Raw genomic sequence first — 57,671 nt, 5'->3', positions numbered from 1 at the left:
GTTTCTGAACATGATCACAGGCGCCGCCATGAGCGACCTGCAAAGCCTCGGCGAGACGCTCTCCCACGACGACCGCTATGCGCGGCTCGGCGAATTCGTGCATGTCGTCCGGCAGCTTCTGACCAGCGCACGGCCCCTGACGTTCAAAGGGCGGTTCTACGGCGTCGAACATCTGCAGCTGCGTCCGTCTCTGCCGCCCGCACTGATGCCGGAGTTCCTGATCGCGGGACAGTCCGATGCCGCGCACCGGGTGGCGCAGGACACCGGCTGCCTGATGATGCAGATGCTGCCGCCCGACCTCGATCACGGCATCACCTCCCCCGGCGTGAATCTCGGAATCTTCACGCGGCCAACGCGTGATCAGGCGCGGCACGAGGCGACGCTGCTGTTCCGGGACAATGCCGACAAGCGCGCTTTGCTCGACTACAGCATGGCGCAGACCGACTCGGTCTGGAAACGGCGCCTCAGGGATTCGGGCGAGACCGGCGACATCCATGACAACGGCTATTGGCTGCTGCCTTATCTCACCTTCGAGGCCGACTGCCCCTATCTCGTCGGCAGCTATGACGAGATCGGCGCGCGGCTGCGCCAATTCACCGAGCAGAATGTGACGACCATGATCCTCGACGTGGTCGCAAGCGACCACGAGCTTGCACACATCCGTAAAGCGCTTGCGTCTTGTGGGGTAATCTGATGGATTGAGCGCAAGACGAACTCGTCTTCGTCCGCCCATTTCATGTAGCAAGCGTACCCCACAGATTTCGAGCGTCCGGGCTGACCGGACGCTTCCATCGGGCCCTTCATTGTTCGCCCGGACGCGCGCCATGAGCCTCTCCCAATCCTCACGACGGTCTCGGCCCGCGCCATCCTTCACCAAGCGCACGATCAGACGGCGCGCAGGCGAAAGCCTGCATCACTCGGGACAGACATGTCGAACGTTCCAGCCACATCATCGGCCGCCACGACGTCCGGCGTGCAGCCGCAGTTCTGTTCACTGGCCGATGCCCTCGCCCATTACGGACGGGTCCAACCGGATCGCCTCGCCATTCTGGCGCCCGATCGAATCGCACTGACCTATGGCGGCCTGTGGCAGCGGACGACGGAGATCATCGCCGAGCTGCGCGGGTTCGGTCTCGGCGCCAGGGATCGCGTGGCCGTGGTGTTGCCGAACGGCGCCGATGCCGCCGTGGCGACGGTCGCCGTCGCCTGCGGGGCCGTCTGCGTACCGCTCCATGCCGGCTTTTCGTCGGACGAAGTGCGGCGCGCGCTGAGCGACCTCGAGATCACCGCGCTGCTGACCTGTCCGGGGATCGAATCGGTCAGCCGCAGCGTGGCCTATGCCATGGCGATCCCGGTCATCGATCTGTCATTCCGCGCCGACGCGGCGATCGGATCCTTCGATCTCACCTGCCCGGCGCCGCGGCCGGCCGTAACCTGCGACATGCCGCAACCGTCGGACGACGCCTTCGTGCTCCTGACATCCGGCAGCACGGCGCAGCCGAAGCTGGTGCCTCTGACACAGGCCGGCATTTGCCACTCGGCCTATAGCGCGGGCGTTGCTCTGGCGCTCGCGCCGCACGACCGGCTGATCAACGTCCAGCCGCTGGTGCATGCGCACGGCCTGATCTCCGGCCTGCTGACGGCGCTTGCATCGGGATCGAGCGTGGTCTGTCCGCCGGAATTCGACGCCGCGGCGTTCCTGGATTGGCTGGCGGCGTTCGAGGCCAGTTGGTACACGGCCGTGCCGCCGATCCACCGCGCGTTGATCGCAGCGGCGCACCGGCGCAAGGACGCCGTCAAGACCCGCCTGCGGCTGATCCGATCCGCATCCTCTTCGCTGCCCACCAGCGTCCTCGACGAGCTGGAAAGCCTGTTCGGCGTTCCCGTCATCGAGACCTATGGCATGACCGAAGCCGCAAGCCAGATCGCTGCCAATCCCCTCGAACGGCGCAAGCCCGGCTCGGTCGGCAAGCCCGCCGGCGCCGCCATCGCGATCATGGATGACCAGGGCCGCGTGCTCGCGGCCGGGCAACGCGGCGAGGTCGTGCTCCAGGGGCCCGCGATCACCCGCGGCTACTACAAGAACGAGACCGCGACACGCGCAGCGTTCCGCGACGGCTGGTTCAGGACCGGCGATCTCGGTTACCTCGACTCCGATGGCTATCTCTTCCTGCTCGGCCGCATCAACAAGGCCGACATCATCAATCGCGGTGGACAGAAGGTCTCGCCGAGGGAGGTGGAGAATGCCTTGATGCGCCACCCCGACGTGGCCGAAGCGGTGGTGTTTCCGATTCCGCATACGCGGCTCGGTGAGGACGTCGCCGCCGCGGTTATTGCGAGGCCGCAGCACAAGATCGACATCAAGAAGCTCCGGCGCTTCGCCAGCGAGCGGCTGGCGCGGTTCAAGGTCCCCGGCCTGATCCGCGTCGTCACGGCTTTCCCGAAAGACGCCGACGGCAGGGTTGTTCGCGGTGAGCTGGCCGGCCAGCTGTCGATCGCGGCGCCACGCTCGCACATCCATCGCGGCGGACAGCTGGTGCCGGCGCGCTCCGAAACCGAGTGGCAGCTCGCCAGCATGTGGGCCGACCTGCTCGGGCTCAATGAAATCGGTGTGAATGAGGACGTCTTTGCGCTCGGCGCGGATTCGCTCACGATCACCCAGCTGATCGCCCGCCTCCGGGCGCGCTATGACGCCGAGATCTCGTTCAAGGACATTTTCGACGCGCCGACGGTGGCCGCGCTCGCTGAACGTGTCGAGATGCTGCGAGACCATGCGGGTGCGCAGCGCCTGCAGACGGCCAGCGCTCCGGAGCAGAGCGGCCCCCTGTCGCTCCAGCAGCAGCGCATCCATCTGCTCGCCGCGATCGATCCCGATCCATCCCGATACCACGTGATCTCGGGACTCATGCTGACCGGCCCGCTCGACATCGGTGCGCTCGACGCCAGCATCGCGTCGGTCTGCGACCGCCACGAGACGCTGCGTTCGATCTTTCCCGACCAGCAGGGAGAGGTACGGCAGACGGTAACCCCCCGGCACCCTTCGATCGAGCGGTGCGATCTTCGCGCCGTCCCTCAATCCGGGCAGATGGCGGCCGTCCGGACTCACATGCTCGACCTGCTGCGGTCCCCGTTCGAGATCGAGACCACCCCGCCGGTGCACATCCAGCTTCTGCAGCTCGGTGATCAACAGCATGTCCTCCTGGTCAAGCTGCATCATCTGATCACCGATGGTTGGTCGCACCGGCTGTTCTTCGACGAGCTCGAACGACTCTACAATGGCTATTGCCACGGGAAGCCGTGCCGCCTCGACGAGCTGCCGCAGCAATATCGGCACTTCGTGCAGTGGCAGCGCGCGTGGCTCGCCACGCCGGCGGCCGAGGCGCAATTGAGCCATTGGCGCCGCCGGCTGGAGGGCCTGACGGAACTGCCGCTGCGAACCGACCGGCCGCGGCCCGAGCAGTGGACCGGCCGCGGCGCCCGCATCCCGGTTCGTTTGCCGGCAAAGCTGTCGGAGCGGCTGCGCAGCTTCAGCCGCGCCAACCATGCCAGCCTGTTCATGACACTGCTGGGCACGTTTCAATGCCTGCTCTGCCGCTACACCGACCATCATGACATCGCCGTGGGCTCGCTGATCGCCAATCGCAGTCAGCTGGAGATCGAACGGCTGATCGGCATGTTCGCCAACGCGATCGTGCTGCGGACCGATCTGACCGGCGATCCGACCTTCCGCGAAGTGCTGAAGCGGGTCCGCGACGTGACGCTGGAGGCCTATCGCCACCAGGAGCTGCCGATCGAGGAGCTCCTGCGCACGCTGCGTCTGCCGCGCAGGCTGGACCGCAACCCGCTGTTCCGGGTGATGTTCATCCTGCAGAAGGCGGCGAAGCCGCTCGCGCTCGAGAACCTGTCGGCGCGCGCCATCGATCCCGACCCGGGCATCGCGCGATCCGACCTGGTGTTGGAGCTGATCGACGATGGCGGAGCGCTGGGCGGCTGGCTCGAATATAGCAGCGAGTTGTTCGAAGCGACGACGATCGAGCGGATGGTCGGCCATTTCCGCACACTGTTGGAGCAGGTCATCGCGGCTCCCGATCTGCCATTCTCGGAGCTGCCCTTGCTGTCACCGGCGGAGCAACGGCAACTCGTCGAGGGCTGGACCCCCACCTCGGCGACGCCGGCAAACTCAGACGATGTCCTCACGCGCTTCGCGCGCCAGGTCGAGCGCGCACCTGCAGCTCCGGCCGTCTCCTGCGGCGAGACGAAGCTCAGCTATGCCGGCCTGGCGCAGCGCGCCGAGGCCATTGCAGGCGGGCTGCAACGCACGCCAATCAGCGACGGCGACATCGTCGTGCTGTTCGCCGAGCGCAGCGTCGACTATGTCGCGGCGCTGATCGCCGTGCAGCAGACCGGGGCGGCGTTCCTGCCGCTCGATCCCAGCTTGCCGGCACTCCGGCTGACGAAAATTCTCCGGCACAGCGCCGCGCGGATCGTCCTCGCCACGCAGCGGAGCGCCGCGGCTCTACGAGCCGCACTCGCCGACCTGCCGCGCACGGCGCAGCCCGACGTGCTGCTGCTGGATGACGTCGCGACCAACGACATCACGCCCCCAGAGACGACGCGCGCGGTCCCGGCTTCACCGCGATCGCCCGCCTCGCTCGCCTGCGTCATCTACACGTCAGGCTCCACCGGCGAACCAAAGGGGGCGATGATCGCGCAGCGGGGCATGGTCAATCATCTCCTGTCCAAGATCGCCGATCTTGGCCTGTCATCCGGCGACGTGGTCGCGCAGACCTCGCCGCAGAGCTTCGTCATCGCAATCTGGCAATGTCTCGCGCCGCTGATGGTCGGCGCCCAGGTCCATATCATCGGTGATCACGATGTTCAGGACCAGGCGCGGCTGGTGCACGAGATGGCGCGCGAGGGCACGACGGTGCTGGAGATCGTCCCGAGCCAATTGCGCGCTTTCCTGCAGCCGGCTCCGGATGCCGCCACGACGCGCGCACTCGGCCAGCTGCGCGCACTGATCGCGACCGGCGAGAGCCTGGCGCCGGATCTGTGCGAGGACTGGTTCAGGCACTTCCCGCAGGTGCCGCTCATCAATGCCTATGGCGCCACCGAATGCTCCGACGACGTGGCGACCCATCGCATGATCGCGCCACCGTCTGCATCAAGCACGGTGCCGATCGGCCGTCCCATCGCCAATGTACGGCTGCACGTCCTCGATCGGCACCTGCAGCCTGTGCCGATCGGGATTGCCGGAGAGCTCTATGTCGGCGGCGTCGCCGTCGGGCTCGGCTATCTCAACGATTCCGGCCAGACACGCAGCCGCTTCCTGCCTGACCCGTACTCGCCGGACAGCAGCGCGCGCCTGTATCGCACCGGCGACCTGGCACGTTGGCGCGCAGACGGCACGCTGGAATGCTTCGGCCGGGTCGATCAGCAGGTGAAGGTCCGTGGCTGCCGGGTTGAGCTCGAAGAGATCGAGCACGCTTTGGCGCAGCATCCGGCCGTGCGAGCCGCGGCCATCCTGGCGCGCGACACGCGCTATGGCGACACGCAGCTGACCGCCTATATCGTCGCCGCCGACGGCCAGCCGCCAGCGGTCGATGACCTCAACGGCTTCGCCCGGAGCAGGCTTCCGGCACATATGATTCCAGCCGGCTATGTCATGCTGGATCAGCTGCCGGTGACCGCGCATGGCAAGCTCGACCGCAACGCCCTGGCGGCGCTGGGATCGCTCCCGGCAACGACAGGCGGTGACCACGTTGCGCCGCGGACCCCGACCGAGCAACTGCTCGCCGGCATCTGGGTCGACGTGCTCGGATGCGGGGAATGCGGGGTGACCAGCAACTTCTTCGATCTTGGGGGACATTCGCTGCTCGCAGGCCGCGTCCTGGCGCGCGTGGCGAGCACACTCGGCGTCTCCCTGCCGATCCGAACCTTGTTCGAGGCCAGCACGATCGAAGCGCTGGCGCTACGCGTCGACCAGGCCCGCGCCACGGCCGCACCCCAAACGCTGCAGGTGCAATGGCGATCCGATCAGCGTACCGTCATCTCGATCCAGCAGGATCAGATCGTCCGTACCGAGCGTGACCTGCCGGGCCTGCCGCAATTCAACCTGCCTTATGCCTACCGGCTGCGCGGCCCGCTCGACGCCCGGGCGCTCGCAGCCAGCCTCGTGGACGTCATCCGCAGGCACCCGTCCCTGCGCACCAGTTTCCACTCGGTTGACGCCGCCCCGGAGCCGCAAGTGCTGGACAGCGCGGCGATCACGTCGGTGCTCGAGACCGAGACCATCGCGATCCCCGCGCCTCCGGGAGACAAGCGAGCCCGGACGCTCATGCTGAAAAAGGCGGAGCTGCGCATCGCGCAAGAGGCCTGGCGTCCGTTCGACCTTGCGCGCGCCCCGCTGCTGCGGGCGCGGCTGCTGCGGTTCGGTCCGGACGACCATGTCCTGGTCCTGATCATGCATCATGTGATCGTGGACGGTTGGTCCATGGGTGTCCTGTTCGAGGAGATCGCCGCGCTCTATGCAGCTCACATCGGCGGTCGCGAGGCATCGCTGCCGACCCCGGTTGTCGCATTCTCCGAATTTGCTGCCTGGCAGGCGAAATGGTGCATCAGCGCGGCCGCTGCCCGGCAGCTTGCTGATTGGACGCATCGCCTGCGCGGCGCCTCGCCCCTCTTCAACGCGCCCGCCGGCCAGGCCGGAGAGCAGCCGAGCCCGCGTGTCGCCACTGCAGCGTTTCATCTGCCGCGGCGGTTGATCGACCGGCTGACCAGGCTGAGCCATGGCGACGGCGCAACCATCTTCATGGCGCTGATGGCGGGCTTCAAGGCGATGCTGATGGCCCGCACGGGCCGCGGCGACATCTGCGTCGGCACCACCATGGCCAACCGCTTCGAGCGCTGGACGGAGAGCATCGTGGGCCCCGTCGAGAACACGACGATCGTGCGGACCCAGCTCGAACCCGAGCTGTCGTTCCGCGAGATGCTTCGGCGCGTCCGCGACAGCCTGCTGGACGCGCATGCCCGGCAGGAGTTGCCGTTCGAAACCCTGGTCGCGGAGTTCTCCGGCGCGGCCGAGCTCGACCTGGCGGCGCTCACGCAAGTGTATTTCATCTTCCAGAACGCGATTCCGAAGCCGTTCGCGCTGTCCGGACTCGACGTGCAGCGTTTCGACAGCGCAACGGCCGAGGGCCGGCCCGTGCTGCCCGTCGACAGCGCTTACCTGACCATCATGGTCGAGGAGTTGCCAACCGGGCTCACCGGCGCCTGCATCTACAAGCCGGACCAGCTCAGCGAAAAAACCGTGACGTCCTGGCTCGATGACTATTTGGCGATCCTGGCAGACGGCGCCGATCGGCCGGACACTCCGCTTCACCTCCTGCCAGCCTCGCGCTTGGTTGGCCAAGCCGACCATCACATCAGGCAAAGCCAGGCCGAATAGCCCAGGACCATGCATCGGCTGCATCGCGACAACGTTGAGAACCGTGCCGCGCGGGCCATGCTCCCCGCGCGGCAGCCGTGTGGATCCCATCAGAACCGCGTCGCGAGCTCAACGAGCCTGCGGTGCGCCTGCTCGCGTGCCGTATGGATGCGCTCGGTCGGTCCGCTGGTCGGGCCGATCGCGACAAACGTCACGTCGCGAATGCCCATGAAACGAAGGCTCTCGCGGAGATAGGGCGTTGCGTGATCGGTCCGGCCGCGGCTCATGCCGGTCGAGAAATCGCCGCCGCTCGCCAGGACCACCAGCGTCGGACGATCCTTCAGCAGCGGCAGATAGCCGCGGGCCGGATCGAACCGGAAGGTGAGGCCCGGCTGATTGACGATATCGAGCCAGTGCTTGAGCTTATACGGGATGCCGAAATTCCACATCGGTGTCGAGATCACGACGCGCTCGGCGAGGTCGAGCCGCACCGCCATGCGCTCGGCCATCGCGAACGCCGCGCGCTGGCTGTCGGTGAAAGCGCGCCCGCCCATCCGGGCGTATTTGGCTTGCAGGATCTCGCCGTCAAACTCCGGCAACTGCTCGCGCCACAGGTTGACCTCATCGACGTCCCAGCCGGGCCGCGCCTGTCTGAAGCGATCGAGAAAGGCACGCGCGCCGGCGCTGGACTCGGAGTCCCCGCGCGGCGAGGCGATCAGATGAAACAGCTTGGGCATGTCTCACCCCAGCGCCTTGATCACCGCATCGGCCCGGGTCACCACGGCGACGTTCTGGAGCGCGAAGTTGATCGACGCGCGGTGCCAGTCGGCGTTCATGGTCGAGCAGCAGTCTTCCGGCACCACCATGAAGTAGCCCTTGTCGGCACCGGTGCGCGCTGTGTGCTCGACCGACATGTTGGTCCAGGCCCCGGTGTTGATGAGGATGTCGCGGCCGGTGGCCTTCAGGATAGTCTCGAGCCGGGTGCCCTCCCAGGCGCTCATCCGCATCTTCTCGACCACGAAGTCCCCGCTTCGCGGCTCGAGGCCCGGCACCGGCGCTGCGCCCCAGCTGCCGCGCACCAGCGCCTTGCCATCGACCAGCCCCTCGAACAGCGGCGCGTTTAAGGTGACGCCGGGCGCGCCGGGCTCGACCACGAACCAGACGTGGATGATGACCACGCCGCAAGCGCGGGCGACCTCGGCAAGGCGCCGCACATTGTCGACGACGCGCTGCTGCTTGGCATGACCGGGGGCACCGGAATCGGCGAAGGCGCCGCCATCCATGATCACGTCATTCTGCAGGTCCTGGATGATCATGGCGCAGCGGCGCGGATCGAGCTGCATATCGCCGGAGGCCAGCTGCGGCGCCGCTGGCGCGCTTGCGGAGCTGGCGCTCGATGCAGCCGAACCCGCCGTCGCCGCCCCGCGAGACCGTGCGCCCATGTAAGGCTCGTGGCGCGGACCGACCTTGGTCGCGATCGCATAGACCGAATGCGTGGCGGTGAGATAGAGCGTGCGAAAATCCGCACCGCCCCAGGCCAGATTGGCGACCAGCTCCGGCACGCGCACCTTGCCGAGCAGTTCGCCGGTGGGAGCATAGACCCAGACGCCGCCGGGCGCGGTCACCCAGACATTGCCGCGCTGGTCGCATTTCATGCCATCGGGAACGCCCGGCTCCAGTTCGGAGCGAATGCCGCTGGCGAAGACGCGGCCATTCGACAGCCCGCCATCGCTGCCGAGGTCGAAGACGCGGATCAATGCCTGCACGGTGTCGTTGACATAGAGCAGCCGTTCGTCGGGCGAGAAGCACAACCCGTTCGGCTGATCGAACAGATAACGGTCGACCAGCAGCCGCGGCGCGCCGCCGCCGGGCGGCACGCGATAGACGCCCTGGAAACCGAGCTGGCGCGGCCGCTCAACGCCATAGACCGGCATGCGGCCATACCAGGGGTCGGAGAAGTAGATCGCACCGCTGGAATGGACGCAGACATCGTTCGGACTGTTGAGCTCCTGGTTCTCGACATGCGACGCCACAATCTCCCGCCGGCCGTCGGGACGCTCGCGCACCAGGGACGATGTCGCGTGCTCGCAGACGATCAAATTGAGGTCGGCATCATAGGTCATGCCGTTGCATTTGTTCGACGGCCGCCGCATCTCGACCACGCCGCGCGTCGCATCCCAGCGGCGGCGGACGTCGGCCGGCATGTCGGAAAACAGCAGGTACTGCTCGATCGGATGCCAGATCGGTCCTTCGGTGAAATCGAAGCCAGTCGCGACCTGCGCCACAGGTGCGTAGGGATCGATCAGGCTCTCGAACTCACTGCGCAAGGTCACGTGGGTCATGGCTACGCCTCACGCCTTTACGCCGGAAACCAGTGACGCTGCGGCAGCGACTGCACGACCGGGCCCGGCACCTGGTCGTGCAGCCGCCCCGTCACCATTCCGCCCTCGATCTTGGCTGGCCGATCATGCACCGGCAGCAAATAGCGCGAGCTCGACAGCAGCTTCTTGATCGCGGCTTTCTCGGCGCGCTTGCTGGTGCCGTGATTGCCTGTCGTGCGCGGCTCGCCGTCCTGGATCTCGTTGAACGGCGTCACGATCTGGTCGTTGAAATCGTAAATGACGTCGCCGCAGATCGTGGCGATGCCGTCAGCGGTGTGGACGTGGATGTTCATCGAGCCCTCGGTGTGGGCATTGGCCGCCTCGCAATACACGCCGGGCATCAACTCGATCGCGCCGGTGAGCTCCAGGTCGAGGAAGCGCAGCGCGCTCTTGGTATGCAGCCGGTCGATCAGATGCTTGATGTCGGGCGCCGGATATTGCGGATGCATCAGCCCGGAGACGGAATATTCCAGCTCGCGGCGGTTCAGCACCACCGTAGTGTTCATCGGGAACAGATCGTCCTTGCCGGCATGATCGATGTGCAGATGGGTGTGGCAGACATAGCGGACATCGCCCATGCGGACGCCGTGCCGCGCCAGCTGGTTCTCGATCATGTTCTCGTGGTACTGCAGCCCGCGCATGCCCAAGGTCTCCATGATCTGGTTGGAGCGGTAGCCGGTATCGACCACGACCGGATAGGGCCCGCCCAGGATCAGGAAGCCGAGCGTCAGCACGCGGCGGGTGCGGCCGCAGTCGCGGCCGAGCACCAGGAAGCTCGATTCCAGCTCGATATCACCATAGTCGAGGATCTTGATTTCCAGCGCCATGAGCGTTCCCTGTTGCGTTTGGTGTCGTTGCGCGGGGCGTCATCCAAGCCGATAGATCCGCCGCGCGGTCTCTCCCATCACCTGCGCCCGCGCATGCGCATCAAGATCCTGGATTGCAGCCTCATAGGCAGCCACCAGCGCGCGATAGTCTGTCCAGAGCTTTTCGATCGGGAAGTTCGAGCCGAACAGGCAGCGCTCGGCGCCGAACAGGCCGATCGTCTCGCCTACGATGCCTGCAACATGGCCGGGGTCGTTGCGGCGGATGAAGGTGCCGAGGCCGGAGAGCTTGCTGACGACGTTGCGGCGGGCGGCGAGCCGCTGCATGCCGGCGCGCCAGGCCTCGCGCCCCGCGGGCGACAGGTCCTCCAGCATGCCGGCGTGCTGCAGGATGAAGGTGACGGACGGACAGGTCTCCGCCAGCGCGGCGGCGTCGGCCATCTGCCCGGCGAACACCTGCAGATCGAACGACCAACCATAGTCGGCCAGTCGCGCAACATTGGCACGGATATGGGGATCGTTGCACAGATCGGGCGACGCAGCGAAGCGATACAGCGGATTGTCGTGCCAATGCAGCTGCATGCGCACACCGCGGACCAACGGATAGCGGGCGAGCCGATCGAATTGCGGCCGCGCGTCATCAACGGCGAGATCGGCATAGGCGACGATCGCGTGCGGAAAGCCGTGCTCCTCGGCCGTGCTCTGCACCCAGGCGGCCTCGTCCTCGAAACCGTCCTTGGCCCAGTTGGTCTGGACATAGACCGATTGCGTCACGCCGCTGCCGGCGACGTCGCCGAGATATTCCGCGATCGTGTAGTCGCGCCGAATGGACTCATAGGGTCCGAAGATGCGCGGCTGCATCGGCCCGACCAGCCAAGGCAGATCGGCCTGGCGCCAGATGTGATGATGCGCGTCGACATATCCGGTCATGCCGCCCTCCTCGGCGCCAGCGACAGCAGATGGGCAACGATGGCCTCGTCGGAGCCGCCTGGCACGATGTCATCGACGAACGGCGCGATCGCCTGCAACGCTGCGGTCTGCGGCTTGAAGCCGGGTCCCGTCGCCAGCGGCGTCAGCCAGCTCAGGCGCCAGGCGCGCAGCGACAGCTTCCACACGGCATCGCGGAGCGCCTGGTGGTCGCCGCGCTCCAGCCCATCCGAGATCACCAGCACCGAGGCGCCGCGCGCGTAGGTCGAGAAGCGCGGCACCGCGAGGAACGCCTGCAGCGCCTCACCGATCCGCGTGCCGCCGTCCCAATCGCTGACGAGATGTGAGGCCGCGAGCAGCGCCTGCTCGCGCCGCTTCAGCCGCAGCGGAGGCGTCACGCGCGTCAGCCGCGTGCCCAAAGTGAACACCTCGGCTTGCGGAATGGCCTGCACCAGCACATGGGCGAGCCGCATGTTGTCCTCGGTGCGCGCCTTCATCGAGCCGGACACGTCGATCAGCAGCAGCAGCCGGCGCAGCCGCGGCCGCCGCCTCAGCCGGCGCAAGGACAGCACCTTGCCATCATGCCGCACACTCTCGCGCAGGGTTCGGCGCAGGTCGACGAAGCCGCCTTGTCGCGCGCGCATCCGCCGGTGACCGCGCCGCTTCGGCAGCGTTGCCCGGGCCTGTCGTGCGAGGCGCTGCAAGGCATTGCCGCCGGTCGAGCCGGCAAGGCGCCGCGCGACCAGCGCCTCGGCGCGCGTCGCCGCCAACCCCGACTCGTTCTGCTCCTCGGCGAGATCGCGGTCGACGGCGCCGTCGCCCTCCTCCTGCAGCCGCACGATGTCGTCACGCTGGTCGGACTCGCTGAGGGCCGCAGCTTCAGTGACACCGAAATGGATGTCGAACAGCAGATTGTAGGTCGCGCGCCGCTCCGGCGGCGGGGCCAGGGTCGCCGCCCCGGCACGGCGGATGTCGTCGAGGGAGGTCGGTCCCAGCAGCGCGATGGCTTCGAGGAACGAAGTGGTCTGCTCCGGTGCGATCGCGAAGCCGTTCCGCCGCAGCAACGCGGCGAAGGAGATGAAGATCACGACAGCATTGGGCAGGCGAGGCTCGCTCATGTCATCACCTCCGCCAGCAGCGCATCGAGCCGGGGGGCGATGAAGGACAGATCCTCCTCGTCCTTGAGCGCAACGCCAATCGAGCGCTTGAACGCATCAGGCCAGCGCGCGCCGGTCTGGTTCAGCAGCGTCGCGGCCTCGGCCCAGTCGACCGCTTCGGCGATCCCCGGCGCCTTGCTCAACGGCTCGCGCCTGAGCTTCGCCACCGCCGACACCACTGCGCGCGCAGTCGCCTCGGCCACGCTGGAAGCCCGCATCATGACGATGCGCGCCTCGCGCGCCGCGTCGGGATAGTCGATCCAATGGTAGACGCAGCGGCGGCGCAGCGCTTCATGCAGGTCACGGGTGCGGTTCGAGGTCAGGACGACGATCGGCCGCTCGGCGGCGCGCACCGTGCCGCGTTCGGGGATCGAAATCTGGAAGTCGGACAGGAATTCGAGCAGGAACGCTTCGAACTCCTGGTCGGCGCGGTCGATTTCGTCGATCAGCAGCACCGTCGAGTCGGGCGCACGCAGGCAGGCCAGCATTGGCCGTTCGATCAGAAAACTCTCGCCATAGATGTCGATGCTCTCCTCGCCAGCCTGGCGGATCGCCAGCATCTGACGCGGATAGTTCCACTCGTAGAGCGCCGCCGCGGCGTCGATCCCCTCATAGCATTGCAGCCGGATCAGCTTGCGGCCGAGCACTGCGGCGATGGCCTTGGCCGCCTCGGTCTTGCCGACGCCGGGCGCGCCTTCCAGCAGCAGCGGCTTGCCGAGCGCGAGCGCGAGATAGGCCGCGGTCGACAGCCCGTCATCGGCGAGGTAATAGGCCGCGCGCAGCGCCTTCTCCAGCGCCTGCGGCGAGTCGATGCCGACAATATTGCTGCGGACCACCATCTCGCTTTACCGCCGCGTCTGCGGCCGCGCGCCGCCCTGGGCCCTGATCGCGCGCAGCACTTTTTCCGGCGTGATCGGCAACTCGTCGATGCGGACGCCCACCGCATTGAAGATCGCATTCGCGAGTGCCGGCAGCACCGGATTGGCGCACATCTCGCCCGGCCCCTTGCCGCCGAACGGACCGTCCGGCGCCGGCCGCTCCAGCACGGCGATGTCGTGCGGGCAGATGTCGCCGGGGCCGGGCATCAGATATTCGACGAAGTCGCGCGGACCCTGCCTGGGATCCGGATAATACGGCTCGGTTGTCTCATACAGGGCGTGGCTCATCCCCATCCAGGCGCCGCCGACCAGTTGCTGCTCGACCAGGCGCGGATTGAGCGCGCGACCCAGCTCATAGGCGCTGTCCATCCTGATCACGCCGACCTCGCCGGTCTCGTCATCGACCTCGACCTCCGCGACGAGGCAGGCGTGGGCGTAGCAGGTGGCGGGAGACATCTCGCCGGTCTCGGGATCGACGTCCGACAGCGGCACGAGGAAGATGCCGCGGCCGGAGATGGTCTTGCCCTGGCGGAACTGCGCGGCGATGGCAACGTCCTTCACCGAGATCGCGCGATGCGGCGCACCCTTGACGTGGATGTTGCCGCGGCCATCGGTCTCGAGATCGGCAGCGTTCACCTCGAGCTCTTCGGCCGCCGCCTCCATCATCACGCCGCGCGCCTCCTTGGCCGCCGCCATCACGGCATTGCCGACGCGATGCGTGCCGCGCGAGGCGAATGAGCCCATGCAGTGCGGCCCGGTGTCGGAATCGGCCGTGTCGACATAGACGTCCTCGACGGGCACGCCGAGCGTCTCGGCACAGATCTGCCGGGTCACCGACTTCATGCCCTGTCCCAGATCGATCGAGGACAGCGCCACCGTGAACTTGCCGCTCGGATTGGAATGCACCAGCGCCTGGCTGGGATCACCGCCGAGATTCATGCCGATGGGATAGTTGATGGCCGCCATGCCGCGACCGCGGTGCCTGGTCATGTCAGCGCCTCCTCGTGCCGAACACCGATGAGAACCGCGTTGCGCCGTGCGACGATGACGGCGCCGGGCTCTGCGGCGGCGGTGGCGGCGGCTCGAGCGGTGGCGACGAGAGCCCGCGGTCATAGCTGGTCCGCTGCTGCGCCGGTGCCGGCCGCGTCGCCGCGGTCTCACGCGGCGTGGACGGGACGGCGGCCCGCGCGCCGCCGCCATCCTTGCGCGACGACATCCTGCGGAACTCCTCGCGCATCGGCCATTTCGCCTTCTCGGCCGCGACCTGGACGCATTCGATCAGCGCGGTGTTCTTGGCCTCGCGCCGATGCGCCTTCATGTCGCCGTCGCGATAGGCATTGAGGATGCGGAACTCCATCGGGTCCATGCCGATGAGATGCGCGAGCTTGTCCATCTGGCATTCGAGCGCGAAGTCAATGCCGGTGATGCCGAAGCCGCGCATCGCAGTGGCCGGCGTGCGGTTGGTGAAGACGCAGTAGATGTCACCGTGGACGTTCGGGATCGTATAGGGACCAGGCAGATGCGCGGCGCATTTGACGACGGCATAGCTCGACAGCCGCGTATAGGCGCCGGAATCGAAATAGCCGCGGATCTGGCGCGCGACGATGCGGCCATCGCGCATCACGCCGTCCTTGATGTAGATGCGCTCGGCGCCGCGCGGCGGCCCGAACTGCATCTCTTCCTCGCGTCCGAGCACATAGCGCACCGGCCGCCCGGTCAGCATCGCGGCCAGGATGGCGAGCGGCTCGGTCAGGGTATCGACCTTGCCGCCAAAGCCGCCGCCGACAGTGCCGCCGATGAAGTGGAAGGTGTTCGACGGCAGATCGAGGATCTTGGCGCAGGTATCGAGCGAGAAGAACAGCGCCTGGGTCGAGGTGTAGACGACGTAGCGCCCATTCGTATCCGGCGCGGCAATGGAACCGTTGGTTTCGACCGGCGCGTGCTCGATCGGCGACATCTGGTAACGCTGCTCCAGCACATGATCGGCCTGGGCAAGACCGCGCTCGACATCGCCGAAGCGCAGCTTCTGGTGGTCGTAGCGCTCGTGATAAATGAACGTGTTCTTCGGATAGGTCTCGTTGACCGTGGGCGCGCCCGGCTTCAGCGCCTCCTCGACGTCGAACACGGCCGGCAAGTCTTCGTAATCGATGCGCACCTTGGCCGCCGCTTCGGCCGCCGCACGCGGCGTCTCGGCGACGACAGCGACGATGGGTTCGCCGCGATAGCGCACCTTGTCGACGGCGAGCGTCGGCTCGTCATCCTTGCCGAAATTGATCAGGCTGAGCAGCGTGTTCAGGTTGCGCGGCACGTCGCTGCCGCGGATGATCCGCCGCACGCCCTCGCTCCGCTCGGCCTCGCTGGTGTCGATGCGGCGCAGCCGCGCATGCGGCTGCGCCGACCTGACGACCCTCAGATGCAACATGCCCTGCAGCTTGTGATCGTTGAAATATGTCGAGGTGCCCGTGACGTGGCCGAGCATGTCCTGACGCTGGGTGCCCTTGCCGACCTCGTTGAGATTGTCGTCGCGCTCGTCGGCGAAGATGTCCTTGCGCAATTCCAACATGGCAATCTCCTCTACGCGCTCGCGCGCCGCGATGCGGCGGCCGCCAGCACCGCGTTGATGATCGGCTCGTAGCCGGTGCAGCGGCAGATATTGCCGGAGATCGCTTCCACCACCTGCTCACGGCTCGGCTGCGGGATCCTGTCGAGCAGCGCCTTGGCGGCCATCAGCATGCCCGGCGTGCAATAGCCGCATTGTGCCGCGAACCCTTCGGCGAACGCCTGCTGCAGCGGGTGCAGATTGGGCCCGGTCTTGATGCCGTCGAGCGTCTCGACCGCGCGCCCCTCAACGGTCTCGGCGAGCGTCAGGCAGGAGAGATGCGCTTCGCCGTCGATCAGCACGGTGCAGGCGCCGCAGCCGCCCTGCCCGCAGCCGAATTTGGGCGTGACGTCGCCGAGCATCTCGCGCAGGACGACAAGAAGATTTGTCCCGCCGTCGACGAACAGCGCGACCTCTCGGCCGTTGTGACGGAATTGCAAAGGAGTCTTGGTCACGCTCTAGCTCTCCTGTCCCGACAGAAGCCGCCGCAGATGCACGCCGACGACTTCGCGCCGGTACCACGCGCTGGCCAGCGCATTGTCAGTCGGAGCGGTCCCTTCGCTTGCCGCGGCGGCGGCGGCGTTGATCGTGCTGGCGTCGAGCGGACGGCCTTCGAGCGCGCGCTCGACGCCCTTGGCGCGGATCGCGGTCGGCGCCATCGAGCCCAGCGCAATGCGGGCGCCGGTGACGCGGCCGCCGCTTTGCGGAACATGCGCCGCAAGCGTGATGACGGATCCACCCTTCGGCTTGATGCGAGAAATCTTGCGATAACGGAACGCATCGGCCGACGCGGGCCGGATGCAGGATACGGCAACGACCAGCGCGCCGGCCTGGCGGTCGCGCGATTGCAGGAACTCCTCGAGCGGCATGTCGCGCAGACCGAAGCCGCCCTGCACGGCGACCAAGCCGTCGAGTGCGAGCAGCGCGACGGTAAAGTCGCCGAATGGCGCGGGCGCAAACAGATTGCCGCCGACGGTACCCATGTTGCGGACCGCAGGCCCGCCGATCGAGCGCGCGGCCGGATGCAGGAAGCCGAGATCGCGCTCGGCCAGCACGCGCGCAAAAGTCACTCCGGCGCCGATGCGGACGCGCGCGCCAGACCCGTCGATGGTCTGCAAGCTCCGATCGGTGGCGCGGACCACGGTCGTCATCGACACATCGCCCTCGTTGAGATCGCGCATCACCAGCGTGCCGCCGCCGAGATAACGGGCAGCACGGTCCGACGACAACGCCGACGCCACCTCGCTCAGAGCCTGGAAGGTCTTCACCGTCACCGGCATCGGTTCACCTCGTTGTTCATGCCGCCTGCTTGAGATGCGATCGGATCGATTCGAAGCCGGCCTGGTAAATGTCTTCCGCGACCATGCGCGCCAGCGTCTCGGCCTGCTCGGGGCGGGTCGTGAAGCGGCTCTCCCAGTGCCAGAACGTGCGATCGCCGTCGGTCACCGGCAGCAGCCGGACATGGGCGACATAGTTGAACATCGGGAGCGGCGTATCGAGCAGGCAATAGCTGAAGGTCTGTTCGAGATCCGACAGCGCGAGCAGCTGCTCGCGCAGCTCCGAGCCGTCCTTCAGCCGGAAACGCCTGACACAGCCGATCTTGTCGGACGTTTGCGAGCGCTCGATCGCCGACGTGGCGACGGCCGGATGCCAGCGATCATGGCCGTTGAAGTCGCGCAGCACCTCCCACACGACCTCGGTCGGCGCATCGATGATCGTGCTCTTGACGACGTGCGGCACCGTTCTAGCCTCCGAATGCCCGCTTGAGCGCGTCGAAGCCGCCCTGGAACACGCCACCGCCGATCGAGCCAACCAGATCAGCTTCGCGCTCCGGCGCGCAGTCGAACTCGGCGGTCCATTCCAGGAAGGTCTTGTCGCCATCCGTTACCGGCGTCAGCCGCAGCGTCGCCACATAGTTCGAAACCCCCATCGGCGATTCCAGAATCGAATAGGTGCAGAACATGTCGTAGTCGGACAGGCCGAGCAGCTTCTCGCGGATACGGTCGCCGTTGCGCAGGCGGAAATCCCTGACGCAGCCGATCTTGTCGGCTGGCTCGCCGCCTTCGATGCGGCTTTCCGCGATTGCGGGATGCCAGTTCGGCAGGCCGTTGAAGTCGCGGACGCGCGCCCACACCCGGTCGTTGCGGGCGTTGACGACAGTGGAGACATAGACCCTCGCCATCTCGCATCAACCCTTCTTGCGCGGACCGCGATCGGACGGCGGCTCGGACGGGCCGCCGCCCTCACCCCCGCCACCCCCGGCATCCTTGCGCGCCGACGCCTCCTTGCGGATGCCCTGCATGTCCCTGGCCTCGCGGATCAGGCCAGGCATCTTGGCGAGGCTGCCGCCCTCCACGCCGATGTCGGACAGGATGGAGTCGATCAGCGGGGCCTGGACGCGGTAGCGTAGCGCCGAGTCGATCACCTCGTCGGTGGCGCTGCGGCCGCCATTGCCATTGCCGCCATGGCCGTTGAGGCCATCGACCTGGAGAATCCGGATGCCCTCGATCTTCTCCATCGGCTTGACGCTCTCGCGCACGATGCCCTCGATGCGGTCGAGCAGCTTGCGGCGGAACAGCGAATAGCGCGCCTGGTCGGTCAGCACGTTCTCCGCCTCGTTGAGCAGCCGCTGCGCCTCGGCCTCGACCGCGGCCCGCACGCGCTCGGCCTCCGCGGCGATCCGGGTTTCCTCAGCCTGCTTCTCGGCGATCAGCACCTCGACGGTCTTGCGCCGGCGGGCGATCTCGCTCTCGCGCGCGGTGATGACTTTCTCCGTCGCCTCGGTGGCGCGGGTGCGTGCCTCCTCGGCCGCGACCTTGGCCGCGGATTCCTCGAGCGACTTCTGGTACAGCGCGATCGCCTTCTCCATCAGCGCGGTCTCGACGTCCTTCTCACGGTTGACCTCGAGCTTGCGCAGTTCGCGCTCCCTGCCGATGCGTGCCTCGTCAAGGCCGCGATCGGAGGCGATACGCGCGCGTTCGACCTCCTCGCGCGCCGCGATCTCCGCCTCCTGCAGCGACTGGACGCGAGCGACCTCGAGTTGCTCGATGGCGCGGCGGCGCTCCAGCCGGACAGCCTCCAGCGCCTGCTCACGGGACACGTCGGCGGTCTCGACCTGCTTGCGCGCGATGATCTCGGCCTCCTTGACCTGCCGGTCGGCATCGATGCGCTCGGCGCGCTTGGCCGCGAGCTCGATCACCCTGACCTCATCGGCGAGCTCGATCGCCTTCTTCTGATCGATGTTCAGCACCTCGCGCGTCCGCGACGAGGCGATGCGCTCGGCCTCCAGCGCCAGCTCGACCTCGATGCGGCGCCGCTCGACCGCCTCGCGCCGCTTCAGATCGGCGGCCTCGACGGCCTCGGTGCGCTCGATCTCCAGGCTGCGCGTCGTCTTCTCCGACTCGATCCGCCTGGCGGCCACCGCAAGCTCCTGGGCAATCCGGGCCGCTTCGATCGCTTCGCGCGAGGCGATGTCGGCCTCCTCGATGGTCCTGATCCGCGCGATCTCCAGCGCACGCACCCGCTCCTCCTGCGCGATGCGGCTGGCTTCGGTGGCCTCGCGCGCAGCGATGCCGGCGATCTCGATGCCCTGATTGCGCTCGATCTCCAGCTTGCGCGTCGCATGCTCGGCGGCGATCCGTTCCGCTGACAACGCCTGCTCGCGGGCGATCCGGGCGGCCTCGACAGCCTGCTGCGCCTCGATCTCCGCTTCCTGAATCGCGCGCACCTGCGCGATCTCGGTCGCGCGGGTTCGTTCATCGGAGCTGATGCGTTCGAGATTGACGATCATCGTCTGCGCGATCCGCGCCTTCTCGGTTGCCTCGCGGGCCGCGATCTCCGCCTGTTCGATCGCGCGGGTGCGCTCGATCTCGCGGCGCCGCGTCTCCTCGTCATTGGCGATGCGGGCATCGGAGACGACGCGATCCTGCTGGATCCTGGCTTTCTCCACCGCTTCGCGCGCGGCGATCTCCGCTTCCTCGATGGTGCGGGTCCGCTCGATGTCGCGCTGGCGCACCTCGCGCTCCGACTCGATGCGCGCGGCGTCGATCGCGCGCTGATTGGCGATCCGGGCCTTCTCGACGTCCTCGCGCGCCAAGAGCTCGCGCTCCTCGACCGCGCGCGTGCGTTCGATCTCGCGCTGCCTTGTGTCGCGCTCAGCGGCGATGCGGGCTTCCGCAATCGTCAGTTCATTGGCGATGCGCGCCTTCTCGATCGTCTCGCGCGCCATGATCTGCGCCTGCTCGGCCTCGGTCTCGCGCAGCGCGCGCTCGCGCGCCACCTCGGTCCGCTGCAGGGCGCGACGCATCTCGATGTCACGCTCCTGGTCCAGCCGCGCCGTCTCGCTCTCGCGCTCGATGTCCAGCGCCTCGCGCTCGGCTTCGAGATTGCGGGTGCGGATCTTGATCATCGAGTCCTGCTCGATGTCGTTGCGTAGCTTCCGCTTGCTCTCGATGTCCTCCATCAGCCGGGTCAGGCCTTCGGCGTCGAACCGGTTCGACGGGTTGAAGAACTCCAGGTCGGTCTGATCCAGATCGGTGATCGCGACGGATTCCAGCTCCAGGCCGTTCTGAGCCAGCGCCTCGGAGGCGGCGGCCTTCACGCGGGACACGTAGTCGCCGCGCTGCTCATGCATCTGCTCCATCGTCATCTCGGCGGCGACCGAGCGCAGCGCCGAGATGAACTTGCCGGAGAGCAGCGCGTGCAGTTTTTCTGGTTCCAGGGTGCGGCGGCCGAGCGTCGCGGCCGCAATCGACACGGCCTCGCGGGTCGGCTGAACACGAACGTAGAAGTCGGCCTCGACGTCGACGCGCATGCGGTCGCGCGTGATGACGGCGTCCTGCTTCGCGCGCGTGATGCCCATCGGCAGCACGTTCATGTTCACGGGGGTGTAGTCGTGAATGAACGGCATCACAAAGGCGCCGCCATTGATCACGACGCGCTCGCCCATGAAGCCGGTGCGGACGAAGGAGACCTCCTTCGAGGAGCGGTGGTACAGCCAGTTGACGATGTAGACGGCGACCACGATGACGATGATCGCAACGATCAGCCACAGGATCAGCTCACCGATCAGAACCCCGGACATCCGTTTTCCTCCCTCAGTCCTCCGTCCGACGCGCGGGACGCGAGGCGCCGCCGCCGTCGGATCACGTGGTGTCGCATCAGACGCGGCGCGGCCGCGAGCTGATCGCCTTGAAATGTCGTACCTGCTCCGTCAGCGCCCGCTCCACCGGCAGCCGTTCCATCGAGGACGCGCCGTAGAAGCCGTGGCAGTTCTTCGTATGTTTCATGATGAAGTCGGCATCGGCGGGCTCGGCGATCGGGCCGCCATGCGCCAGGATCAGGATTTCGGGATTGACGCTGAGCGCGGCAGAGGCCCAGCTGTCGATCAGGCCGGGGCAGTCTTCCAGCTTCGGCGCGGTCTGCGCACCGATCGAGCCACCCGTGGTCAGCCCGAGATGACAGACGATGATGTCGGCACCTGCGATTGCCATGCCCGTCGCCTGCGCCTCGTTGAACACGTAGGGCGTCGTCAGCAGATCCTTGTCATGGGCGCGCCCGATCATGTCGATCTCAAGTGCGTAGGAGATGCCCGTCTCCTCGAGATTGGCCCGGAACGTGCCGTCGATCAGGCCGACGGTCGGAAAGTTCTGTACGCCGGAGAAGCCGAGTGTCTTCAGCTCGTCGAGAAACACGTCCATGTCGCGGAACGGGTCGGTGCCGTTGACGCCGGCGAGCACCGGCGTGCTCTTCACGACCGGCAACACCTCGGCCGCCATCTCGACCACGATCGCATTGGCATCGCCATAGGCCATCAGCCCGGCGAGCGAGCCGCGGCCGGCCATGCGGTAGCGGCCGGAATTGTAGATCACGATCAGATCGATCCCGCCGGCTTCCTCGCATTTGGCCGACAGGCCGGTGCCGGCGCCGCCGCCGATGATCGGCACACCCCGGCGGACCATGTCGCGAAACTTCTTCAGCAGCGGTGCGCGCTCATATCTCGGCATCACCATCACCTCACCTGTCTGCGCCGCGCCGGCAGCCGCCCGAGCATCGGCCTGATGGCGCCGACGATCGTGGCGACGAACTCATGATCGTTGATATGATGCGGCACGCGGATCAGGCGCCGGTTCGAGGTCTGCCGCACGGTCTGCTCCAGGCTGCGGAACAGCGCCTCATCCGCATCGCGGTCGAAGAACGGCTGCCCCTGGGCATCGAGTGCCGAGACGCCTTTCTCAGGCAGGAAGAACCTGACGGGTCCATCCATGCGATTGAGCCGCTCGCCGATCCAGCGCCCCATCTGCGTGTTCTCCGCAGGCGTCGTGCGCATCAAGGTGACCTGTGGATTGTGGACGTGGAACTTGCGGCCGCGGTAGCGCTCGGGGATCGTGTCCGGCGCGCCGAAATTGACCATGTCGAGTGCACCGACCGAGCCGACATAGGGCACGCGGGTGCGAATGATGGCGCCGAGGCGGTCTTCGGTGGCCGGGAACACGCCACCCATCAGGAGGTCGCAGACCTCGGTCGTGGTGAGGTCGATGACGCCGGCGAGCATGCCGGAGCCGACCAGCTTCTCCATCGCGCGGCCGCCGACGCCGGTGGCGTGGAACACGAGGCACTCATATTCGTCGTCCAGCTCGGCCGTGATTCTCTGCACCGCGGGCGTGGTGACGCCGAACATCGTGATACCGATCGCGGGCATCTGAGGCTTGGCGCGGTCGACCGTCGCGGCTTGTTGCTGGCGCGCCATAACCATGCCGGCCAGCGCATGGGCGCCGTTGCTGAGCACGGCACGCGAGATCGAATTCAGCCCCTGCACGTCGGTCACCGAGTACATCATCGCGATATCGGCTGGGCCGACATAGGCGCCGACGTCCCCCGACGCCACCGACGAGATGATCAGCTTGGGCACGCCAACGGCGAGCTCGCGCATCCCTGGTGCGACCAGCGACGTACCGCCAGAGCCGCCGGCCGAGATGATCCCCGCGACGTTATCCTGCCGGCGCAGCCAGCGCGCGAACGCCTCGGCCATCGCGGTGACGGACACGCCGCGATCGTCGCCGAACACGGCGGAGCCGCCACGGGGATGATTGAGCGCGATCTCCTGGGCCGAGACGTCGCAGCTTCCCTGCTTGCCGCTGGTGGAGACATCGACCAGCCGGGTGCGCAGGCCGTGGCCGGCAATGATGTTGCGGATGAAGCGCAGCTCGTCGCCCTTGGTGTCGAGCGTGCCGACCACGATCACGGCCGGCGGACCGGATGTGATCGGCCCGGCGCGCTCCCGGCTCGAACGCGTCGCCTCGGCGAGCCGGGTGACACTGGTCGAGACCGTGCGCGCCTTGGCCTCGATTTGCGCGATCGGCACCGGCTGCGACCACCGCGTCGGCAGCACGGGATTGGAGAGGTAGATCTTGACCGGCCCAGCCTTGGGCGTTGCAGGTGGGACTACGCCGGCAACCGGCTCCCCCCTCACCTGCTCCGTGCCGAGGTCGGTCTCGTCCCCGGCATGCTGGCCGACGCCGAGCAGGCGCTGCTGCAGTTCGCGATCGGCGGCGAGCCGCGCGGAGTCGATGATGCGGTTGATGCGGCCGTTGACCATGATGGCGACGCGCGGCGAGACCGCCGTGGCAACGCCGATATTCTGCTCGATCACGAGCACCGCGATGTCGCTGTCCTGGCCGAGGCGGATCAGCATCTCCTCGACCTGGGTGACGATGACCGGCGCCAACCCCTCGGTCGGCTCGTCCATGATCAGGAGCTGCGGATTGGTCAGCAGCGCGCGCGAGATCGCCAGCATCTGCTGCTCGCCGCCCGACAATTGTCCACCACCATTGTTGCGGCGCTCGGCCAGCCGCGGAAAGGTCTCGTAGACGCGGTCGACGGTCCAGGCGCCACGGCGCAGCCCGGCCGCGAGCCGCAAATGCTCGTCGACGCTGAGCGAGCGCCACAGACGCCGTCCCTGCGGCACGTAGCCGACGCCGAGCCGCGCGATGCGGGCGGGATTGAGCCCGGTGATGTCCTCCCCGCGCAGCCGCACCGATCCGCCGGACGGGCGCAGCAGACCCATGATGGCCTTGCACAGCGTCGTCTTGCCCATGCCGTTGCGGCCGACCAGCGAGAACACGCCGCTTTCCAAGCGGAGGTCGACGCCCTGCAGCGCATGCGAATGGCCGTAGTAGACATCGAGTCCCCGGACGTCGAGTGCGGGAACGGAGCGGCTGCGATCATTCATGGCCGCCTCCGAGATACAGCTCCTGCACCTCCGGATCGGATTCGATCTCGTGCGGCGCGCCCTCCTTGAAGATGCGGCCATTGTGCATCATCGTCACGCTCTCGACGACGCGCAGCGCCACGTCCATGTCGTGCTCGATGATGATGTAGCCGATATGCGCCGGCAGCGCGGTCAGGATCTCCACCAGTTCGCGCCGCTCGGTCGGCGACAGGCCCGCGGCCGGCTCGTCGAACAGGATGAAGCGCGGCGCCCCGGCCAGCGCCAGCGCGATTTCGAGCTGCCGTTGCTGGCCATGGGCGAGCTCGGAGACGAGCTGCTCGCGAACCGACGTGAGATGCACGGCTTCGATCAGCCGCTCGGTCGCCTGCATCAGCGCATCATTGGCGCGGGGGCGCAGCATCGAGAAGCGCGCACGCGACACGCCGCGGCAGGCGAGATAGACGTTGTCCCGCACCGACAGGCCGAGGAACAGCGCGGAGATCTGGTAGGTCCGGCGCAGCCCGCGGCGGATCCGCTCATGGGGCGGAAAGGCCGTGATGTCCTCGCCGAAGAAGCGGATCGTGCCCGAGGTCGGCAGGAAATCGCCGGTGACGCAGTTGAACAGCGTCGTCTTGCCGGCGCCGTTCGAGCCCAGCACCGCGCGCCGCTCGCCTGGCCGAACCGTGATGGTGATATCGGTCAACGCCGCCAGCGCGCCGAACATGCGAGTGACGCCGCGCAGTTCGAGTGCCGCCGTCGAGCCGAGCGCCGAGAGCCGGTCCGCCACTCTATCCATGGCCGTGACCTCCCGGCCGTGTGTCCCTGTGCTGGCCGCGCCTGCGCCAGCGCTCATAAAGACCGATCACGCCGTCCGACGACCAGAATACGATCGCGAGGAAGCCGAGGCCGATCAAGAGCCGGAAGCGGTTGCCGTCAAGCCCGACCTTGACCAGGAAATCGAGCGCAAAGGTGCGCAGCATGACGAAGATGAAGGCGCCGATATAGGCGCCGACCGGCCGGGTGACGCCGCCGACCACGGCAACGATCAGAATGTCGATGCAACGCTCGACGGCGACAGAGCCTGGCGAGATCTGCCGGTAATTCCAGACCTGGAGCACGCCGCCGAGGCCGGCGATCAGGGCGGCGAAAGCATAGGCCGCGATGCGATGCGCATTGACGTTGAAGCCGAGCGCGGCCATGCGCCTGGGATTGTCGCGGACGCCCTGCAGCGCCAGGCCGAACGGTGCGCGGGACAGATAGAGCACGACGCCATAGCAGGCGACCGCGACCGCCAGCGTCAAATAATAGAAGGCGATGTCGGAGCGCCAGTCGATGCCGAGAAAATGCGGCGTCGCGATCGTGTTGATGCCGGTATGGCCGTTGAAGATGGCCCAGTTCTGGTTGGTGAAATAGTAGAACGCCGCGCCGATCGCGAGCGTGATCATGATGGTGTAGATGCCCTCGGTCCGTACCGCCAGCGCGCCGCCGAGCGTGCCGAACAGCACCGCGAGGACCAGCGCCGTCGGCGTCGCCAGCCACCATGGCCAACCCAGGCTGATATTGGCGTTGCCGCTGACACCGAACACGGCAACCATGTAGCCGGCAAAGCCGGCGATCGTGAGCTGCATCAGGCTGACCATGCCGCCATAGCCGGCGAGGAACATCAGGCTCAGCGCGATGGTGCCGAGGATCAGCGTCGTGCCAAAGATCTCGATCAGGAAGAAGCCATTGGCGATGAGCGGCATGATCAGTAGCAGCGCCGCTACGGCCCAGGCCCACGGCTGCTCGGTGACCGACCACGCGGCCGGCTGCGGCGCGGTGCCCGGTTGCGCCAGCATGCCCTCTCTCGCCCGCGCCTCCTGGATCAGCGACATCTCAGCGCCTCGCCAACAGGCCCTGGGGCCGCAGCGCCAGCACCAGCACCATGATCAGGAAGGTGACGACGATCGCGTAGGTCGGGATGTAGACCGACCCCAATTGCTCGGCGAGCCCGATGATCAGCGCGCCGAGCGCGGCACCGGGAATCGACCCCATGCCGCCGACGATGACGACGACGAGCGACGCCAGCAGGAAGCGCGTATCTTCCCCCGGCGAGATCGATTGGAAGGTTCCGCCCACCACCCCGGCGATGCCAGCGAGCCCCGCGCCGAGCGCGAACACCAGGACGAAAACGAGCTGGATGTGCACACCGGTCGCGGCAAGGATCTCGCGGTCGTCGACACCGGCGCGCACGATCATGCCGACCCGCGTGCGGTTCAGCGCCAGCCACATCAGGACACCGATCACCACCGAGCCGCAGAAGATCACCAGGCGCACCAGCGGATATTGCAGGAACACCGCCTCGCCCGATGACTTCATGGCCGTCATCAGCGGCAGCTGGACCGGTCCGATCAGCCATGCCGGCGTCTGGATCTGGTAGAAGTCGCCGCCGAACGCCCACAGCATCAGATCGGCGAACACGATCGACAGCCCGATGGTCACCATGGTCTGGCGCAGGTCCTGGCCCTCCATGCGGCGGAACACCAGGAACTGAAGCAGAATTCCGATCGCGGCGACCACGACGAAGGCGACGACGAAGGCGAGGATCCATGAGCCGGTCGCAGCCGAGATGCCATAGCCGACATATCCGCCGAACAGATAGAGCGAGCCGTGCGCGAGATTGACGTTGCGCATCAGGCCGAAGATCAGGGTGAAGCCGCTCGCCACGAGAAAGTACAGTCCACCCAGCGTGATCCCGTTGAACACCGCGCTGAGAAACACCTTCTTCCGGCCGATCGCATCCTCCAGCCCGGGCGGCCAGACGGCGAAGATCAACCAGGCGAGAAGCGCGATGGCCAGAAGAATGACCAGCGACCAGATCGGCTGGCGCTCGATGAAGCGGCTCATCGGTCCTCCCTCACGCGCAGGCGGACCGGTCCGTCAGCGGCGCGGCAAGGCGCGTTCAGCCGGAGATCGCCGGGTGTACCGGCCATCGCTCGTCCTCCCTCGTCGGATCCTTTGGCGGATCACGTTGCTCGCAGTGTAGCGGGGGACCAGCGTCGGTATTTGATCGACAGTCTCTTTTCGCGCGATGCGCAGCAGCACGTCAGGCGCGCAGCACTTTTGCAGCGCGGCGATAGTCGGTCGGCGCCATGCCGACATTGCCGGCGAAGAAGCGCGTGAAGCCGCTCTGCGAGGAAAAGCCGAGATCGAAGCCGATGTCGGCGATCGGCGACTCCGTCGCCACAAGCGCATCCAACGCCCGCTCCATCAACAGCGTGTTGAGATAGAGGTTCGGGGTCACGCCGGTCTGGCTACGGAACAGACGATAGAAATGCGGCCGCGACAGTCCGGACTCGCGCGCGATGTTATCGAGCTCGATCTCCGCGCAGGGGCTGTCGGACATCAGCTTGATGCATTTGCGAACACGGAAATCAGTCACCTCGGCGCAGCGCCGCTCCGGCATGAGTTCGGCGACGCGCCAGCTTTCCTCATAACAACTGTCGATCAGCTGTCGCAGCTCGCCGTCGAGACAGCCGAGCGATGGCGCGCCACATACCAACGCTGCGGTGCGGCGGATGCAGCGGTCCAGCGCCGCCGTGCGCCTAAAACAGGTTCGGCCGAAGCGGAGGCCCTGCTCGCGGGCGGCCGAGGGCGCAAACCAGTCGGCGTTGACATAGAGCACAAAGAAGATCGCGCCATTGTCGACGTCGTTAGGCAGGAAATTATGCGGTTCCCAGGGGTTGACCGCGACGATCCAATCTTCACCGATCTGATAGCGCTGCTCGCAGACATCGATGTCGGCCGGCGTGCCGCCAACGTGGAAGATCAGATGCCCTTCACGATGGGCATGCACATTGAACGGCCGATTGAGCTGATAAACCGTTGCGCGACCAAAGCGAGCATGAAAGACGGCGAGAGCCCTACTCATCACTCCCCCACTGACAATGGTTTCTTGCTTATCGCTCAGCGTCGATCATTGCTCCGTCAAAAGCAAGCGACGCGACGACGCGGCCCGAGCAAGCTCGAGCCGCGCCGCTTCGGCCGGAAAGGTCAATATTTCTTACATTCAGGAACAGTCCGGCTGGGCAGCCCGATCTTGGCGAAGGTCGCGGGATCATAGCCCAGCGTCTGGTTGACGTCGGGAATCACCTTCACGACCTTGCTGAACAGCGCGCCCTTGCCGTCGTCGACGACCTCGGTCACGAAGTTGGTGCCGATCGCCTGGCGATTGGAGTCGAGCTTGATCTTCCCGTTCGGCGCGTCGATCTCGATCTTCGCGAGCGCCTCTTTCAGCTTGGCCTGGTTGTTCGACAGATCGCCATTTACCTCCCGCAGCGCCAGGATCAGCGCCATGGTCGATCCGTAGTAGTTGGTCGCAAGCAGGGACGGACTCGGGAAACGCTTCTCCGGCGGGAATGAACCCTGATAGGCCTTGACGAATTTCTGCCAGCGAGCGTCTTCCCAGGTGTCGGCCTGGCCCGACGCCGCGATGGTCCCGATCAGCGCGTTCTTGGCATTGCCCTTCGACGACAGGATGGTCTGATCGATCATGATCGAGCCGCCCATCAGGTGCGCCTTGCCACCGGCCTGCTGATACTGATTGAGGAAGTTGACCGCATCGGCGCCGCCGAGGCCGAGATAGATTGCGTCGACATCGTCGGGAAGCGCCGCGATGACGGAGGCGAAATCCTTGGTGCCGAGCGGCACCCATTGCCGGCTCGTGATCTTGCCGCCGAGGCCGCAGAACTCCAGCGCCAGCCCGAACACCTGGGTATAGATGAAGGAGTAATCCTCGCCGACGGTCGCGATCTTGCGGTAGCCCTTGGTCTCATAGGCGTATTTGCCGAGACCGACCTGCCACTGGGCACCGTCCATGTTGTAGCGGAAGAAGTTCGGCGCCGGATCGACATAGGTCGTCTCCTGTGCACCTGACGCGGCATTGACGAAGGTCAGCTCCGGGTGCGTCTTGGCGAAATTCTTGACCGCGATACCTTCGTCGCCGGACAGCGGCGACAGCAGGATCTGCACCTTGTCCTGCTCGATCAGCTTGCGCACCGCACGGACGGCGGAGTCCGGCGTGGCATCCGTCGAAGCCACCACGAATTCGAGCTCCTTGTCGCCGATCTTCTTGCCGAGCACGTTGACGGCGGTGACGTGACCGCGCATCCCGTCCTCGCCGAGCACGGTGTAGGTCCCCTCAAGGGTGGCGGTGACCCCGACCCTGATCTTCTCCTGGGCAGAGGCCGTGCCTGACAGCAGCAATGCCGTGAGCGCAGCGAACCCCACACTTCGCATGACCATCGAACTCCTCCCTTTGCAAATCGCCGAAGCACTTGGAACGTGCCGGCCAGTCGTTGCTGGCCTCGTCGTGGACTTCGCCGGCACATGCTCGACATGCCGGCGACCCACGATCTGCGGGGAACGCTATCCGATGGGGCGAGAGAGGCGTGCGTGGTCCTCCTCGTCATCTTGACGGGGAGTCTCATTTTCCATGGTGCGACGCAATCGATGCGACGGAAGCTGACGCTCCACCGCGCGTCGAGGACGCGAAGCTTCAAGATCGGAGGTTCAAGACCGCTTCTTCGCGGTCGGACGGCAGGCCGTGCCGTCCGCAGCCGACGCATCCGCCGCGGCGCGCGCACCGTTCCACTTTCCTTTCACGACGAGGTTGAGCAGCGTCGTGCGACACAGCGCATGGACGCTCGACACGGCATGGCTGAGCGGCCGGTCCACCGGATGGGCCAGATGAACGGACCGTTTGATTTCGGGCTGGGTGATCGGCCAGGCCAGAAGCCGTTCGCTCTGCACGTCACGCGCTATCGAATTATAGGGCAGAACCGAATAGCCGATGCCCTCCTCGACCAGCCCCTTGATGTTGGCGTAGGAGTCGACCTCGATCACGGGATCGAGCGACAGGCCGCGCGCGGAGGCCTCGCGCTCGAGCAGCATGCGCAGGCCGTGGTCGGCGCTCGGCAGGATCAGCGGCAGCTGCGTCACCTTGGCGTAGGCCACGGCGCCCGAGGCCGGCGGCTTGACGCCGGCCGGCGGCTTCATGGGTCCGAGCAGCCACAGTTCCTCGCTAATCACCTCCGTTGAGTTCAGCGCATTGTCGCTGACCGGCATATAGAGCACGGCGAGATCGATGCGTCCCTCCCGGATCCATTCGGTGACGAAGCCGCTCATCGCCTCCGCAATGCACAGCTTGATTTTCGGAAAGCGCTTGCGCACCTCGAGGATCAGCGGCACCGACAGGATCTGGCTGATGGTGCCGGGCAGCCCGAGCCGCACCTCGCCGGACGGCTCGGCCTCCTGCCCCTTGATCTCGTGACGCGCGATCGACAGCTGGTCGATGACGATGCGCGCGTGACGGATCAGGATCTCACCGGCCTCGGTCGCCACCACGCCCTGGGGACTGCGAAATAACAGCGCCGAGCCCAGCTCGGCCTCCATGTTGCGCACATGCAGGCTGAGCGCGGGCTGGGCCACGTTGAGGGTCTCGGCTGCCTTGGAAAAGGACCCCTGCTCGACGATCGCAATGAAATAGCGAAGCTGCCGCAGATCCATTTCCGCCCCAACATTCTTATATGCAGGCCATATCTTTTCTGTATGGCAAACGCGCAGCCGATCGACGAGCGCTATAGATCAACGGCATCATGAGGCTGTCAAGCACAGGGGCTGCGCACGCTCGGCGCGGCAGCCATACCGCTTTGCCGTCAAGCTGGCCGCTCCCCCCGGCCACCCGAGGGGTCCGCGTCACTCCTGCGGCTTGGGCGCGAATTCGCGGCGCAGCCGCTCGCCATGCGCCCCGAGCGCCGGGATCGGCCCGAACGCGGGCACTTGACCATCGACCACCGCCCCCGGGGCCATCATCACGACCGGCCCTGTCGGCGTGTCGATCTCGATGTAGCGGTTCTGCGGATGCTCGGCGAAATCGGCCAGGGTCGAGACGCGCCCGAAAGCGAGCCGTGCGGCGCTGAGCAGCTCGATCGCGCGATCGAGGTCCATGCTGAGCAGGATCGGCCCGATCTCGGCATCGAGGGCCGCGCGGTTCTTGACCCGCTCGCCATTGTTGACGAAGCGCGGGTCGCTGGCGAGGCCGGGGCGCTTCAGTACGTCGCGACAGAGAATGACCCATTCCCGCTCATTTTGGATGGCGATCAGGATCGAACGGCCACCGCCACAGGCGTAGCTGCCATAGGGCGCGATCGTCGGATGATGCAACCCGACCCGGCCGATCGGCACGCCGCCATAGGCATATTGCAGATACGGCACGTTCATCCAGTCGGCCATGGCATGGAAGAGCGAGACCGCGATGTGCCGCCCTCTCCCGGTGCGCTCGCGCGCATAGAGCGCCTGGAAGATCGCCTGCGTCGCGGTCATGCCGGCGTTGATGTCGCAGACCGAGACTCCGACCCGCGCCGCGCCATATTCGTTGCCGGTGATGTTGGCGAGGCCGCACTCGCCTTGCACCAGGAGATCATAGGCCTTGGCGTCGCGCAGCGGCCCCTCGTCGCCATAGCCGGAGATGGCGCAAGTGATCAGCCGCTCGTGCCGGGCCCGCAACGCCTGCATCGAGAAGCCGAGCCGGTCGATGGCGCCCGGCGCGAGGTTCTGGATGAACACGTCAGCCTGCGCCAGCATCGCTGCCAGCACCGCCTTGTCGGCGTCATCCGCGAGGTTGAGGCAGATCGATTCCTTGCCGCGATTGAGCCAGACGAAATAGGCGCTCTCGCCATGAACGAAATGATCGTACTCCCGGGAGAAGTCGCCCTCGGGGCGCTCGATCTTGATGACGCGCGCGCCCGCATCGGCCAGCTTGCAGGAGGCATAGGCCGCCGCGACCGCCTGCTCGATCGAAACAACCAGAAGTCCCTCGAAATCGGCAGCCATGGGTCCTCATCGCTTCCGGCAGCGGCACGCGCTTACCGCATCACGAACGGGTTCGGCACGTCCTTGCCATAAGACATCCAGACGCATTTCGTTTCCAGATATTCCATGATCGCGTCCTGACCGCTTTCCCGTCCGATCCCCGACGCCTTGAAGCCGCCGAACGGCGCCATGTAGCTGACGGCACGATAGGTGTTGGTCCAGACCGTGCCGGCGCGCAGCCGCCGGGCGGCGGTGAAGGCCCGGCGCTGGTCGTTGGTCCAGACGCCGGCGGCAAGGCCGTAGGCGGTGTCGTTGGCAACAGCATAGGCCTCGTCATCCTCGCGGAACTTGATGACCGACAGCACCGGCCCGAACACCTCCTCTTGCGCGATCCGCATCGCATTGTTGACGCCGGCGAACACGGTCGGCTCGACGAACCAGCCCTGGCCGCATTCCGGACGGTCCGCCGGCTTGCCGCCCATCACACATTCGGCGCCCTCTTCGCGCGCCATCGCGATGCAGGATAGCACGCGCTGATATTGCGGCTTCGTGGTCACCGGCCCGACTTGCGTGTCCATGTTCATCGGATCGCCCATACGCGCCGTCCGCGCCAACGCGACGAACTTGTCCAGGAACGCATCGTGGATGCTCTCATGCACCAGCAGGCGCGAGCCTGCGATGCAGGTCTGCCCTGTGGCAGCGAAGATGCCGGACACCACGCCCTTGACCGCATTATCGAGATCCGCGTCGGGGAATACGAGTTGCGCCGATTTACCGCCAAGCTCCAGCGTGGTCCGCTTGAAGGTCTGGGCGGCGTTGCGCAACACGTGGCGGCCGGAATTCTCTCCGCCGGTAAAGGCGATCTTGTCGACGCCCTTGTGGCTGGTCAGCGGCTCGCCGACGTCAGCCCCGAACCCGGTGACGACGTTGAGCACGCCGGGCGGAAAGCCGGCTTCCTCCACCAGCCGCATCAGCTCGATCGTCGACGCCGAGGTAAATTCGGACGGCTTGATCACGATGGTGCAGCCGGCTGCCAAGGCCGGCGCGAGCTTCCAGGTCGCGAGCAGCAGCGGCGAATTCCACGGCGTGATCGCGGCGACCACGCCGACCGGCTCGTGGCGCGTGTAGGTGAACATGTCGGGCTTGTCGATCGGGACCACCGCGCCCTCGACCTTGTCGGCGAGCCCGCCGAAATAGTGGAACCATTGCGGGATGTAGCCGACCTGGCCGCGCATCTCCGCATAGAGCTTGCCGTTGTCCTGCACCTCGATGCGGGCCAGATGGTCGGCATCGCGCGCGATGAGATCACCGAACCGGCGCAGCAATTGCCCGCGCTGCGACGGATGCATGTTGGCCCACTCACCCTGCTCCAGCGCCTGCCGCGCCGCCGCGACGGCGGCATCGACATCACGGGCATCGCATCTCGGGATCAAGGCCCAGGGCTGGGCGAGGAATGGATCGAAGCTTTCGAAATAGTCGCCGGAGGCCGGCTGCCGCCATTGGCCGCCGATGAAACATTGATAGCGCCGCATCGGCTCGATCCTGCTCATGCAAACCTCTCAGTTGAATTCGACGACCTGGCGGATCGCACTGCCGTCGGCGAGGCGATCGAAGCCGGCATTGATGTCGTCCAGCCGGATGCGGTGCGTCAGCAGCCTGTCCACCGGCAACCGGCCGCGATGATAGAGGCCCAGGAAGCGCGGAATGTCGCGCGACGGCACGCCGGAGCCGAGATAGCTGCCTTTCAGCGTGCGCTCCTCCGCAACCAAGGACACCGCCGGCAGCGACAGCACCGCCTTGGGATTTGGAAGGCCGGCCGTCACCGTGGTGCCGCCCCGCCGCGTGATGGCGTAGCCCATCTCCAGCGCCTTGACGGAGCCTGCGAATTCCAGCGCCGCATCGACGCCGCCCTTGGTCGCCTCCTTGACCTTCGCGACGAGGTCCGGATCAGAACCGTTGAAGGCGTGGGTGGCGCCGAGCTCGCGTGCCAGCGCGAGCTTCGGCTCGAACATGTCGATCGCGACCACGGTCTCGGCACCGATCGCGATCGCGCCCATGACCGCGGCCAGCCCGACGCCGCCGAGTCCGATGATCGCAGCCTTGCCTCCGGGACCGACATCGCCGCCGTTGAAGACGGCGCCGGTGCCGGTCAGCACGGCGCAGCCCATCAGCGCGGCAATGTGCAGCGGCACCTCCTTCTGCACCTTCACCAGCGAGCGCCGCGACATCGTGGCGTATTCGGCGAAGCACGACACGCCGCAATGATGGTGCACCCTCGCCTCGCCGCGATGCAGACGAAAGCCGCCGCTGAGCAGATCGCCCTTGCCATTGTGCTCGGCGCCCGGCTCGCACAGCGCCGGCCGCCCTTGCGCACATGGCGCGCAATGCCCGCAGCTCGGCACGAACACGCAAACGACGTGATCGCCGCGCACGAGATCATCGACGCCGGCACCGACCTCCTCGACCACGCCCGAGGCTTCGTGACCCAGCACCATCGGCAAGGGACGCGGCCGGTCGCCATTGATCACCGAGAGATCGGAATGGCACAGGCCGGCGGCGGCGATGCGCACCAGCACCTCGCCCGGACCGGGGCCGTCGAGCTCGACGTCAAGGATCTTCAGCGGACGCGAGGCGGCATAGGGTCCGGCGCGGCCCATGTCCTCGAGAACGGCGGCCTTGATCTTCATGCGGTCATTCCTTCGAAAACGTCGGCGCGTCGGTCAGTGGACGGCCGCGTACATGATCTTCTCTTCGGTCGCTTCGTCGGCCGAGAACTCCTCGACGACGCGGCCCTGGCGCGACACCAGGATGCGGTCGGCCAGGTTGAGGATTTCCGGCAGGTAGGACGAGATCACGACCACCGCGAGCCCGGCATCCGCCAGCTCGTTGATGACGTGATGCAGCTCGGCGATGGCGCCGACGTCGACGCCGCGGGTCGGCTCGTCGAAGATAACGAGCTTGGGCTGCTGCACCAGCGCGCGCGCGATCACCACTTTCTGCTGGTTGCCACCGGACAATTCGACCACGCGCGCCGCATTGCTGATGGCGCGCACATTGAGCCGCTTGGTCCAGGTTGCTGCCAGCTCCATCATCTCCGCATAGGAGATCACGACGCTCTTGTTGAGATCGGCGGCCAGGAGATTGAGATAGATGTTCTCGGCGATCGACTTGGTCTCGAAGAAGCCCTCGATCTTGCGGTCTTCGGTGACATAGACGATGCCGTCGCGCACCGCCTGGCGCGGCACCCGGTAGCGCACCGAGCGGCCCTCCAGCTTGACCTCGCCGCCATGGAAGAAATCGCGCTTGACCACGCCTGAGATGATCTTCGCGGTCTCGGTGCGGCCCGAGCCGATCAGCCCGAAGATGCCGGTGATCTGGCCCGCATAGACCGAGAACGAGTTGTTGCGGACCATGCGGCCCATCGACAGGTTCTGCACACTCAGCATCTTGCGCCCATAGGGCCGCGTCGCATGGCCGTCGCCGGCCTTGCCATAGAGCTCGTCCGACAAGGTGCGGCCGACCATCGCGGTGATGATCTTGTCGCGGTCGAAATTCTTCGCATCGTCCGTCACGACATGCTGGCCGTCGCGCATGATGGTGATGCGGTCGGAGATCGACAGCGCCTCCTCCAGCGCATGCGAAATGAAGATGATCGAGACGCCGTCGCGCTTGAGTCGTTTCACCAGCGCGAAAAAATGGTGCTTCTCCTCCGGTGTCAGCGTTGCCGTCGGCTCATCGAAGATGATGACGCGCGCCTTGTGGTGTACGGCGCGCGCGATCTCGACCATCTGCTTCTGCGCCGCGCCGAGCTGCGACACATACATCGTCGGATCGACGCCGAAATTCAGCGACTGCAGAAACTGCTGGGCGGCGATATAGATGCCGCGCAGGCGGTTCAGGAACTTCTCATTGCCGAGATAGATGTTCTGCGCGACCGTCAGCGACGGCACCAGGCTGGTCTCCTGGAACACCATCGCGATGCCGCTGCGCAGCGCCTCCGCCGGCGTCTTGAACGACACTCTGGCGCCGTTGACGATCAGTTCGCCGCTGGTGACCTCGTAGACACCCGCCATGATCTTGGTCAGCGTCGACTTGCCGGCGCCGTTCTCGCCGAGCAGCGCATGGACCTCACCGGGCCTGAGATCGAACGAGATGTCGCGCAGCGCCGGAATGCCGTGGAATTCCTTGGTAACGTTCTTGAGCTCGACGACCGGCTGCATCACCTCACCTCCCCCGCCGCACGATCGATCGCGACGATCTCGTCGCCGCCCTTGGCGGTCAGCCACAGCCGTCCATCGATGTCGACCGCCGACGTGATGCCGTGGCGTTTGCCGCCGGCCCGGCTGTGCAGGCTCTGCAGCGGCACGAAATTGGTGTCCAACGCGATGACGAGACCATAGGACAAGGTCGGCGCCCATGGCTTGAGGATGCCCATCTGCTTCAAGGCGCCGCCCTGCATCGGCTCGTGGAACGAGACGCCGCTGCGCAATGCCGGCGCGATCCAATAGGCCGGCGGCACCTCGGCCAGCATCGCGCGGCGGTAGTCGTCCTCGCGCAGCACAAACTCGATCAACGGACTGCGCGGCGCAAACACCGTGAGCCAATAGCCGCCGCGCGCGGATGCGGCGATGCGGCCCGGATAGCCCGGAAGATCGTCGAGCACGATAGCGAGCTCACGACCGTCCGGCGCGCGGCGCACGAGGCGGACATCCCAGGCCTCGCTGACGATCAACGATTGATCGGCCGCAACCACGACGCCGTTGGGGTAGCCGAGCCCAGCAGCCAGCCGCTTGGCCGTGCGCGCCGCGAGATCGAGCTTCCACAATTCGCCGGCGCGGCGGTGCTCCATCAGGTCGCGCTGCCAGGCGTCCAGCGCGGTCTGGACCGAGCCGACGCAGACGACGAGGCTCGCCTCGTCGACGAACGTCATCGCGGTGATGCAGGCGGACGGCCAGCCGCTGCTGCGGCCGGTGTCGGTCACCGTGCCGTCGCGTGCCAGGATCGAGATGCCCTTGCCGTCGCAAGCGACGGCAATCTGCCCGCGTGGCGACACAGCCAGCGCCGAGATGACGCCGTCGAGTGTCGCGACCGGCTCCGGCTCGGCTCCGGCGGCGGCACGGAACAGCCTCGTCCCGCTCGACCACAACACCGCGCCGTCGCAGGCCACCAGATTGTCCGGCGCGTGGCTCACGAGGCCGCGCGGCGCATCTTCGAGACGATTGTTCGGCTTCAGCGCCCCATCCAGCGGCGGCACCGTGACCGCGGCCCGGCCACGTCCGAGGAAACGCTCCAGCCAGCTTCCGACCAAGGCGCTCATGCCCGCTGCCCCCAATAGCTGCGCATGCAGCTCCAATTCGGATCAGCCTTGTCGAGCCTGATGCGGCCGATCCGGTTGTTGGTAATGCCGCCGAGATAGAGATAGCCGCGGTGCTCGCGCATCGAGGTGATCATCGGGTGGTTCTTGGCGCCCTGATCCCACAGCGACTCCAGCACCTCGCCCTTGTCGTTGAAGCGGATCACGCAGCCGATGTTGAGGTTCGGGTAGAGCCACTGGTCCGGCGCGATGCGGCGCGCCATCCTGCGGCGGAAACCGGGCATGCGCAGTGCGAGGTCGAGCGCCGGCGAGCGCATGCCCATGATCGCACACCAATAGGAGCCGTCCGAGGCACGGTTGATGTTGTCGGGATAGCCGGGCAGCGCATCGAGCACGCGCTCGACCTGCCCCGCCTTGGGTCCTGAGATCCAGAGACGGCTGACGCGGCAGGCCCAGCTCTCGGCGAAAAGCACCGACTGGCCATCATGGGCGAGGCAGACGCCGTTCGGGAAGATCAGGTTGCGCAACGCCGTATGCGTCTTGCCGCTCTTCGGATCGTAGCAGATGATGCGGCCGTTGCCGCGGCTCTCCAGCGCGTCGACCGGCCAGTCATGCATCTCGTAGCGGATCGTGGCCTCGCTGAAATAGATCCGGCCGTCGGGCGCGATGTCGAGATCGTCGGCGAGCCGCAGCCGGGAATCGTCGACCACGGAGAAGGCCGAACGATTGGTCTCGTCGGTGACCTTGCTGACGTTGCGCGCGCGGTCGATCTTGTAGAGGCCCATGCCGCCGACGCAGACATGCAGGTCGCCGGCGCGGTCGAAGGCCATGCCGAGCGGCGAGCCGCCGATATGAGCGTAAACCTCCCAGCTCGTGTAGTCCGGCGGCGCGAAGCGGACGATGTCGCCGTGGCGCGTGCCGCAATAGAGATAATCGTCGTCATCGAGGATGACGTCCTCGGGCGACTCGACCTCGCCGAGGCCGATGATCTCGACCTGGCCGAGCCGGTCATTGAGCGCGAACGCGCCGCCGGTCTCGACCGACGTCGAGCGCGGTGTCGGCAGCTCGACATAGGTCGGCGACACGTAGACCTTCGACAGCAGCTTGTCGCGGTTCTTCAGCCAGCGCACGTCGATGAAGACGGCGAGCAGCAGGGTCAGGCCGAGCACCATCGGGCCGGAACCGCTGTTCAGGCCGATGCGCAGCACGCCATTGGTCATGACCAGCACGATGACGGCGCCGATCAGCGCCTTGGCGACCGAGCCGCGGCCGCCACCGAGGCTGTTGCCGCCGAGCACGGCCGCCGTCAGCGCCGAGATCTCCAGGCCCATGCCGGTGTCAGTGCCGGCGCCGCTGAGCCGCGCCGCGTAGAGCACCCCGGCCAGACCGCACAGCATGCCGGAGATCGTATAGGCGGCGCAGACCATACCGCGGACGGAAAGACCAATGTTGTGCGCCGAGCGGCGCGAGCCGCCGATCGCCATCATGCGCCAGCCCGGACGGCTCCGCGTCAGCAGCACGTGGCCGATCAGCGCGACGACCACCAGGATGATGAAGCTCGAAGGCACCTCGGCAACACCGCCGAGTCCGATCATGTCCCAGACGTCGGACTGGTAGAAGCTGACCGACATCGCCTGCGCATATTTCAGGAGCAGCATGTCGACGATCGCGCGCACGATGATGAGCGTCACCAGCGTGGTGAGAAAGGCGCGTAGCCGGAGGAAGCCGATCAGGTAGCCGTTGAGCAGGCCGACGCCGCCGCAGATCAGGACGACGGCGGGGATCGCGAGGCCGACCGGCCAGCCGCCGAGATTGAGCAGCGCCAATGTCATGAAATTGCCGAGCGCGAAATTGGAGCCGACGCTGAGATCGATGCCGCCGACGATGATGACGACCATCATCGCCATGCAGACGAGGCCGAACTCACCGAGCTCGCGGGCGCTGATGGCGAGGTTGGCGCCGCTGAAGAAGTTGGGGATCAACGAGCCGAAGATCGCGATCACGCACAGCAGCACCAGAAACGGGATCGCGTTGTCGATCCACTTCTTCGAGAGCAGTTCGCCGATGACGTGGTCCGGGATGAAGCGATATCTCAGCTTCGTGAAAGTATGGGTCGACGCCAAGGCAGCCTCTGCACGCGATCGCTGGAAATCATTGTCGAGGAGAGCGCGTGGCCGCCGCGACCGGCGGCCACGCCTGAATGAGGCAGATCAGCGCAGCAGCTTGGCGTACTGCTCGGGATCCCAGCAGGTGCCGGCCTTGACGTCGGCCTTGGTCATGACGCGCGTGGGCGAATAGAGCTGGAACTTCATTGTGCCGGCCTTCTGCTTGCCCTGCAGCACCGCGGAGATCGCGGTGAAGGCGTCGCGGCCCATGCCCGGCGCGTCATAATTGATCGCGGCCGAGAAGGTGCCGTCGGCAAGCCGGTCGCACATGCTCTGCGCGCCGCCGCCCGAGGTGACGAAATAGACCTGGTCCTGCTTGCCGGCCTGCTTGATCGCGGCCCCCGTGCCGACGCCCTGGCCATCCCAGACGTCGATGACGCCGCACAGATCCGGGTTTTGCTGCAGCACGGTCTCGGTGATGGCGCGCGCCTTGGAGGCGTCCCAATCGGCCGCCTGGCTCGACACCACCTTGATCTCGGGGTTGGCCTCGAACACCTTCTTGATGCCCTGAACCTGGTAGTAGCTGACGCCGCCGGTGAGCACGCCCTGCACGATCGAGACCTTATGCGAGGTCTCGGTGCCCTTGCCGCATTTGGCGACGACCATCTTGGCTGCCTGCTCGCCCATGGCGATGAAGTCGGGGCCGACGAAAGCGTCGGTCTGCACCGCGCCCTGCATGTTCATCTGGATCACGACGATGCCGGCGGCATTGGCCTGCTTGAGCAGCCGCGCCAGCGATTGCAGGTCCGGGTTCTGCGTCACGATCACGTCGGGCTTCTCGGCGATCAGCGAGGTCAGGCCCTGCGCCATCGCGCCGGTGTTCCAGTTCGGATCCTGCGACTTGAACTTCATGCCGTAACGCTCGGCTTCGGTCTTGACGACGCCGCCCCAGGCCTGCGCCAGGTCGAAGCCGATCGAGATCGGCAGATAGACGATCGACTTGCCCTTGAGCGCGTCGAGCGCCGGCTGCCGATAGGGATCGTTCATGTCGTCGGCGCGGGCGGCACCGATGGCGGCCGCAGCAATTCCGACGAACGCAGTGGCCGCAAGGGCCAGACGATGCATGGTCTTCAAGATGGTCTCCTCCGATATTGTTGATTGAGGCTCGTTGTCGGGGACGTCAGATGTCCCCCTGCTGGCCCGTCTGCTCGTCGCGCGGGTTGAGGATGCTGTCGACGACGATGGCGAGCAGCAGGATCAGGCTCTTGATGACGTTCTGGATCGTGTACTGCACGTCCATGATCGTCATGCCGTTCATCAGCACGCCGATGAGAAGCGCGCCGACGATCACGTTACGGACATTGCCGCGGCCGCCGGAGAGGCCGACGCCGCCGAGCACCACGACCAGGATGACGTCGTAGATCATGTTGGAGTTGACGACGCGGGTGTTCATCGCCTCCGCCGAGGTCGCGGTCACGAGACCGGCCACGAAGGCGATGCCGCCGGCGATGACATATTGCGCAACGAGAATGGGGCGCACCGGCACGCCACCGATCCGCGCGCTGGCGAGGTTGTCGCCGATCGCATAGATGAAGCGTCCGGGCTTGGTGTAGCGCAGGAACAGATAGGCGATCAGCGCCACAACGGCCGCAACCACGATCGGCATGGGAATGCCGAACAGCGCTCCCTGCCCCAGACCCGCAAGCATACCGATGTTGGGTGGCAGATAGACGACGTCGGTGCCGGTGATCAGATGGGCGCGACCGAAGCCGTAGACGAAGGTCGCCATCGCCAAGGTCGCAAACAGTGACGGGATCTCGGCATAGGCGATCAGGATGCCGGTGACGAGGCTCATGCCGAGCGCGAGCAGCAGGCCGATGCCCATCGCGCTTGCGACCGACAGGCCGCTGGCCGCAAGCTGCAGGCTCCACGCCACCGAGATCGCCATGGTCGCCACCAACGACAGGTCGATGCCGCGGCCAAGCACCACGACCAGCATGCCTAGTCCGAGAATTCCGAGCACTGCGACGCTGCGAACCAGAGAGAGCAGATTGCTCGGCGCCAGGAATTTCGGCAACGTCAGCGCGAACAGGATCAGCAGCAGCACCGTGAAGGCGAAGACGATCCGCTCCTGGTTGAAATAGCGAGTCCAAACGCGCATTCGCCGCCCGTCACCTTGTCGCTTCATCCCGGCTCGCCCCGGCGGCAGATGGCATCAGCGTGTCCTCTGCTGATCGCGCAGGACTCGCGGACCGGCTGCGGCGGTCGAGCTAATTGAGGATCGACGCTAGGCGACGACCGCTGGCGCGCGGAAATACGGATTTGAGCTAGCGGCTATATCGTCGCGTTATCAGCGCTCGCCGTGATCAAGGCGCAAGCAACGTGGCGTTCGGCGGCGGCACCGAATCACTTTTTCTCGCACGCTTGTCAATTAGCGGCGCGGACCAGGGCGTTGACATCGGAGCCACAGCGCGAGCCGCCGTCATCTCCCGACTGGCTCGACGGCCATCACAGATCCGGTTCGACGCCCCATCTCCACCCGGTGCGCCCACCCACCCGCCCGTGGCCTAACCGCTCAGCGCCTCCGGACCGCCCCTTCCTGCTCGGCGGATTCTCAATCACGATGTGACCACCTGTTTCTCAGATCTCACCGAGATTTGCCCAAGGTCGGATTGTGCCTCGCACCCCTATTTGTCGAAATAGATGTCGGCGAAGCTCGCATTGATTCCGGTGACGCCGAGCGTGTGGTTCCTGATCGTCTTGTTGAACAGCGTGACGCCGTCGGGCGCGACCAGATGGATGGCTGCAACATCGTCATAGATCAGGTTCTGGAACTTGAACCAGAGCGCTCTGCGCTTCTCGGCATCCGGCTCGACGGCGGCATCTTCGAGCAGCTGGTCGACCACCGGATTGGCGTAGTGCGAGGCGTTCGAGAACGGCAGGCCGATCTTGAAGTTCTTCGACCAGAATGCGCGCTGGATGCCAGGAGTGGGATCGAAGGTGTTGGACAGCGATTCGAGCGTGATGTCGAACTCGCGGCCAGTATAGGTCTTGTTGATGTAGGTCGAGAAATCGAAGAACTGGAAATCGACGGCGATGCCGAGCTTCGTCAGCGCCTGCTTGACGAAGTCGCCGGCCGCCTGCAGGTTGAACGGATTGGCGTAGAGCCGGATCGGGAAACGCGTGCCGTCGGCCTTCTTCGGATAACCGGCCTCGTCGAGCAGCCTGTTCGCCTTCGCGAGATCGAGCGCGTAGGGCTTGATCGACGGATCGACAAACTCGGCCAGCTCAGGACTGACCGCCGACGGCGCGACCTTGCCATAGCCGAAATAGACGAAATCGAGCAGCCGGCCATAGTCGATCGCATGGGCGATCGCGAGCCGCACCCGCTTATCCCTGAGGATCGGGTTGTCATAGTTGAAATAGAGCTGCGTCATGCCGGCATTGTACTCGTAACCGCGCGTCTCTGAGCCGAGATGCGGCAATACCTGCAGCCGCGCGAGATCGGAGCGCGGCACCGGCGGCCCACCGCCGAGGTCGAGCTCGCCGGTCTCGAACGCGACCGAGCGTGCCGCCTGGTCGGCGATGAAGCGCACGATGATGCGGTCGAGATAAGGCTTGCCGGGATCCCAATAATTCGGGTTGCGGTCGAGAATGATGTGGCTGCCCTTGACCCATTCCTTGAACACGAACGGCCCGGTGCCGATCGGCGCGCTGGCGTTCTTGTTGGCAAGCGGATCGGTCCCCTCATAGACGTGCTTCGGCACGATCGGCGATTCCGACGCATCGAGCGCCTTGAGCAGGTACGGCGCCGGCTTGGACAGGATGATGATCGCGGTCAGCGGGTCCGGCGTCTGAACCTCCTGGACGAAGGCGAAGGTGCCGCGCCCGCGTGGATGGTTCTCCTTCAACAGCTTGACCGAATAGGCCACGTCCGCCGAGGTGAAATCTCTGCCGTCGTGCCATTTCACGTTGGGCCTCAGCTTGAAGCTGTAGCGCAGCCCATCCGGGGTAACCTCCCATTCGGTCGCCAGCGCCGGCTGCGGCTTGAAGCCGAAACCGTAGGTCAGGAGGCCCTCGGTCACCTTCGGAGAGATGCGCGTCGATGGACCAGCCGTATGCGCGATCGTCACCAGCGTGGTCGGCTCCTGCTCGACGAGGAAGCGCAGCGTCCCGCCGCGCGGCACCTCGGCGGCGTCGCCGCAGGTCAGTCCAAGCAGAAGCGACAGCGCGACAGCAACACCATTCAAACCGAGAGCACGAGAGCTCATGGGGCCTTCCTTGATTCGAGCGACACGCATCACGACCGGCGATTCCGCCGATACGTCAGCTCTACTACAAACGACGGACCGAATGCTTGCTGATGAATGCCGTCAGCGCGGAACGATCGCAGCGCGTTGTTCGTCGATCGGAGAATGAGCGCTTCGGCCTGGCGCTCGACCACAATCGAGGGCACATCAGCACGCCGCGCTCGGAGCAAGTTCTACAGAGGCGGCCTCACAGGACGGGAGTGATAGCCGCACTGACGCTCATGCGATCGAGAGGCGTTTGTTGCCGATCGCGACGGAAATTTGGAATGGCCAGATCCGCCGTTTCCGCTTTTGCTAGGCCGCTTCTGAAATCACTTGCTGCGGATGGCTGACAAGATGAACTCGCGCTTTGCTTTGCTCACGCGCTCACGGCGCCGTGTGCTGATGAGCGGATTTGCCGCGGCCCTGGTCGCGATGACGGCGCTGCCGGCGGCCTGCGAGGCCGGCGCGCCGAAAAATGGTGGCGACATCGTCTTCCTCATCGACTCCTTGGGGGGCACCTGGATCCCGAACAACAGCGCGATCTCGAGCTTCCAGGGCCACATCTGGGGCCATGTGACCGACAAGCTCGTCTATGTCGATGCCGATGGCAAGGTCAGCCCCTGGATCGCCGAGCGCTGGGAGCAGAACGAGGACGCGACCTCGTTCATCCTGCATTTGAAGAAAGGCGTGACCTTTTCCGATGGCACGCCGCTCGACGCCGCCGCCGTGGTCGCCAATCTCGACATCTGGTACGCCGGACGCAAGAGCGAGGGCATCAACCCGATCGGCCTGTTTCCGAAGACCTACAAGAGCGCCGAGGCGATCGACGCAAGCACGGTCAAGGTCTCCTTCAAGGCGCCGACGCTGGGCTTCATTCCGACGCTCGGCTATCACGGCTCGATCCTGATCTCGCCGAAGACGCTCGCACAACCGGCGAGCCAGCAGGCCGATCTCGGCAAGACCTCCGGCAGCGGTCCCTACGTGGTCGAGTCCTGGAAGGAAGGCGACTTCGTCAAGCTGGTGAAGCGCAAGGACTACAATTGGGGGCCCGCGGCGGTTGGACACACCGGCCCGGCCTTCCTCGAGTCGATCACCTACAAGATCGTCTCCGAGCCGTCGCTGCGGGTGGCCGCCGTTCAGTCCGGGCAGGCCGACGTCGCCTACAATGCCTCGCCACAGGAGCTGAAATCGCTGAAGCAGGCCGGCTTCACCATCGCGACGCCGCGTTATCTCGGCTTCGTCAATGGCTGGGCGATCAACACCAGGCTGGAGCCCTACAACGACGTGAAGGTGCGCCAGGCGCTGCAGGCGTCGATCAACCGCCAGGAGATCATCGATACCGTCTATACGCCAGAATGGAAACTCGCCACATCGTTCATCCAGAGCAACGTCCCCGGCGCGACCGACCAGAGTGCGCTGCTGGCCTACAATCCTGACAAGGCCGGGAAGCTGCTCGACGAAGCCGGCTGGATCAAGGGCGCCAATGGCGTTCGCAGCAAGGACGGCAAGCCGCTCACCTTGACACTCTACTCCAATCCCTATCTCGCAACCGCCAAGGCGGTCGACGAGCTCATCGCCCAGCAGCTCGGCAAGATCGGCTGGAAGGTCTTCATCCGCGCCTATGACGTCGTGACCTTCGGCGAGAAGGTGCAGTTCGGCGGCCCGGCTGTGCCGGCCTATGAGGTGACGCGCAGCTTCATCGACGCCGGCACGGTCGCCAGCATCCTGACCAATGCCAACAATGGCGAGAACTGGTTCGCGCTCGGCGACAGCGACAGCAAGCTCAACGATCTGCGCGACAGGATCGCCGGCGCCGGCACCACCGAGATCCGCGCTCCGCTGCTCGACGAGCTGCAGCGCTATGTGCTCGAGCAGGGCTATTTCATCCCGCGCACCCAGATCGTCCAGCGCATCTACGTGCAGTCGCCGCGGCTCAAGGGCGAGGTCTACAACGGCATCGCCTATGCCAGCTACTACACGGCGACCAAGGGCGAGTAGCCGTGCGAAACGAACGTTCGAGGAGACGGCCTGGATGAACAACGCCTACGCTGCCTTTGCGGCAAGGCGCCTCGTCCAGGCGCTCGTCGTCATCCTGCTGGCCTATGTCTTCACCTTCGTCGTCGTCAGCATCCTGCCGGGCGATCCGATCACCAACGTGCTGCGCGATCCGCAGAACGGCTTCAGCGAGGATGAGATCCGGCAGATCATCGCCGCCCAGGGCCTGGACCAGCCGGTGCTGGTCCAGCTGTGGACGTCGCTGACGCGCTTCTTGACCGGCGATTTCGGGCTGTCGATGCGCTCGAGCCGGCCGGTTGGCACACTGATCGCCGAGGTTCTTCCCTCGACGCTGATCCTGGCTTCGTCGGGCTTCGCGGTCGCGCTCGTGCTCGCGACCGGCATTGCCTACGGCACCCAGCTGGTCCCCAAGCGATACGGCCAGGGGCTGCTGCGCGGTTTTCCATCGCTGTTCCTGTCGGTGCCCAATTTCGTCATCGGCCTGGTGCTGATCCATTTGTTCGGCTTTCAGCTCGGACTGTTCAGGGTGATCGCGCCCAACAGCTTCTGGGCGACGGTCTTCGCCGCGATCGCGCTCGGCATTCCCGTATCGGCGCAGATCGCCGAGGTGCTGATCGCCAATCTCGACCATGAGCGGGCGCAGGACTACGCCGCCGTCGCCCGCAGCCGCGGCCTCGGGCCATTCCGGCTGTTCGCCAGACACCTGCTCAAGCCGTCGTCGCTGCCGGTCGTCACCATCATCGCGCTCACGCTCGGCGAGCTGCTCGGCGGCTCGCTGATCACCGAGACGGTGTTCGGACGCACCGGCATCGGCAGCCTGGTGCAGCGCTCGGTGAGCACGCAGGATCTGCCGGTCCTGCAGGCGGTGGTCTCGCTCGCCGCGGTCGTGTTCGTGCTGGTGAACCTGCTGGCCGATCTGGTCTACCCCCTGCTCGACCCGCGCGTAAAACTCGTCGGTGCCGCCAGCCGGCGTCCGACCACGGCTGACGACGGCGCCTCCCAGGCGGTGACACCATGAGCCTGCTCTCCCCAACCGCCCCCGTCACGACAACGAGCCGGCTCGCCGCCCTCAAGGTACCGCCGACCGTCCTGCTCTCCTTCGTGGTGATTGCGCTCGTGATCGCCTGGTCGGTCGCACCGGGTCTCTTCACCAGCCACAGTCCCATCAACGGTGTTCCTGCCGACAAGCTGCTCGGCCCCAGCGCCGCGCATTGGTTCGGCACCGACCATCTCGGCCGCGACCTCTATGCACGCGTCGTCCATGGCACGGCCTCGTCGGTGAGCTCGGCGCTGATCGCCGTGATCATCGCAGCCGTTGCCGGCGGCCTGATCGGCCTGCTCGCCGGCTTCTTCGGCGGCTGGGTCGACATCCTGCTCGCGCGTCTCGTCGACGTGCTGCTGGCGATCCCGCATTTCCTGCTCGCCGTGATCATCGTCACCGCGCTTGGCTTCGACACCACCAATGCGGCGATCGCCACCGGCATCTCGGCGGTGGCAGTGTTCGCCCGGGTGATGCGCGCCGAGGTGATCAAGACCCGGCAGGCTGTGTTCGTCGAGGCCTCGTTCCTGCTCGGCGGCTCGCGTTGGCACATCCTGCTGCGTCACGTGCTGCCGAATGCGTCGCGCTCGGTGCTGCCGCTCGCGGTGCTACAGTTCGGCCTGTCGATCCTGGTGATCGCCAGCCTCGCCTTCCTCGGCTATGGCGACCCGCCGCCCGCCTCCGACTGGGGCCTGCTGATTTCGATCGGCAAGGATTACCTGAAATGGCCGTGGCTGGTGTACGCCCCCGCTTTCGTCACGATCGGGACCGTCCTCTCATTGAACAGGATCAGCCGATGGCTTCGCCAAACAGACTGATCGCCACGCCGCGCCGTGACGACATCGAAGCGCCGTCTCTGCAGCCGGCGACTCCCCTGCTCCGCGTCGATGCCCTGTCGGTGTCCTATGGCCGGCAGCAGGTCGTCTCCGACGTCAGCTTCGCCCTCAGCCGCGGCCAGAGCCTGGCGCTGATCGGCGAATCCGGCTCGGGCAAGTCGACCATCGCACGCGCGGTGCTGCGGCTGCTGCCGAATGGCGGACATGCCACCGGCCGCATCACGTTCGACGGCCGGGATGTGCTCGAACTGTCCGAGCGTCGCTTCCGGCCGCTGCGCGGCCGCGCCATCGGCTTCGTGCCGCAGGATCCCGGCAATGCGCTCAATCCGGTGCGCAGCATCGGGGCGCAGGCGATGGAGGCGGCGGCCCTGCTGGACGAGCCGGATGACAGAGTCCGCAAGCAGCGTATCCTTGAGACGTTCGCCCAGGTCGGGCTCGATCATCCGCAGCGCGTCTGCGACTCCTATCCGCATCAGCTGTCCGGCGGCATGCTGCAGCGTGTGCTGATCGGGCTCGCGGTGCTGCCACGGCCGGCGTTGCTGGTGGCCGACGAGCCGACATCCGCGCTCGACGTCACGATCCAGAAGCGCATCCTCGACCTGCTCACGCGGTTGCAGTCCGAGCTCGACATCAGCCTGCTGCTGATCACCCATGATCTGGCGATCGCGGCCGAGCGCGCCGATGCACTCGTCGTGCTCAAGGACGGCGTCATCCAGGAAGCCGGCCGAACCGCTGCGATCTTCGCCTCGCCGCGCTCGGCCTATGCCCGCGAGCTGCAGGCCGACGTCCCCGCGCTCAACCCCGACCGTTACCGTGCGCTGCGCGATCCGGGCTTCCGCCGCCGCGATGCTGGTGCCACGGCGAAGATCGAGGTGCGCGCCGTCACCAAGACATTCGCCGTCGACGGCAGGACGTTGACCGCCGTCGACAATGTCTCATTCGCCGTGCCGGCGGGCACGACGCACGCGCTGGTCGGCGAATCCGGCTCCGGCAAGACCACGACGATCCGGCTGCTGCTCGGGCTGGAGACGCCCGACAGCGGGACGATCTCGGTCGCCGGCGAGCAGCTCAGCGGCCGGTCGCCGGCCACGCTGCGCGCGGCGTGGCGGCATTTGCAGCTGATCTATCAGAACCCGTTCACCTCGCTCGATCCGACCTGGACCGTGGAGAAGTTGGTACGCGAACCGCTGGATCGCTTTGGGATCGGTACGCGCAAGGCGCGCAACGCCCAGGTCCGGCAGTCCCTGGCCGATGTCGGTCTCGGCGAGCATTTGCTCGCGCGCAAACCGGGCGCCCTGTCCGGTGGCCAGCGCCAGCGCGTGGCGATCGCGCGCGCGCTCGTGCTGCGGCCGGATGTGATCGTGCTCGACGAGCCGACCTCCGCGCTGGACGTCACCGTCCAGGCCGACATCGTCGAGGTCCTGCTCTCGCTGCAGGCCAATCTGGGTCTCACTTACGTGTTCGTGTCGCATGATCTGGCGCTGGTGCGCCAGCTCGCCCACACCGTCTCGGTGATGCATCGCGGGCGTATCGTCGAGCATGGCGCCGTCGGCGAGATCTTCGATCATCCGCAGCAGCCCTACACGCGGTCGCTGCTCGCCTCGATCCCTTCCGGCACCACCGGCCGCGTGTCGCCGTCGCGGCCTCGCGCCGTCGTGACGGCGGATGCGCCGGGCTAGACCAACGCTCTCGTCGACACCAAGAGACTCGTGGACAGCAGGCAATGGCAAGGGGCCGACGTCATGACGCCGGCCTTGCCATCTATTCCGCCGCGACGTTGAGGGGCCCGCGCCAGATCGCCGACGCGTACAGCTCGCCGCCGAAATCTGGATCGACGCTGCCGTTGATGCGCGCCTCGTGCGCCGGCAGGTCGTCGAGGAACAGATCACGGCTGATTCGCGACACCACCCCCGGAATGTCACGCTTGAAGCTCGGGACGTCGCCGACCGGCAGACCATAGCTGACGAAGGCCGCCGGATTGAACACGTGGATGTTCTTCAGATAGGGCGCCCGGCCCGGCTGCTTCTCGAGATATTCGTGACCGGCGCCGAGATACGGATAGGTGCCGAGGCCATCGTCCTGCTCGTCGGACGGCGGCGTGAAGCGATCGCGCCACAGCAGAATGTGGTCGGCAAAGTCCGCCAGCTCCGGCCGGCGATGCGCATCGACGGTATACCCGGTGCCGAGAATGACGAAGTCGAACTTGAAGTCGCCGCGCGGCGTCACGCCGACCACGCGCTCGTCTTCGGTCCTCACATCGGTCCAAGGGGACGACAGATGCAGATGGAAATTGCGATGCTTGACGGCACGAGCGATCGCATCCGGCGGCGGCGTCGAGCCGGCCTGACGGAAGCGGATGGCCTGGTGCCAGCGGATCGCATCCGGGAGCGCGCCGTAATTGTCATAGGCGCCAGGATAGCCGCGGATGCGGATCACCGGCAGCGAAGCGAGCTCATGACGGCGCGCGAACAGATGCACCTCGGCCGCCCCGCTTTCGAGCGCGACCGCCGCCGCGTCGAACGCCGACGCCGCGCTTCCGACCACTGCCACCGACCTGCCCCGCAACGCCGGAAAGTCGATCGCCTGCGACGTATGCGCATAGAGCGAGGGCGGCAGCCTGTGCGCAATCACCTCCGGCACGTAAGGTCCACCAGCGCCGAGAAAGCCGTTCGCGAGGACGACCTTGCGCGTGGTCTCCGTCCGCGTCTTGCCGTCGCGCTCGATATGCAGCTTGAGATGATCGGCCGCCGGCTCGATGCGCAGCAGCCGCGTGCCATATTGGACCTTGATGTTGAGCACCGAACGGTACCAGTCGAGATAAGCCGCCCAGTCGACCCGCGCGATGCGGTCGATCTCGGCATAGGCGGCCTCGCCATGGCGAGCCTCATACCAGGCCTGGAAGCTCAGACCCGGCAGGCCGAGCTCCGGCCCCGGCAGACTCTTCGGCGTACGCAGCTTGTTCATGCGCGCCGTCGTCAGCCAGATGCCGCTGTTGGCTGCATCCTTCGCCGCGTCGATCACCGCCACCTTGCCGATACCTGAGCGACGCAACGCGAACGCAAACGTGCTGCCGGAATGTCCGCCGCCGACCACGACGACGTTATGATCGACGCCGTTGCGATCAGGCACCCAGTTCTGCGGATCGGGGCCGATCAGCCGTAGCGTGTCGCGCGCGGGACCATCGAGATTGGGTTGGGACATCTATCGTCTCCGGAGCTGGTATCAGTGGACGTAGGGAAAGCCGTAGCGTTCTGCGAGATAGCTGAGGATTCGGCGGGGATCGTCGATGAAGCGGCGGCCATTCGCCACTTGCACGTCGGCCGGGACCGGCTTGTCATCGGCGAAGATCAGCACCGGAAGGGACTGATGCGGCTCGCCGAGCAGCGCCACGACTGCCTCACGCGGCCGATCGAACGGCAGACGATAAACCTCGATCTGCGTCGCAAGGCCCGGGAACGACCCGAGCAGCCCCTCGATCGCATTGCAGTGCGGGCAGACGAAGAAGCGTCCAGGACGCGCGACGTCGCGAAATCCCGGCGCGAGAAGGAAAAGCCGATCGCCGCTCATGCTGGAGTATCACCAAAGGATCGACGCATTGGTCTCATCCTAGAAGCGATCGGCATGCGGTCAATGAAACAGAACATGCTTTGTTTGCGCGTTGATGCAACGATCGACTGATGAGGATGGCGATCGTGAAACGATCCATATGCCGAGTTAGCAATTCGCGTTTCTCAGTGTGAGCTCGCCGATCGCGGTTAGCCTTCGCATCCGTCGACGCGGGCAATTCGCCTTCCAGACGAAGTGCCATCAACGACGCATTCGTGCTCGCATCGCGGGCAAGAAGGCAAATCCATTTCATCGACAGCATCAGCAGCACACAGCTAGAGTTTCGAATATTGCGCAGCCGGCTCACGCCACGTTCCTGCGCCGCAGCGTCTCAACGGATATCGCCATGCCAGACCCTATCGCCGTCATCAGCCTTCAACAGGACACGCCGGAGCTCGCCCGCGCCTATGAGCAGCTCGGCGTCATCCAGTTCAACCATGGCAAGCTGCTGCTCGAACCGCTGGCGTTGAGATCCGGCGAGCGGGTGCTCGACGTCGGCACCGGAACCGGCCGGCTTGCCGAATTCGCTGCCCATCTGGTCGGCCCCAAAGGCCACGTCGTCGGCATCGATCCGCTGGAGAGCCGCATTGCCATCGCCCGGCTACGCCAGTCGACTAACCTCGTGTTCGACACCGGCCGTGCCGAGGATCTGTCCCGCTTCGCGGCCGGCGAATTCGACGTCATCTATTTCAACAGCGTGCTGCACTGGATCGCCGACAAGCGCACAGTGCTGGCCGAGGCTCAACGGGTGCTGCGGCCGGGCGGCCGCATCGGGCTCACCATTCAGGACCCGACGGCGCCGCACCAATCCCGACTCCTGCTGCGGCGCGCGGTGGCCGAGTCCGGGCTCGACGCTGGGCGACTGACCGCTCATGGCGTTCACGCCGCGACCGACGACGAGCTGCGTGCATTGTTCGATCAGACGGGATTCGTCGATTATCGCAGCGAGCTGCGGACCCTGGTGGAGACGCATGGCAGCGCCGACGAGCTGCTCGGCTGGTCCGAGAGCAGCGCCTTCGGCAACTTCCTGGACGGCTTTTCCTATGCCGAAGGCAAGCGGATTCGCGCGGCCTTCGCCGAACTGGTCGAGGCGCATCGCACCCCCGAAGGCCTGAAGCTCGCCCGCTACCTGCGCTACGCTTTCGCGCGCAAGCCGGATTAGTTCGACTGCGTCACGGCAAACGTCAAGCGGCGGCCCGCGCGCGTCACGGGCCGCCGCTCGCATGTTGACACCCGATGTCAGGCAGCCCGATGGACTGGCTTCGGCGCCTTGACACGAGTCACGCTCTTGCGGCCGTCGACGCCGACCGGAATGTCGCCGTCGATGGTCGCGCGCCGCACGATGCGGCGCTGATCTCCGTAGTCGTTGACGGCGATGTGCTGGGTCGCGCGGTTGTCCCAGATCGCGATGTCGCCCTGCTTCCAGCGCCAGCGCACGGTGTTCTCCGGCGCGGTGATGTAGGACTGGAACAGGTCGAACAGCTTCTGACCGTCGGCCTTACGGATGCCGACAAAGCGCTGGACGAAATTGCCGAGCAGCAGCGTGCGCTCGCCGGTCTCCGGATGCACGCGAACGACAGGATGCTCGGTCTCGTAGATCGTGCCGGTGAACACCTCCTCGAAATGCTTGCGGTCGGCCTCGGTCGCCCGGCTCCTTGTCGCCGCATAGTCGTAGGCGTTGCTGTGCACGGCCCACAGCTCATCCGCCAGCCGCTGCAGAGGCGCCGGAAGATCCTGATAGGCGGCAGCCGTGTTCGACCAGATCGTGTCGCCGCCGAATTCGGGGATCACGACGCCGCGCAGCACGGCCGCCTTGGGATAGGCATCCACGAACGTCACATCCGTATGCCAGGAATCGGCGCGGCCGCCGCCGCGACCGGAATCGAGTTCGAGGATCGACGCCGTGCCCTTGATGGCGCCGACGGTCGGATGCGGAACGAGATCGCCGAGCCGCCTGGCAAAGCGCTCCTGCTCGGTATCGTCGAGATGGTCCTGGCCGCGGAAGAAGATGACGCGATGCTGCAGCAGGAGATCGTTGATCTCCTTGACGAGCGCATCGGGCAGATCACCCGACAATCGCACATTGCGGATCTCGGCGCCGATCCGGGCCGACAGCCTGGAGACATCGGATGACTGGATCGACCGCCCTGCGGTCGGAGTTGATTGCGGAACTGAGTGGACGCTGGCCATGGCGGGCTCCCGATGCGTTTCTGGCGTGTGACGTCGCCGATTGTCTGCGTCGCGAATGGCGGAGTCCGATCGGCGACGTCAGACGAAGGCTATACGCAAGCCCGCAGAATTGGCTTTCAAACTTGTCAGTTCCAAAAGAAGGGACAACTTTCGCGCGGTGCCTGACTTGGAACAACGCACGCCTTCTCAGTTCGTCGCGATCTCTGGCCGGGCCTTCAGGTCGTGCCGCGTCTCAGACATTGCGCCACCGCACCAGCCGATGCTCGATCGCGCTGGCACTGCGATCCACGATGAATCCGACCAGGCCGACCACGACGATCCCGAGCATCACCAGCGCCATCTCGAAGCGCTCGCGCCCGGCGATGATCAGGCCGCCGATACCGGGCCCGGCGGCCATGAAATACTCGGCGCCGATGGTCGCCAGCCACGCATAGATCAGTCCGAGATGCAGTCCCGTCAGCACCGAGGGCGTCGCCGCCGGCAGATACAGCGACCACACCAGCTGAGGCCCGCTGAACCGGAAGACCTCGCCGACTTCCCTGAGCTTGGTCGAGGTGGAGCGCACGCCCTCGACCGTGTTGAGGATGACGGGGATGGATGCGGCGAGCGCGATGAACACGATCTTGGCCGCCTCGTCGAAGCCGAACCACAGCGATATCAGAGGAATCCAGGCCAGCAGCGCGATTTGCTTGAGGCCGTTGAACCACGTCGTGAAGATGCGATCGGCAATGCTGGAGAGACCGAGCAGCAGGCCGACGAGGATGCCGACGCCGGCACCGAGCGCGAAGCCGAGCAGATCGCGCTTCAGGCTGGCCGCCAGCGCGTGAGGCAATTCGCCGTTCGCGACCTCCTGCCAGGCAACGCCGGCGACTTTTTCCAGCGGCGGCAGGAATTGCGGATTGACCAGACCCGAATGACTGCCGATCTCCCAGGCGACGAGCAGCAGCAGCGGCAGCACAAGCCCGCGCCGCAAGGCAGTCGTGGCTGACGGCGTCGCGATATTCTCAGACGCCATCCGTGCGCCACCGTTGCAGCCGCGCCTCGACCGCCGCCAGCAGCTTGTCGCTGGCGAAGCCGATGATGCCGATCACGATCATCGCGACAAGCACCGTGTCGAGCCAGAACATCTGCCGGCCCCAGACCAGGAGATAGCCGAGCCCCTCGGACGAGGCGAGCAGCTCGACGCTGACCAGCGCGATCCAGGCATGGGTCAGTCCGTAGCGCAGGCCGGTGAAGATCGGCGGCACTGCACCGGGCAGCACGACATGGCGCAGCATCTGCAGCGGCGAGAAGCGGAACGTCTCGCCGACCTCGACCAGCGCGCGCGGCACGTTGGCGATCCCGGCACTGGTATTCATCGCGACCGGCACGAACGCTGCCTTGGCGATGACCACGATCTTCAAAGTCTCGCCGATGCCGAGCAACAGCATCGCCAGCGGGATCCAGGCCAGCGCGGGCACCTGTGCGATCGCCGTGAACAGCGGGCGGACATGATCGTCGACCCGCCGCGACAGGCCCATCGCAGCGCCGAGCGCGAGGCCCGCGCCGGCGCCGACCGCAAAGCCGAGCAGCACCCGCAGCAGGCTGATGCCGACATGCTGCGCCAGTTCGCCGCTCGCGAGCATCTCGTTGAGCGTATGCAACACGTCGGCCGGCCGCGGCAGGATCTGTTCGGCCAGCCAGCCGCGCTCGCTGCCGATGATCCAGATCGGCAGCGTGACGGCCGGGAAGATCAGGAGCCAAGCTGTCGCCTTCGCGCGCGTGATCAGCGCCAACAACATCATGGTGCCAGACCATTCGCGCCAGCCCCGCGCGGCGAACGCACGCCTCGTACTCAGAGCCGTCTCGAGAATCGCATCGCTCATGCGTCACTCCGGCTGCCCGGACTCAGCTGCGGATCGGCCGCGCCGTCATGTTCGAGCGTGCGCAGCACCTCGTTGCGGAGCCGGACCAGATCGTCGTCGCTGCGTGCGCGCGGCCGGGCCGCCGGAACATCGAAGATGCGCGAGATGCGCCCGGGCCGCGGCGCCAGCACGACGACACGGTCGCCGAGAAACACCGCCTCGTCGACGTCATGGGTGACCAGGATCATGGTGATTTTCTCATGCGCCCAGATGCGCTGCAGCTCGGTCTGCAGCCGGGCACGGGTCAGCGCATCGAGCGCGCCGAACGGCTCGTCGAGCAGCAGCAGCCGCGGCCGGTTGACCAGCCCGCGCGCGATCGCCGCACGCTGCGCCATGCCGCCCGACAACTGATGCGGATAGGCCTCGGCAAAGCCGTCGAGGCCGACCAGCGCGATATGCGCCGCGACCGCCGCGCGCTTGTCGGCCTCGCTGATCGGCGCGTTCTTCAGGCCGAGCGCGATGTTCTGGCGGACCGTGGCCCAGGGAAACAGCCGCGGCTCCTGGAACACGATGCCGCGCTCCAGGCTCGTACCGGTGACGGCTTCGCCGTCCTGCACGATGCTGCCCTTGTAATCGCGATCGAGCCCGGCGATCAGGCGCAGCAAGGTGGACTTGCCGCAGCCGCTGGGGCCCAGGAGCGCGACGAACTCGCCGGGCCTTACCGTCAGCGAGACATCGTTGAGCGCTGCGATCGGCGCGCCATTGACGGTGAACGCCTTGGAGACGCCACGCACCTCCAGCCGGCCGCGGGCGGCCGCCTGATCTGCGTTCGGCGTCTCGGCACGAATGGCCCGTTCAGCCGCGCGGCTCATTGGCCCGCCGCCACCGGCTTGCCGTCCGCGCCGAATTCGGTCCAGTATCCGACCAGCCCCTGCTCCTTCAGCGCCTTGTCGAGGAAGGAACGGTCGAACCAGCCGTCGATCTCGACGTTGCGGCGGAGCAGGCCGAACTCCTTGGCCTGCCGCGCCTGGACGCGATAGCTCTCGATGATCGAGGCGTCGATGATCGGCGTGTTGCGGTATTTCAGCTCCTGGTCCTTGAAGTCGAACCGATAGCCCGCCGCCGGGAAGCCGGAGCGCGCCGAGATCTCGAAGAACGCCTCGCGATTGGCTTCGTCCGACGACCAGCGCGCCGCGCGCACGATCGCCGAGACGATCTTCTGCGTCACGTCGGGATGGGTGGTGATGAAGCTCTCCTGCCCGATCAAGGTCGAGTGCCGCTCATAGGCTGGATTATCGCCCTTGGTCGTGTAGATGATGTCGGCGATGTTCTTCTCCACCAGGCTTGCCAGCGGGAAGTTCCCGAAGGCCGCGTCGATGTCGCGCAACGTCAGCGCGGCATTGGTCGTCGCCGTATCCATGTTGATGACCTGGACGTCCTTCTCCTGCAGGCCATAGCCCGCCAGCACCTTCACCGCCGCGAGATGGTTGTTGGTGCCGCGGAAGATCGAGACCTTGCGCCCCTTGAGGTCGGCGACCTTGCGGATCGGGGAGTCCTTCGGCACGGCAAGGTAGATCGGCGCGTGCGCGCCCGAGGCCAGCAGGATCTTCGTCTTCAGCCCGTTGGCGCGGCCGATGATCTGCGGCAGGTCGCCCTGCAGAGCGAAATCGAGCTGGTTATTGGCGAAGGCCTCGTTCACGGCGGGGCCCGCGCCCTTGAAGAACGACCATTCGATCTTGACGTCCGGCAGGTCGCGCAGCTCCTGCTCGACATAGCGCTCGGCATGGGCGATCGCAGCCGACGAGCCGCCGGAGAACTGCCGGTTGTCGGCCCCGACCGAGGCGAAGCCGATCCGCACCGTCAGCGGCTCGGCTGCGGCCTCTGCCAGGCTGAGCAGACCGAGGGCCAGCGCTGCTGCCAGCCCGATCGAGAATTGCTTGCGCGTCGACATCATGTCTCTCATTCCTCTTCCGGTCGCTGCGCCTCGGGAGCCGGCGGAGCTCGCTCCCGAGACGCAGCCGCCGATCCTGTTCAGGACGCCTTGGTGTCGAAGCCGGCCGGAATGAACGCCGGCAGCTTCTCCTCGATGAACTGCTTGACCTCCGGCGACTTGAAGACCTCGATAAAGGCCTTCAGCTTCGGATTGTCCTTCTTGTCGGCGCGCGCGGTGAAGCGCA

General features: G+C 66.2%; 46 protein-coding genes (2 of these 46 cut by a window edge). 7 read left to right on the top strand and 39 right to left on the bottom strand.

What is annotated here, in order from left to right; all coding sequences use genetic code 11:
• Both HL671_RS07365 and HL671_RS07360 read left to right on the top strand, forming a co-directional pair.
• Positions 1–694, top strand: partial view of an LLM class flavin-dependent oxidoreductase gene (locus tag HL671_RS07365; protein WP_041750827.1) — the 3' portion only. The gene continues 287 nt to the left of window position 1, outside the view; only the last 694 of its 981 coding nucleotides appear in the window; its start codon lies off the left edge, out of view; it ends in the stop codon at positions 692–694.
• Positions 695–928: 234 nt separating this feature from the next.
• Positions 929–7,447, top strand: a complete 6,519-nt coding sequence (locus HL671_RS07360) for a non-ribosomal peptide synthetase (RefSeq protein ID WP_172236012.1) — start codon at positions 929–931, stop codon at positions 7,445–7,447.
• An 89-nt stretch (positions 7,448–7,536) separates the two neighbouring features.
• Here HL671_RS07360 and HL671_RS07355 read toward each other — a convergent pair whose 3' ends face one another.
• The 30 genes from HL671_RS07355 to HL671_RS07210 form a co-directional block, all read right to left on the bottom strand.
• On the bottom strand, positions 7,537–8,163 hold the full coding sequence (locus HL671_RS07355) for an FMN-dependent NADH-azoreductase (RefSeq protein WP_012044810.1): 627 nt from the start codon (positions 8,161–8,163) through the stop codon (positions 7,537–7,539).
• 3 nt (positions 8,164–8,166) lie between these two features.
• Positions 8,167–9,768, bottom strand: a complete 1,602-nt coding sequence (locus HL671_RS07350) for an isochorismatase family protein (protein ID WP_172236011.1) — start codon at positions 9,766–9,768, stop codon at positions 8,167–8,169.
• A 17-nt stretch (positions 9,769–9,785) separates the two neighbouring features.
• Entirely contained in the window at positions 9,786–10,634 is an 849-nt protein-coding gene (locus HL671_RS07345; protein ID WP_012044812.1) for an MBL fold metallo-hydrolase, read from the bottom strand.
• A 39-nt stretch (positions 10,635–10,673) separates the two neighbouring features.
• Entirely contained in the window at positions 10,674–11,561 is an 888-nt protein-coding gene (locus HL671_RS07340; protein ID WP_172236010.1) for an amidohydrolase family protein, read from the bottom strand.
• Positions 11,558–12,676: a VWA domain-containing protein gene (locus HL671_RS07335; protein WP_172236009.1), complete on the bottom strand. Its 1,119-nt coding sequence runs from the start codon at positions 12,674–12,676 to the stop codon at positions 11,558–11,560. Before HL671_RS07335 ends, HL671_RS07340 begins: the two co-directional genes overlap by 4 nt.
• Positions 12,673–13,554 carry an AAA family ATPase gene (locus HL671_RS07330; protein WP_012044815.1) on the bottom strand — a complete coding sequence of 294 codons (882 nt, stop codon included), beginning with the start codon at positions 13,552–13,554 and terminating at the stop codon, positions 12,673–12,675. The genes HL671_RS07335 and HL671_RS07330 overlap by 4 nt, the downstream gene beginning before the upstream one ends.
• Before the next feature lie 6 nt (positions 13,555–13,560).
• Positions 13,561–14,583 (bottom strand): xanthine dehydrogenase family protein molybdopterin-binding subunit, encoded by a 1,023-nt coding sequence (locus tag HL671_RS07325; RefSeq protein ID WP_012044816.1) that lies wholly within the window; start codon positions 14,581–14,583, stop codon positions 13,561–13,563.
• Position 14,584: 1 nt separating this feature from the next.
• Positions 14,585–16,156 (bottom strand): xanthine dehydrogenase family protein molybdopterin-binding subunit, encoded by a 1,572-nt coding sequence (locus tag HL671_RS07320; protein ID WP_012044817.1) that lies wholly within the window; start codon positions 16,154–16,156, stop codon positions 14,585–14,587.
• Between the two features lie 11 nt (positions 16,157–16,167).
• Positions 16,168–16,647, bottom strand: a complete 480-nt coding sequence (locus tag HL671_RS07315; RefSeq protein ID WP_012044818.1) for a (2Fe-2S)-binding protein — start codon at positions 16,645–16,647, stop codon at positions 16,168–16,170.
• A gap of 3 nt (positions 16,648–16,650) precedes the next feature.
• Positions 16,651–17,472 carry an FAD binding domain-containing protein gene (locus HL671_RS07310; RefSeq protein ID WP_172236008.1) on the bottom strand — a complete coding sequence of 274 codons (822 nt, stop codon included), beginning with the start codon at positions 17,470–17,472 and terminating at the stop codon, positions 16,651–16,653.
• A 16-nt stretch (positions 17,473–17,488) separates the two neighbouring features.
• Positions 17,489–17,932 (bottom strand): SRPBCC family protein, encoded by a 444-nt coding sequence (locus HL671_RS07305; protein WP_012044820.1) that lies wholly within the window; start codon positions 17,930–17,932, stop codon positions 17,489–17,491.
• 4 nt (positions 17,933–17,936) lie between these two features.
• The gene (locus HL671_RS07300; protein WP_006609919.1) at positions 17,937–18,374 is read right to left on the bottom strand and encodes an SRPBCC family protein; all 438 of its coding nucleotides are present in this window, start codon (positions 18,372–18,374) and stop codon (positions 17,937–17,939) included.
• 6 nt (positions 18,375–18,380) lie between these two features.
• Positions 18,381–21,275, bottom strand: a complete 2,895-nt coding sequence (locus HL671_RS07295; protein ID WP_172236007.1) for a flotillin family protein — start codon at positions 21,273–21,275, stop codon at positions 18,381–18,383.
• A 76-nt stretch (positions 21,276–21,351) separates the two neighbouring features.
• Positions 21,352–22,197: a phosphoenolpyruvate hydrolase family protein gene (locus tag HL671_RS07290; RefSeq protein ID WP_172236006.1), complete on the bottom strand. Its 846-nt coding sequence runs from the start codon at positions 22,195–22,197 to the stop codon at positions 21,352–21,354.
• Between the two features lie 5 nt (positions 22,198–22,202).
• Positions 22,203–24,422: an ABC transporter permease gene (locus HL671_RS07285; protein WP_172236005.1), complete on the bottom strand. Its 2,220-nt coding sequence runs from the start codon at positions 24,420–24,422 to the stop codon at positions 22,203–22,205.
• On the bottom strand, positions 24,415–25,197 hold the full coding sequence (locus tag HL671_RS07280; protein ID WP_172236004.1) for an ABC transporter ATP-binding protein: 783 nt from the start codon (positions 25,195–25,197) through the stop codon (positions 24,415–24,417). The genes HL671_RS07285 and HL671_RS07280 overlap by 8 nt, the downstream gene beginning before the upstream one ends.
• Entirely contained in the window at positions 25,190–26,275 is a 1,086-nt protein-coding gene (locus tag HL671_RS07275; protein WP_172236003.1) for a branched-chain amino acid ABC transporter permease, read from the bottom strand. Before HL671_RS07275 ends, HL671_RS07280 begins: the two co-directional genes overlap by 8 nt.
• 1 nt (position 26,276) lies before the next feature.
• Complete coding sequence (locus tag HL671_RS07270; protein WP_172236002.1) at positions 26,277–27,287, bottom strand: branched-chain amino acid ABC transporter permease; 1,011 nt, start codon at positions 27,285–27,287, stop codon at positions 26,277–26,279.
• A 199-nt stretch (positions 27,288–27,486) separates the two neighbouring features.
• Positions 27,487–28,311 carry an AraC family transcriptional regulator gene (locus HL671_RS07265; protein WP_172236001.1) on the bottom strand — a complete coding sequence of 275 codons (825 nt, stop codon included), beginning with the start codon at positions 28,309–28,311 and terminating at the stop codon, positions 27,487–27,489.
• A 122-nt stretch (positions 28,312–28,433) separates the two neighbouring features.
• Positions 28,434–29,684 carry an ABC transporter substrate-binding protein gene (locus HL671_RS07260; RefSeq protein WP_172236000.1) on the bottom strand — a complete coding sequence of 417 codons (1,251 nt, stop codon included), beginning with the start codon at positions 29,682–29,684 and terminating at the stop codon, positions 28,434–28,436.
• 267 nt (positions 29,685–29,951) lie between these two features.
• On the bottom strand, positions 29,952–30,947 hold the full coding sequence (locus tag HL671_RS07255) for a LysR family transcriptional regulator (protein WP_172235999.1): 996 nt from the start codon (positions 30,945–30,947) through the stop codon (positions 29,952–29,954).
• Between the two features lie 189 nt (positions 30,948–31,136).
• The gene (locus HL671_RS07250) at positions 31,137–32,273 is read right to left on the bottom strand and encodes a CaiB/BaiF CoA transferase family protein (protein ID WP_172235998.1); all 1,137 of its coding nucleotides are present in this window, start codon (positions 32,271–32,273) and stop codon (positions 31,137–31,139) included.
• A gap of 32 nt (positions 32,274–32,305) precedes the next feature.
• On the bottom strand, positions 32,306–33,784 hold the full coding sequence (locus tag HL671_RS07245; RefSeq protein ID WP_172236022.1) for an aldehyde dehydrogenase: 1,479 nt from the start codon (positions 33,782–33,784) through the stop codon (positions 32,306–32,308).
• A gap of 27 nt (positions 33,785–33,811) precedes the next feature.
• Positions 33,812–34,939, bottom strand: coding sequence for a zinc-dependent alcohol dehydrogenase family protein (locus HL671_RS07240; protein ID WP_172235997.1), 1,128 nt, complete (start codon positions 34,937–34,939; stop codon positions 33,812–33,814).
• A gap of 33 nt (positions 34,940–34,972) precedes the next feature.
• Positions 34,973–36,472 carry a sugar ABC transporter ATP-binding protein gene (locus HL671_RS07235; protein ID WP_172235996.1) on the bottom strand — a complete coding sequence of 500 codons (1,500 nt, stop codon included), beginning with the start codon at positions 36,470–36,472 and terminating at the stop codon, positions 34,973–34,975.
• Positions 36,472–37,569: an SMP-30/gluconolactonase/LRE family protein gene (locus tag HL671_RS07230; protein ID WP_172235995.1), complete on the bottom strand. Its 1,098-nt coding sequence runs from the start codon at positions 37,567–37,569 to the stop codon at positions 36,472–36,474. Before HL671_RS07230 ends, HL671_RS07235 begins: the two co-directional genes overlap by 1 nt.
• Positions 37,566–39,689 (bottom strand): ABC transporter permease, encoded by a 2,124-nt coding sequence (locus tag HL671_RS07225; protein ID WP_172235994.1) that lies wholly within the window; start codon positions 39,687–39,689, stop codon positions 37,566–37,568. Before HL671_RS07225 ends, HL671_RS07230 begins: the two co-directional genes overlap by 4 nt.
• Before the next feature lie 87 nt (positions 39,690–39,776).
• Complete coding sequence (locus tag HL671_RS07220; RefSeq protein ID WP_172236021.1) at positions 39,777–40,796, bottom strand: sugar ABC transporter substrate-binding protein; 1,020 nt, start codon at positions 40,794–40,796, stop codon at positions 39,777–39,779.
• 55 nt (positions 40,797–40,851) lie between these two features.
• Entirely contained in the window at positions 40,852–41,832 is a 981-nt protein-coding gene (locus HL671_RS07215; protein WP_172235993.1) for an ABC transporter permease, read from the bottom strand.
• Positions 41,833–42,358: 526 nt separating this feature from the next.
• The gene (locus tag HL671_RS07210) at positions 42,359–43,942 is read right to left on the bottom strand and encodes an ABC transporter substrate-binding protein (RefSeq protein ID WP_012044838.1); all 1,584 of its coding nucleotides are present in this window, start codon (positions 43,940–43,942) and stop codon (positions 42,359–42,361) included.
• A gap of 375 nt (positions 43,943–44,317) precedes the next feature.
• Between HL671_RS07210 and HL671_RS07205 the strand changes: the two genes are divergently transcribed.
• From HL671_RS07205 to HL671_RS07190, 4 genes are read left to right on the top strand one after another with little or no spacing between them, the layout of a single operon-like run.
• Positions 44,318–45,961 carry an ABC transporter substrate-binding protein gene (locus HL671_RS07205; RefSeq protein ID WP_172235992.1) on the top strand — a complete coding sequence of 548 codons (1,644 nt, stop codon included), beginning with the start codon at positions 44,318–44,320 and terminating at the stop codon, positions 45,959–45,961.
• Positions 45,962–45,995: 34 nt separating this feature from the next.
• Positions 45,996–46,997: an ABC transporter permease gene (locus HL671_RS07200; protein ID WP_012044840.1), complete on the top strand. Its 1,002-nt coding sequence runs from the start codon at positions 45,996–45,998 to the stop codon at positions 46,995–46,997.
• A complete protein-coding gene (locus HL671_RS07195) occupies positions 46,994–47,836 on the top strand; it encodes an ABC transporter permease (RefSeq protein WP_172235991.1) in 843 nt (280 codons plus the stop codon). Before HL671_RS07200 ends, HL671_RS07195 begins: the two co-directional genes overlap by 4 nt.
• A complete protein-coding gene (locus HL671_RS07190) occupies positions 47,815–49,533 on the top strand; it encodes a dipeptide ABC transporter ATP-binding protein (RefSeq protein ID WP_172235990.1) in 1,719 nt (572 codons plus the stop codon). The genes HL671_RS07195 and HL671_RS07190 overlap by 22 nt, the downstream gene beginning before the upstream one ends.
• 82 nt (positions 49,534–49,615) lie before the next feature.
• On the opposite strand, the gene HL671_RS07185 is transcribed toward HL671_RS07190, so the two are convergent.
• From HL671_RS07185 to HL671_RS07175, 3 genes are read right to left on the bottom strand one after another with little or no spacing between them, the layout of a single operon-like run.
• The gene (locus HL671_RS07185) at positions 49,616–51,055 is read right to left on the bottom strand and encodes an FAD-dependent oxidoreductase (RefSeq protein ID WP_172235989.1); all 1,440 of its coding nucleotides are present in this window, start codon (positions 51,053–51,055) and stop codon (positions 49,616–49,618) included.
• A 21-nt stretch (positions 51,056–51,076) separates the two neighbouring features.
• Positions 51,077–51,421, bottom strand: a complete 345-nt coding sequence (locus HL671_RS07180; protein WP_172235988.1) for a DUF3088 domain-containing protein — start codon at positions 51,419–51,421, stop codon at positions 51,077–51,079.
• 34 nt (positions 51,422–51,455) lie between these two features.
• Complete coding sequence (locus HL671_RS07175) at positions 51,456–51,767, bottom strand: hypothetical protein (RefSeq protein WP_172235987.1); 312 nt, start codon at positions 51,765–51,767, stop codon at positions 51,456–51,458.
• A gap of 39 nt (positions 51,768–51,806) precedes the next feature.
• Here HL671_RS07175 and HL671_RS07170 point away from each other — a divergent pair, with 39 nt between their 5' ends.
• A complete protein-coding gene (locus tag HL671_RS07170) occupies positions 51,807–52,622 on the top strand; it encodes a class I SAM-dependent methyltransferase (RefSeq protein WP_012044845.1) in 816 nt (271 codons plus the stop codon).
• Between the two features lie 77 nt (positions 52,623–52,699).
• Here HL671_RS07170 and HL671_RS07165 read toward each other — a convergent pair whose 3' ends face one another.
• The 6 genes from HL671_RS07165 to HL671_RS07140 form a co-directional block, all read right to left on the bottom strand.
• Positions 52,700–53,650 (bottom strand): TauD/TfdA dioxygenase family protein, encoded by a 951-nt coding sequence (locus tag HL671_RS07165; RefSeq protein WP_172235986.1) that lies wholly within the window; start codon positions 53,648–53,650, stop codon positions 52,700–52,702.
• Between the two features lie 232 nt (positions 53,651–53,882).
• On the bottom strand, positions 53,883–54,665 hold the full coding sequence (locus HL671_RS07160; RefSeq protein WP_172235985.1) for an ABC transporter permease: 783 nt from the start codon (positions 54,663–54,665) through the stop codon (positions 53,883–53,885).
• Positions 54,655–55,515 (bottom strand): ABC transporter permease, encoded by an 861-nt coding sequence (locus HL671_RS07155; protein ID WP_172235984.1) that lies wholly within the window; start codon positions 55,513–55,515, stop codon positions 54,655–54,657. The genes HL671_RS07160 and HL671_RS07155 overlap by 11 nt, the downstream gene beginning before the upstream one ends.
• Positions 55,512–56,366, bottom strand: a complete 855-nt coding sequence (locus tag HL671_RS07150; RefSeq protein WP_172235983.1) for an ABC transporter ATP-binding protein — start codon at positions 56,364–56,366, stop codon at positions 55,512–55,514. Before HL671_RS07150 ends, HL671_RS07155 begins: the two co-directional genes overlap by 4 nt.
• Positions 56,363–57,448 (bottom strand): ABC transporter substrate-binding protein, encoded by a 1,086-nt coding sequence (locus HL671_RS07145; protein ID WP_312010663.1) that lies wholly within the window; start codon positions 57,446–57,448, stop codon positions 56,363–56,365. Before HL671_RS07145 ends, HL671_RS07150 begins: the two co-directional genes overlap by 4 nt.
• Positions 57,449–57,525: 77 nt before the next feature.
• Positions 57,526–57,671, bottom strand: partial view of a MetQ/NlpA family ABC transporter substrate-binding protein gene (locus HL671_RS07140; protein ID WP_012044851.1) — the 3' portion only. The gene runs 661 nt beyond the window's last position; the window shows 146 of its 807 coding nt (coding positions 662–807); the start codon falls outside the window, past its right edge; it ends in the stop codon at positions 57,526–57,528.

It is taken from the genome of Bradyrhizobium denitrificans, assembly GCF_013179005.1.
Lineage (GTDB): Bacteria > Pseudomonadota > Alphaproteobacteria > Rhizobiales > Xanthobacteraceae > Bradyrhizobium > Bradyrhizobium denitrificans.
Note: the sequence above shows the minus strand (reverse complement) of the source record. Positions and strands in the feature narration are given on the sequence as shown.

What these genes read in the sequence shown, in the direction of transcription:
- HL671_RS07360 (WP_172236012.1), top strand. Translation starts at nt 929, where the DNA reads ATGTCGAACGTTCCAGCCACATCATCGGCCGCCACGACGTCCGGCGTG.
- HL671_RS07355 (WP_012044810.1), bottom strand. Translation starts at nt 8,163, where the DNA reads ATGCCCAAGCTGTTTCATCTGATCGCCTCGCCGCGCGGGGACTCCGAG.
- HL671_RS07350 (WP_172236011.1), bottom strand. Translation starts at nt 9,768, where the DNA reads ATGACCCACGTGACCTTGCGCAGTGAGTTCGAGAGCCTGATCGATCCC.
- HL671_RS07345 (WP_012044812.1), bottom strand. Translation starts at nt 10,634, where the DNA reads ATGGCGCTGGAAATCAAGATCCTCGACTATGGTGATATCGAGCTGGAA.
- HL671_RS07340 (WP_172236010.1), bottom strand. Translation starts at nt 11,561, where the DNA reads ATGACCGGATATGTCGACGCGCATCATCACATCTGGCGCCAGGCCGAT.
- HL671_RS07335 (WP_172236009.1), bottom strand. Translation starts at nt 12,676, where the DNA reads ATGAGCGAGCCTCGCCTGCCCAATGCTGTCGTGATCTTCATCTCCTTC.
- HL671_RS07330 (WP_012044815.1), bottom strand. Translation starts at nt 13,554, where the DNA reads ATGGTGGTCCGCAGCAATATTGTCGGCATCGACTCGCCGCAGGCGCTG.
- HL671_RS07325 (WP_012044816.1), bottom strand. Translation starts at nt 14,583, where the DNA reads ATGACCAGGCACCGCGGTCGCGGCATGGCGGCCATCAACTATCCCATC.
- HL671_RS07320 (WP_012044817.1), bottom strand. Translation starts at nt 16,156, where the DNA reads ATGTTGGAATTGCGCAAGGACATCTTCGCCGACGAGCGCGACGACAAT.
- HL671_RS07310 (WP_172236008.1), bottom strand. Translation starts at nt 17,472, where the DNA reads ATGCCGGTGACGGTGAAGACCTTCCAGGCTCTGAGCGAGGTGGCGTCG.
- HL671_RS07300 (WP_006609919.1), bottom strand. Translation starts at nt 18,374, where the DNA reads ATGGCGAGGGTCTATGTCTCCACTGTCGTCAACGCCCGCAACGACCGG.
- HL671_RS07295 (WP_172236007.1), bottom strand. Translation starts at nt 21,275, where the DNA reads ATGTCCGGGGTTCTGATCGGTGAGCTGATCCTGTGGCTGATCGTTGCG.
- HL671_RS07290 (WP_172236006.1), bottom strand. Translation starts at nt 22,197, where the DNA reads ATGCCGAGATATGAGCGCGCACCGCTGCTGAAGAAGTTTCGCGACATG.
- HL671_RS07285 (WP_172236005.1), bottom strand. Translation starts at nt 24,422, where the DNA reads ATGAATGATCGCAGCCGCTCCGTTCCCGCACTCGACGTCCGGGGACTC.
- HL671_RS07280 (WP_172236004.1), bottom strand. Translation starts at nt 25,197, where the DNA reads ATGGATAGAGTGGCGGACCGGCTCTCGGCGCTCGGCTCGACGGCGGCA.
- HL671_RS07275 (WP_172236003.1), bottom strand. Translation starts at nt 26,275, where the DNA reads ATGTCGCTGATCCAGGAGGCGCGGGCGAGAGAGGGCATGCTGGCGCAA.
- HL671_RS07270 (WP_172236002.1), bottom strand. Translation starts at nt 27,287, where the DNA reads ATGAGCCGCTTCATCGAGCGCCAGCCGATCTGGTCGCTGGTCATTCTT.
- HL671_RS07265 (WP_172236001.1), bottom strand. Translation starts at nt 28,311, where the DNA reads ATGAGTAGGGCTCTCGCCGTCTTTCATGCTCGCTTTGGTCGCGCAACG.
- HL671_RS07260 (WP_172236000.1), bottom strand. Translation starts at nt 29,684, where the DNA reads ATGGTCATGCGAAGTGTGGGGTTCGCTGCGCTCACGGCATTGCTGCTG.
- HL671_RS07255 (WP_172235999.1), bottom strand. Translation starts at nt 30,947, where the DNA reads ATGGATCTGCGGCAGCTTCGCTATTTCATTGCGATCGTCGAGCAGGGG.
- HL671_RS07250 (WP_172235998.1), bottom strand. Translation starts at nt 32,273, where the DNA reads ATGGCTGCCGATTTCGAGGGACTTCTGGTTGTTTCGATCGAGCAGGCG.
- HL671_RS07245 (WP_172236022.1), bottom strand. Translation starts at nt 33,784, where the DNA reads ATGCGGCGCTATCAATGTTTCATCGGCGGCCAATGGCGGCAGCCGGCC.
- HL671_RS07240 (WP_172235997.1), bottom strand. Translation starts at nt 34,939, where the DNA reads ATGAAGATCAAGGCCGCCGTTCTCGAGGACATGGGCCGCGCCGGACCC.
- HL671_RS07235 (WP_172235996.1), bottom strand. Translation starts at nt 36,472, where the DNA reads ATGCAGCCGGTCGTCGAGCTCAAGAACGTTACCAAGGAATTCCACGGC.
- HL671_RS07230 (WP_172235995.1), bottom strand. Translation starts at nt 37,569, where the DNA reads ATGAGCGCCTTGGTCGGAAGCTGGCTGGAGCGTTTCCTCGGACGTGGC.
- HL671_RS07220 (WP_172236021.1), bottom strand. Translation starts at nt 40,796, where the DNA reads ATGCATCGTCTGGCCCTTGCGGCCACTGCGTTCGTCGGAATTGCTGCG.
- HL671_RS07215 (WP_172235993.1), bottom strand. Translation starts at nt 41,832, where the DNA reads ATGCGCGTTTGGACTCGCTATTTCAACCAGGAGCGGATCGTCTTCGCC.
- HL671_RS07210 (WP_012044838.1), bottom strand. Translation starts at nt 43,942, where the DNA reads ATGAGCTCTCGTGCTCTCGGTTTGAATGGTGTTGCTGTCGCGCTGTCG.
- HL671_RS07205 (WP_172235992.1), top strand. Translation starts at nt 44,318, where the DNA reads ATGAACTCGCGCTTTGCTTTGCTCACGCGCTCACGGCGCCGTGTGCTG.
- HL671_RS07200 (WP_012044840.1), top strand. Translation starts at nt 45,996, where the DNA reads ATGAACAACGCCTACGCTGCCTTTGCGGCAAGGCGCCTCGTCCAGGCG.
- HL671_RS07195 (WP_172235991.1), top strand. Translation starts at nt 46,994, where the DNA reads ATGAGCCTGCTCTCCCCAACCGCCCCCGTCACGACAACGAGCCGGCTC.
- HL671_RS07190 (WP_172235990.1), top strand. Translation starts at nt 47,815, where the DNA reads ATGGCTTCGCCAAACAGACTGATCGCCACGCCGCGCCGTGACGACATC.
- HL671_RS07185 (WP_172235989.1), bottom strand. Translation starts at nt 51,055, where the DNA reads ATGTCCCAACCCAATCTCGATGGTCCCGCGCGCGACACGCTACGGCTG.
- HL671_RS07180 (WP_172235988.1), bottom strand. Translation starts at nt 51,421, where the DNA reads ATGAGCGGCGATCGGCTTTTCCTTCTCGCGCCGGGATTTCGCGACGTC.
- HL671_RS07170 (WP_012044845.1), top strand. Translation starts at nt 51,807, where the DNA reads ATGCCAGACCCTATCGCCGTCATCAGCCTTCAACAGGACACGCCGGAG.
- HL671_RS07165 (WP_172235986.1), bottom strand. Translation starts at nt 53,650, where the DNA reads ATGGCCAGCGTCCACTCAGTTCCGCAATCAACTCCGACCGCAGGGCGG.
- HL671_RS07160 (WP_172235985.1), bottom strand. Translation starts at nt 54,665, where the DNA reads ATGGCGTCTGAGAATATCGCGACGCCGTCAGCCACGACTGCCTTGCGG.
- HL671_RS07155 (WP_172235984.1), bottom strand. Translation starts at nt 55,515, where the DNA reads ATGAGCGATGCGATTCTCGAGACGGCTCTGAGTACGAGGCGTGCGTTC.
- HL671_RS07150 (WP_172235983.1), bottom strand. Translation starts at nt 56,366, where the DNA reads ATGAGCCGCGCGGCTGAACGGGCCATTCGTGCCGAGACGCCGAACGCA.
- HL671_RS07145 (WP_312010663.1), bottom strand. Translation starts at nt 57,448, where the DNA reads ATGATGTCGACGCGCAAGCAATTCTCGATCGGGCTGGCAGCAGCGCTG.